The organism is Streptomyces sp. NPDC051217 (genome assembly GCF_044455465.1).
GTDB lineage: Bacteria > Actinomycetota > Actinomycetes > Streptomycetales > Streptomycetaceae > Streptomyces.
Map to the genome: position 1 here is coordinate 187,448 of NZ_JBITEV010000007.1, position 56,687 is coordinate 244,134.

Sequence of the window (56,687 nt, forward strand, 5' to 3'; positions counted from 1 at the left end):
GGATCGACCTCGGCATCCTGGAGCGCACCGACCGCGTCTGGACCAGCGACTGCATCGACGCGCTCGAACGCCAGCAGATCCAGCGCTGGACCGGGCTGTTGCTGCCGCCCGAGCTCCTCGGCGCTCATGTCGGCTCGCCCGTCGCCCACACCACGGGCCGCGCCCACGCGCTCGACTTCCGGGCCGGGACCGCGCTCTTCGGGCACTTCGGCATCGAGTGGGATCTCACCGCCGCCGACCCCGCCGAGCGCGCCGGGCTCGCCGAGTGGGTCGCCGCGTACAAGGAGCTCCGGCCGCTGCTGCACACCGGCACGGCCGTCCACGGGGATCACCCCGATCCGGCGCTGTGGGTGCACGGAGTGGTGGCGCCCGACCGCTCGCGCGCGCTGTACGCCCTGGTCCAGACGGCGACGAGCGTGATGTCTCCGGCCGGCCAGGTCCGGCTGCCCGGACTCGACTCGGACGCCCGCTACCAGGTACGGCCGCACCGGCCCGGCGACCGGCCCGAGGGGCCCCACCGGTCCGACCCGCCCTGGTGGGAGCGCCCGGACGGGGTGGAGCTGACCGGGCGGATGCTGGCCGTCGCCGGGGTGCGGGCACCGACGCTCTTCCCGGAACGTCTCGTGCTCGTGGAGGCGCGCAGACTCTGACCCCCTCCAGCGAACACCGAGATCATGCGAGGTTCAGGCACGTGAGCACCGACTCCCCCTCTTCCGGGCCCTGGTGGAAGTCCGCGGTCGTCTACCAGATATATCCGCGCAGCTTCGCCGATTCCGACGGCGACGGCGTGGGGGACCTGCGCGGCATCATCGACCGGCTGGATCACCTCGCCGAACTGGGCGTGGACGTCCTGTGGCTGTCGCCGGTGTACCCGTCCCCGCAGGACGACAACGGCTACGACATCAGCGACTACCAGGACATCGATCCGTCCTTCGGCACGCTCGCGGACTTCGACGATCTGCTCGCCGCCGTCCACGTGCGCTCCATGAAGCTGGTCATGGACCTCGTCGTCAACCACACCTCCGACGAGCACCCGTGGTTCATCGAGTCCCGGCGGGGACCGGACAGCCCCAAGCGCGACTGGTACTGGTGGCGGCCCGCCCGGGAGGGTGCCGCCCCCGGCACCCCGGGCGCCGAGCCGAACAACTGGCGCTCGTTCTTCTCCGGCTCCGCCTGGGAGTACGACGAGCCGGGTTACGCGTACTACCTGCATCTCTTCTCCCGCAAGCAGCCGGACCTCAACTGGGAGAACCCGGAGGTCCGTTCGGCCGTCCACCGGATGATGAACTGGTGGCTCGACCGGGGCGTCGACGGCTTCCGGATGGATGTCATCAACCTCATCTCGAAGGACCCGTCTCTCCCTGACCGCACCCACCACGGCACGGGGCCCCGGATCCATGAGTTCCTCCAGGAGATGCACCGCGAGGTCTTCGCCGGGCGTCCCGAACGGCTGCTCACCGTCGGCGAGATGCCGGGCGTCACCGTCGACGAGGCGAGACTGTTCACCGATCCGGCACGCGCCGAGGTGGACATGGTCTTCCAGTTCGAGCACGTCGGACTCGACCACGGCGACGGCAAGTTCGACGTACGGCCGCTGAATCTGCTCGACCTCAAGGCGTCGCTCGGCCGATGGCAGGACGGCCTCGGCGGGACCGGCTGGAACAGTCTCTACTGGAACAACCACGATCAGCCGCGTGTGGTCTCCCGCTTCGGCGACGACGGACCCGGCAACCGGGTCAGGTCCGCGACGATGCTGGCCACCGTCCTGCATCTGCACCGGGGCACGCCGTACGTCTACCAGGGGGAGGAACTGGGCATGACCAACGCCCCGTTCACCTCCATCGACGACTTCCGCGACATCGAGTCGCTCAACCACTACGCGGAGGCGGTCGACCGGGGCACCGACCCGGCGCGTGTGCTGGCGGGGCTGCGGGCGATGGGGCGCGACAACGCCCGTACGCCGATGCAGTGGGACGCCTCCCCGCACGCCGGATTCACCACCGGAACCCCCTGGATCCCGGTCAACCCGAACCATACGGAGGTCAACGCGGAAGCGGCGTACGCCGATCCGTCGTCCGTCTTCCACCACTACCGGGGGCTGATCGCACTGCGGCACTCCGAACCGGTGGTGGCGCACGGCGACTTCACCATGCTGCTGCCGGAGGACCCGCGGGTGTACGCGTACACCCGACGGCTGGTGGAGACCGACGGTACGGCGACCGAGCTGCTGGTCCTCGGCAACTTCACCGGCGACACGGCCGCGGTCGATCTGCCGGACGACGGCTGGCGCGACGCCGACCTGCTGATCGGCAACGTCCCGCACCCCGAGCCGCTGGGCACGACGCTCACGCTCGCGCCCTGGGAGGCGAGGGTCCACCGCCGCCACCGTCCGGCCTGAACCATGGCCCCGGACGATGGGTGGGCCCCGAGGAATGATTCCCTCGGGGCCCACTCGGCGCCGCCGTGCGTACGACGCCGCCCACCGGCCGGCTAGCGGCCGATCGTGAAGGTGTCGATGTCGAACAGGGCGCCGCCGCCACCGGTGAAGGTGAGGAACAGCGGGCCGGTCGGTGTGCCCGTCAAGGTGGTGGACACGCCTCGGAAGGTCTCCCAGCCGCCCGTGTTCGGCACCGCGACCGAGCCGACGACCGGGCCGGTCGCCGAGCCCGAGCGAATCTGGACGGTGCCTCCCGCGCCCGCCGACGAGACACTCGCCGCGAAGGTCTTCGCGCCGGTGAGCGACACCTGGGAGTAGCCTGCCCAGTCGCCGTTCTCGATGTGGCCGAGGGTGCGGCCGCCGCTCGCCGGAGCGTGGTCGGCGGGCTGGACGCCCTGGCTGGAGGTGTAGGACTCCCCTTCGTAGGTGGTGGTCTGGGGCGGGTTGGTGCCGCCCAGTTCCTTGATCCTGATGTTGCGGAAGGACACGTCGTCACCGGTGCCGTGGTTCTGGATCCCGATGTGCCCCTGCTGGAGCGAGCGCACCGGGTCGGTGTTGGTGAAGTCGTTGATCCGTACGCCGTTGAGGAAGACCTGGAGCCGCTCCCCCTCCACCCGGATCTCGTACGTGTTCCAACTCCCCGGCGGGTTCAGGGCGTTGTCCCGGGCCGCGATGTCCGCCGCCTTGAAGCCGTAGACGGACCCGGTGGTCCGGTCGGCCGCGTCGGTGGAGTCGATCTGGATCTCGTAGCCCTGGTTCACCGATGTGTTGACATCGTCGGAGGCCGGGAAGCCCACGAACACACCGGAGTTGTCGTCCCCGGCCATGCGCCAGTCCAGCTTGAGGGAGTACGAGGCGTACTCCTTCGTCCGGTACCAGTACAGACCCATGCCGCCCTGCGAGTTGAGCGTGGCGTCGGTGTTGGTGAAGCTGCCCGGTCCGGCCTGGGACCAGCCGGTGGTCGAGCCGCTGTAGAGCGGGGTGTAGCCGGTCTCAGCGCGGCAGTCGGCCTTGGCGAAGCCCGCCGCGTACCGGATGCCGCCGAGCAGCAGCGACCGGAACGCGGGGTCGGCGTACGACTCCTGGGTGTGGCCGAGTCCGGTGTAGAAGGACCGGCCGTTGCCCTGCGGGTGGCACCAGGTGATCGGGTGGTCGCCGCCCATCTCGCCGCCGCTGTAGCTGGACTCGTCCAGGCTCTGGAGGACGCGGACCTGCGGGCGGGGATTGGTGCGGTAGTTGTACCACTCGTCGACGCGGGACCAGGTCTGGCCCAGGTGCGAGGTGGCGGCGTGGGACCGGTCCTCGTTCTTCACCGTGGCCCGCGGGGTCCCCGGCGGGTGGCTCTTGAACCAGGCGCCGACGAGCTGCTGGTACTGCGGCCACTCGTACTCGGTGTCGGCCGCGGCGTGGACGCCGAAGTAGCCGCCGCCACCGTCCACGTATCCCTGGAGCGCCGACTGCTGGCTGGTGTTCAGCACGTCGCCGGTGGTGGAGAGGAAGACGACGGCCTTGAAGTTGGCCAGGTTGGAGGGGGTGAAGGCGTTGCTGTCCTCGGTGGCGGTGACGGTGAAGTTGTTGGCCGCGCCGAGGTCGCGGATGGTCTGGGTACCGACGGGGATGGAGTCGTGCCGGAAGCCCGCCGTCTTGGAGAAGACGAGGACCCTGTAGGCGGGGTCGGCGGCCTGGGCCGCGGTGGCCGGTGCCAGGAGTGACGCGGCGAGGCCGAGGGTGAGTGCGAAGGCCGCCGCGGCGGTCTTCGGCAGAGAGCGGAGCTGACGGAGCATCACTGTCTCCTTGACTCGCGTCACTTGGTGAGGGTGAGGGTGTCGACGTCGAAGAGCGATCCGGCCCCACCGCTGAAGGTGAGGAACAGCGCCCCGGACGATCCGGTGCCGGTCAGCGCGGTGGAGACGTTCTGGAAGGTCTCCCAGCCGCCGGTGTTGGGTACGGCGACGGTGCCGAGGACGGCTCCGGTGGCCGAGCCCGACCGGATGGTGATGGTGCCGCCGGCGCCGGCCGAGGAGATCTTCGCGGAGAAGGTCTTGGTCCCGGCCGTCGGGACGGAGGCGTAACCCGCCCAGTCGCCGTTCTCGATGTGCCCGAGGGTCCTGCCGCCGCTCGCCGGGGCGTGGTCGGCCGCCTGGACGCCCTGCCCCGAGCTGTACGACTCGCCCTCGACGGTCTGGCTCGAACCGCCGGTGCCGGTGGCGAAGGTGAAGGCGTCGACGTCGAAGAGGTTGCCCTGGCCGGTCACGCCCTTGAAGACGAGGAACAACTCCGTTGTCGCGGCGGGTGCGTTGGTGATGTTCCCCGAGACGTCGACGAAGTTCTCCCAGCCGCCGGTGGGTGCCACCGCCACCGAGCCGAGCAGCGTGCCGGTCGCGGACCCGGCCCGTACCTCCAGGGTGCCGCCGACGCCGCCGGAGGCGACCCTGGCGGTGAACCTGTTGGCGTTGGCCAGATTGTACGGCTTGAAGGAGATCCAGTCGTTGTTGTCGGTGAAGCCGACGGTGCTGCCGCCCTCGGCGTTGGCGTGCGCGGCGACCTGGATGCCGCCGGACTGGGCGGAGAAGTGCTCACCCTGGCGGTGCCGGGGCTGGAGGATACGGGCGCTGTGCGTGGTCAGCCCGGCGCCGTCGGTGTACTCGGCGTCGAAGACGCCGTAGATGTTGGCCGCGCTGTCGTGCTCACCGTCGGCGGGCACGTTGAGGTTGCCGGAGCAGCCGGTGGCCTGGGTGATCTGGTGCCGGTGCTCGTCGTGGCCGAGCAGATAGGTGACCTTGACCTTGGAGCAGTCGATGGTCCCGTCCTCCGGGTCGCTGACGGTGACCTGGAAGGGCACGGTGTCGCCGAAGGAGAACAGCTGACCGTCCTTGGGTGTCTGGAGTGTCACGGTCGGCGCGGTGTTGCCCGCCGTGACGACCAGACTCGCGGTGCCGGTCAGACCTTCGGGATCGCGCACCGTGAGCGTCGGCCGGAAGGTGCCGTTGGTGGTGTAGGTGTGGCTCGGGTTGGCGGCCGTGGATGTGGCGCCGTCGCCGAAGTTCCACGAGTACGTGAGGGCCTTGCCCTCGGGGTCGGAGCTGCCGGCCGAGGAGAACGCGACGGTCAGCGGGGTGGGTCCGGACACCTTGTCGGCTGCCGCCTTGGCGACCGGGTTGCGGTTGGCGGCGCCGACGTACTCGACGCGGTACAGGGCCTGGTTGTTGCCGCCGGTGCCGTAGTCGAGGACGTACAGCGCGCCGTCCGGGCCGAAGGCCTGGTCCATCACCTGGGTGCCGGTCCACGGGAAGGCCTCGATGACGCCGGGGGCGCCGTCGGCCTTGACCTCGATGGCCTTGATCCACTTGCGGCCGTACTCACCGGCGAAGAAGCGGCCGTCGAGCGACTGCGGGAACTTCACGTTGGAGTTGAGATTGGCGTTGTAGCGGTAGACGGGGCCACCCATGGGCGACTCGGAGCCGCCGCCGAACTCGGGCGGGGAGCCCGCGTCACCGCCGTACTTGATCCAGCTCGACTTGGCGGCGGGCAGGGTCGGCAGGCCGGTGTTGCGGAACGAGTTGTTCGCGGGCGCGGCGCAGTTGTACTTGGCGGCGGAGGGGCCGCTGGGGAAGGTGAACTCGCTGTACGTCTCGTTGGCGGTGTTCGTGCCGGTGCAGTACGGCCAGCCGTAGTTGCCCGGTGCGGTGATGCGGTTGAACTCGACCTGGCCGCTGGGACCGCGGCTCGCGTTGGTGACGCCCGCGTCGGGGCCGTAGTCGCCGAGGTAGACGATGCCGGTGGCCTTGTCGACGGACATCCGGAACGGGTTGCGGAAGCCCATCGCGTAGATCTCGGAACGGGTCCGCGCGGTACCGGGCGCGAAGAGGTTGCCCGAGGGCACGGTGTAGCCGCCGGCCGCGGTCGGCTTGATCCTCAGGACCTTGCCGCGCAGGTCGTTGGTGTTGCCCGAGGAGCGCTGGGCGTCGAACTGCGGGTTACGGTCGCCGCGTTCGTCGATCGGTGAGTAACCCGACGACTCGAACGGGTTCGTGTCGTCGCCCGTCGTCAGGTAGAGGTTCCCGGCCGCGTCGAAGTCGATGTCACCGCCGACGTGGCAGCACTGGCCACGGTCGTTGGGGACTTCGAGTACGACCTTCTCGCTGGCCAGGTCGAGCGTGTTGTCGGCCTTGAGCGTGAAGCGCGAGAGGTTGAGGTGGCCCTTCCACGGCTCGAAGGCCGCGGCGTTGCCGGTGACCGGGGCGTCGCCACCGGGGGTGTTGAGCTTGGGCGAGTAGTACAGGTACAGATACCGGTTGGTCTGGAAGTTCGGGTCGGCGGCTATCCCCTGGAGACCTTCCTCGTCATGGGTGTAGACGTCCAGCTTGCCTGCCGACTTCGTGTTGCCCGCGGGGTCCGTGTAGCGGACCGTTCCGTCCCTCGCCGTGTGTACGACGGCACGGTCGGGCAGGACCGCGAGTGACATCGCCTCGCCCAACTCGGCGGAACCGAGCGCGAGTTGTACCTGCTGGTAGTCGCCGGCCGGAATGACGGCGGGTGCTGCCTCGTGGCCGGGGTGGCCAGGGTGAGCGGCGGCGGTGGGGACGCTGATCGCGCCGCCACCCACCACCAGACCCAGTACCGCGAGCCACCTCAGCCACTTCTGTCTCGGGCGCGGCCGTCCTGAGAGTCCTGACATCGAGCTTCCTTCCTTACCTGATCATGGGGGGTGAGACAGGCGGAAGCGCGGGCGAGCGCGCCACCGTGTCTCACTCAGGGAGGAACCTGCCGCCCGGGTGATGTCCCGTCACCCGGGGAGCAGCCGTACTGATCCGTGCAAGGGCATGTGATGCGGCACCGAACATTCGCGGGAAACCCGCGAGAGTTTCGCATGCTGGCAACGGGCCCCTAATTTGTCAAGGGTCTATCCAAATTGCCGTGGACTGCCGTCGCGTCGACAGACGGCGAAGAGCGGCCCGGCGGAGGAATCGCGGCTACTGACACTCACCTGGGATTGCGTTCGCACACTGAACAAATGCCGCGGTCGTGGCAGGCGACGAGCCGTCATGACGGCGGCTCCTGAGGACAGCCTCAGTGTCGCGGTGGAGGTGGCTACACCCCACGATGTGCCGTCCAGCCCCCCTGATCTCACGGCCCCGAGGGATCAAGCTCGTTTTATCGGCCGGGACGTGCCGGGGGCCGCGTACAAGGAGGGATTCAACCATGAGCCGCGAGATGACCGCCGCAGCCACGGAGACCGAGACCAGGACCGAGACCGAGAGCGGCACCAGGACCGGGACGGCGGCCCCGACCTGGCCGCGTACCGGCATCGCCGTCACCGGCGGCGGACGGCACGGCCGTCGCGTCGTCGCCGCCGCGCTGCTGGCGCCCGCGCTCTTCGCCACCGCCGCCCCCGTCGCCGCCGCGCGGGAGGCCCGTCCCGGCGGCGTACAGCACCAACTGGACCTGCTGGTCGAGCGGGACGGGGTGCCCGGCGCGCTCGCCCACGCCGACGGCCGGACGTACACGGCGGGGACGGGGGCGCTCGGGACGGACGGGCCGACGGCCGACGCCGACGCACGCTTCCGACTGGCCGGGGACACCAAGGCGTTCACCGCCGCGGCCGTGATGCGACTGGTGGCCGACGGCAAGGTACGGCTCGACTCGCCCGCCCGGCGCTATGTGCCGCAACTGGCGGAGAACCCGGTCACCGTAAGGGAGTTGCTGAAGCAGCGGAGCGGACTGCCCGAGTACACCACTCTGATCGACTGGTCGGGCGGCCCCTACACGGACGAGGACTTCCTGGCGCTCGCGCTGGCCACGGACCAGGACTTCGAACCGGGCACGGACTGGGGGTACTCCCACACCAACTACCTGGTCCTGGGCCTCCTGATCAACAACACGTCCGGCGAGAACCACCGCGGCTACATCGAGCGGACCGTGCTCCGCCCCCTCGGCCTCGACAACACCTACTGGCCCGCGCCCGGCGAACCGACCCCGCGCGGCCCGCACGCCCACGACTACGCCGGCGGCCCGGTGTCCACCCCGAAGGACCTCAACACCTTCTGGGAAGGGCTCTTCGAGGGCCGGCTGCTGCCCGGCTGGGCGGTGCGGCAGATGACGAACGACACGACGGACGTCGGCGGACGGGACGTCTATCCGCAGGGCAGCCGTTACGGGTACGGGGTCGCGAGCATCCCGCTGAGCCATGTGCGGGGAGCGGTGGACGCGGCGCTGCGCGCGGGGCGCAAGGGCGTGTCTCAGTAGGGCCGTTCTCGTCGTTCCGGATCACACGACCGTTCGGCTCCACGATCGCTCGGATCAGACGATCGCTCGGCTCAGACGATCGCTCGGCTCAGACAGTCGTTCGGATCGGGCGGCGCCGCTCCCGTGCAGGAGCGGCGCCCGCCGTCAGCCGGCCCAGGGGTTGTCGACGGACCAGGTCGTGTCTTCCGTGAACGTGACGGGGTTGTCCCAGGCACGCGCACCGCCCCGAGTCGCCATCCACACCTCCGAGTTGATGTGCCGCAGATAGGCGCCGGGCATGTTGTACGCCGCCAGCCGCACTCCCCCGGCGGCGGGCAGCGCGCAGAAGGTGGCGTCGGCCCGGAAGAGCGCCGATCCGTCGCCCGCCTCCTTGTACACGCGGAAGTCGCGGTGCCGCAGATACTGTCCGGAGAAGTTGCGGGACTCGAAGGAGTAGCAGCCGCTGCCCGCGAGCCCGGGGACGATCTTCCAGGTGGCGTCGTTCTTCAGGAGGGCGTCGCTGTTCGCGTCGACGGGCGCGGTGAAGGCGAGTCCGTCCTGATGGCGGAGGTACTTGCCGGTGTGACCGGGCGTCGTCACCCGCAGCGACTTGTTCTGGCCGGTGGGCAGCGTCACCGGTGGCGGCGGGTTGCGCGAGGCTTCGACGAGCGCGAGGTTGGCGGCCCGGAGCCGGACCGCGTCGACCTTGACCACCTGCCGGTCGTACGTCAGCAGGCCGTTGGCCTCGTTCTCGACATCGGTGATCTCGGTGTAGACGGACGCGGACAGTCCGCTGGGCATCTGATTCTCGCGGATGGTGTCGATCAGCCCGACGAGACGATTGTTCAGCGCGGCGACGCTCGCCTGGTCCTCGTAACTGAAACCGCCGCCGGGGTACCACTCGTGTCCGGGCACCTTCCAGCCGAGCCCGCCGAACTCGCCGAGGACGGCCGCGCGGGTGTCCGTCGGTGTCGTGGTGCCGGGCCCGACGTAGACGTGGTTGTCGATGACGTCGCCGTTCCCGCCGTCGACGGAGCCGCAGCAGTTGACGCCGCTCATGTTGTTGACGAGGCGGGAGGGGTCGTACGCCTTGACCTCGTTCGCGATCCGGGCCTGGTCGTACTGGCCCCAGCCCTCGTTCTGATTGACCCACATGACCAGTGACGGCGAGCTGCGGTGCTGGTCGATGATCCGGTCGTACTCCGCCTCCCACTGCACACGCGCGGCGCTGTCCGGGGTCCGGGTGTCCATCGCCGGCATGTCCTGCCACACGAGCAGCCCGAGCCGGTCCGCCCAGTAGAACCACCGCTGCGGCTCCACCTTGATGTGCTTGCGGACCATGTTGAAGCCGAGGTCCTTGTGCTTCTGGAGGTCGTACCGCAACGCCTCGTCACTGGGCGCGGTGTAGATGCCGTCCGGCCAGTAGCCCTGGTCGAGTGTGCCGGTCTGGAAGACGAACGCGCCGTTGAGCAGCGGGCGTTGGACGCCGCCGACCTTGCCGACGGAGATCGAGCGCATCCCGGCGTAGCTGCCGACCGAGTCGACGGTCGTGCCGCCCGTACCCGACAGCAGGTCGGCCTTCACGTCGTACAGGAACGGATCCTCGGGGGTCCACAGGCGCGGGTTCAAGATCGCCACCGAGAACTGGCTGTTCACGGGGCCGGTGGCGGTGGACACGGTCGTGCCGCCGGAGGAGACCGTCACCCTCGCGGTCTGGCCGGCGATGCCGGCGCCGCGGACGGTCACCTTCAGCGTGCTGTCGGAGAGGCTGGGCACCAGGTCGAGCCGGGTGATGTGCGCGGAGGCGGTGGGCTCCAGCCAGACGGTCTGCCAGATGCCGGACGCCGCGGTGTAGAAGATGCCTCCGCCGGGGTGCGGCGTGACGTCGTTGATCCGCTGTTTGCCGACGGCCTGGCCGCCGGTCTGGGAGGGGTCGAATACGGAGACGACGACGGTGTTGGTGCCCGCTGTCAGGAGCGGCGTGATGTCGTAGGTGAACGCGTCGAAGCCGCCGCTGTGGGCCGCTCCGGCCTGCCGGCCGTTGACCCAGACCGTGGTCTGCCAGTCACTGGCCCCGAAGTTCAGCTGGACGCGGCGGCCGTTCCAGTCCGCCGGCACGGTGAAACTCCGCTTGTACCAGAGCTTGTCGCTCTGGGTGATCTTGCGCTGGATGCCGGACAGGGCCGACTCGGCGACGAACGGGACCCTGATCTGCTCGGGGAACGTGGCGGGCTGACCGGCGTTCGCGCCGGTGACCGCGAAGTCCCAGATGCCGTTGAGGTTGACCCAGTCGGGGCGGGTGAGCTGGGGGCGCGGATACTCCGGCAGCGGGTCGTCGACCGGCACCTGATTCGTCCACGGGGTGGTCATCGGGGACGGTTTGGGCTCCCAGGCGGCGGGCTTCGCCTCGGCGGGGCCGGCGGCCATCACCAGGCTCGCGCACAGAAGCAGCAGGGCGCCGAGCCAGGCGGTCCCGCGGTTCCGGGGACTGCCGGCATTCCTGACACTCCTGACGGTGGGGGTGCGGGGAGCTGTGGGGGTGGGGCGTGGCAGCGAGGCGTACGGGTCGTACGAGGCATGCATGGTCGATTGCCCTCCTCGGTCATACGGGCGAGGACGGTGCTGATGCGGCCCGTAGGCATCTTTTACATCGTTGGAAGTGGGCTGTACACCCTCCTCGCGGGCCCGGTTCCGCCGGGCTGCGGGGCGCCGCGGCAGGCGTGATGATGGCACTGCCCGAGGCACCGTCCGTGCGGCGGGCGGTGCCATCGACGTACACGCGACCACCCCAGTCACCAGGAGGACCACTCATGAGCGTCATCCCCGAAGACCCGACGGTCGCCGCGTTCGTCTCGGCGATCAACGCCGGCGATCGCGATGCGCTGTTCGCCCTTCTGACCCCGGACGCCACGATGTCCGACGACGGAAGCGAACGGGACCTCGCGGGCTGGGTGGACAAGGAGATCTTCTCCGCCGACGGCCGCATGGATGTCGAGACCGCCTCGGACGAGGGCCGCGCCCTGAAGGCCGCGTTCACGAACGCGACGTACGGCACCATGCGGACGCGCTGGGCCTTCACCGTCACCGACGGCCGTATCAGCCGCTTCGAGACGGGTCAGGCGTAGAGGGTCCGTCTCGTCGGTCATGCCAACAGCTTTCGGCCTCCGTCGCGGTTGAGGCCGAGCGCAACGATGAGTCCGGGACGGTTTCCGAGTCAGTACCGCCACAGGGGCAGCAGTGCCGACGAACCGCGAAGAGGAGAAACCGATGCGCCATCCGACACCCCACCCCGCGCTGAGCCGCCTGGACGCTCTCGTGGGCGAGTGGGACATGTGGGCGGCCGGGCACCGGGCGGGTCCGGTGCGGACCGAGTTCGCCTGGCTGGAGGGCGGCGCTTTTCTGGTCCAGCGCGCGGACCTGGGGCCCTCGACGGCGCTTCCGCCGGAGTGGGGAGAGAACGCACCGTTCCCCACGAGCACGATCATCGGCTACGACGACACCGCCGACGAGTTCACGACGCTGTACGCCGACGGCCGGGGCGTCGCGCGCGTCTACCGTACGAGCCTGACCGCCGGCGTCTGGAAGCAGTGGCGCGCGGCACCGGGCTTCCACCAGCGGTTCACCGGGACCTTCGACGAGGCCGGCGAAACGATCAGTGGCGGCTGGGAACGGTCGGAGGACGGGGAGTTCTGGGCGTCCGACTTCGACGTGACGTACGTCCGGCCCGGGGTCCGTCCGCCGCCGTCGTCGTCGGACGGCCCGGCATAGGGCGTACGGTCCGGGACGGCGGCGAACGCGCGAGCGCCGTCAGGCGCCGAGTCGGTGGCCCGTCGTCGCGTCGACATGGTCCGGGATCTCGTCGTGCCGGTCGCCGACCGTCGACGTCCCGGAGGGCTCGAACATCATGATCGCCGTGGGGGAGGCGGCGTACGGCTTGTGCTCCGTGCCACGGGGGACGGTGAACACCGCTCCCCGCGGCAGCACGACCGTGCGCTCGCCCGCGGGCTCGCGCAACGCGATGTGGAGTTCCCCTTCGAGTACCAGGAAGAACTCGTCGGTGTCCTCGTGGACGTGCCAGACATGCTCGCCCTCGACCTTGGCGACGCGTACGTCGTAGTCGTTGACGCGCGTCACGATACGAGGGCTCCACAGGGCGTCGAAGGAGGTCAGCGCCTTGTCGAGGGAGATGGGCCGGTCGGTTTCATCGCTCATGCGTCCATGCTCGCCGGTTCCGCGCCGCCGAGGTGAGTGCTAGGAATTGCATATGGCGAAAGATTTCTCGCAAGGCCCGCGCTCGGGCGGCCCTCGGCGAACTCACCGGGTCGTGGTGATCGTGGACGAGAACTCGAACCCCTTCGAGCTCGGTTGCGCGACCGAGATCTTCGGCCTGCGCAGGCCCGAGATCGGGCGTGATCTCTACGACTTCCGCCTCTGCTCCCCCGAGCCGGACACCCTGATGCGGGACGGATTCTTCACGCTCACCGGGGTCGCCGAGCTGGCGGTGGCCGACACGGCGGACACCTTGATCGTCCCCAACCGGCCCGACGTCGAGGTGCCCCGCCGCACGGCCGTGCTCGACGCCGTGCGGCGGGCCCACGCGCGCGGCGCGCGCCTTGTCGGCTTCTGCAGCGGCGCGTTCACCCTGGCCGAGGCCGGAGTCCTGGACGGGCGCCGGGCCACGGCGCACTGGCAGTGGGCGGACTCCTTCCGGGCCCGCTTCCCCTCCGTATCGCTCGAATCGGATGTGCTGTTCGTGGATGACGGCGACATCCTCACAGCGGCGGGGAGCGCCGCCGCGCTCGACCTCGGGCTGCATGTGGTCCGCCGCGACCACGGCGCCGAGGTCGCCAACTCCGTGAGCCGGCGGCTGGTCTTCGCGGCACACCGGGACGGCGGGCAGCGGCAGTTCGTGGAGCGTCCGGTGCCCGACCTGCCGGACGAGTCGCTGGCACCCGTGCTGGCCTGGGCGCAGGAGCGGCTGGACTCCCCGCTCGCGGTGGCGGACCTCGCGGCGCGCGCGTCGGTGAGCGCCGCGACGCTGCACCGCCGCTTCCGGGCGCAACTGGGCACGACGCCGCTGGCGTGGCTCACCGGTGAACGGGTCGCCCTGGCCTGCCGGTTGATCGAACGGGGCGAGTCACGCTTCGAGCTGGTCGCGCGGCGCAGCGGCCTCGGCACGGCCACGAATCTGCGGACACTGATCCGCCGCGAGACCGGCCTGACACCGTCGGCCTACCAGCGCCGCTTCGGCACCGGCCCGACCTGACGCCGGCGGTTCCGCGCACCGCCCCCACCCGCCGGACGCCCACCGCGTCACCGACCCGCAGCGTCGGCCCCGTCGCCGTCGCCGTCGAGAAGCTCCGCGATCAGCTCCGCGAACTCGTCCGGCGAGGCTATGCGCGTACCGAGCTGTTCGGCCTTCTCCCTCTTGGATCCGGCGTTCTCTCCCGCGACCAGCAAGGACGTGCGCTTGGAGACACTGGAGGAGGACTTGCCGCCCGCCCGCTCGATCAGTTCGTTCATCTGGTTGCGCGAAAGCTTCTCCAGGGGTCCCGTCATCGCGCCCGAGACGACCACGGTCATACCGTCCAACGGTCCGCCCCGGGCCGCGACTTCGCCGTCCTCGGAAACCGTCGGATCGTCGGACGGGGGCGTGGCGCCGGGCTCGATCATGTTGACCCCGGCGGCGCGCATCTTCTCGATGAGCTCCGCCAGCTCGGCCAGCTCCGCCACGATCGTCGGGGCCTTCTCCACCCCGATCCCGTCGACACGCCGCATCGCCTCCTCGTCAGCGGAGCACAACAGGTCCATCGAGGCGAAGTGCCGTGCGATCCGGCGGGACATGGAGCGGCCGGTGCCGCGTACGCCGAGGGCGGCCAGTACGCGGGACAGCGGCTGCCCCTTGGCCCGCTCGATCGCGTCCAGGAGATTGTCCGTACTGGTCTCGCCCATCCGGTCGAGGCCGAGGACCTGCTCGCGGGTGAGGGTGAACAGATCGCCGATGTCCGCGATGAGACCGGAGTCGACGAGCTGGACGACGCGGGTCGCGCCCAGCCCCTCGATGTCGAACTGGTCGCGTCCGGCGGCGTACGAGATGGAGGCGACGACATGGCAGTCACGGCCCCGGACACAGCGCCACCGCTGCTCCGAGGTGTCGATCTCCGAGCCGCACTGGGGGCACACCTCGGGGAAGACGATGGCCTTCTCGTCGCCGGTACGCAGGTGCGCCACGGGCGCCTCGACCCGGGGGATGATGTCGCCCGCCTTGTACACCATCACGTGGTCGCCGATCCGCAGGTCACGGCGGGTGATGTCGTTCGGGTTGTGGAGGGTGGCGTAGGCGACGGTCGATCCGTCTATCTCGACCGGTTCAAGGACGGCTCGGGGCGCGATGGTGCCCGTCCTGCCGACGTTCCACTCCACCTCCAGCAACCGTGTCACCTTCTCGACCGCCGGAAGCTTCCAGGCGATGGCCCAGCGGGGCGCGCGGGAGCCCGATCCGGCGGCAAGCTGGTCCGCGGCGGCGTCGGCCTTGATGACGATGCCGTCGATACCGAACGGCAGCTCCGCCCGGAGGGCCGCGATCTCCTCCACGCGGACGCGTACGGCCTCGGCGTCGGTCACCGTCCTGGGCGGAACGGTGGTGCCGGCCGTCGTGTGCACGCCCAGACCCGCCACGTACGTGAGCACCTCGCCGTGCGGCAGCTCGGCGAACGAGGCTGCCAGGTCAGCACCGATTTCGGCGAGGGGCAGGGCCGCGTACGCGAAGAACGTCATCTCCACCTGGTACGGACGGTCCTTGGCCCTGACGCTGCCGGCCGCCGCGCTGCGCGGGTTCGCGAACGGCGTCCCGCCGTGGCTCGTGCGGAGCGTGTTGGCCTGTTCGAACTGGTCGGTGGTCATCAGGACCTCGCCCCGCACTTCGAGCGTGAGGGGCTCCGTGAGCCGGTCGGGCAGGCCCATGATCATCCCGATCGCGTGCGAGACGTCCTCGCCCGCCAGCCCGTCCCCGCGGGTGATGAGCCGGGCCAGCCGGCCCTCCTCGTACCTGGCGGCGACGGCCAGGCCGTCCAGCTTCGGCTCGACGCTCCAGCGCTCGACCGGGCGCCCGATCCGCCGCTCCACCGACGCGGCCCAGACGGTGAACTCGTCACCGCCGAAAACGTTGTCCAGGGACAGCATCGGCACCGTGTGCGGTACGTCCCCGACGACCGCGCCGCCCGCCACCTTCCCGCTGGGCGAGTCGGCGGCGATCTCGTCGGGATGGGCCTCCTCGTAGGCGGCTATTCCCCGCGCCAGACGGTCGTAGGCGTCGTCGTCCAGGGCGCTCTCGCCCGTCGCGTAGTAGGCGGCGGCGGCCTTCGTCGCGGTCTCGACCGCGACAGCGTAGGCGGCTGCGTCGACAAGTACGGCTGCGGGTGTCGTCATGTCCCTCATCTTGCCGCCCACCACTGACAATGCTCCTGCCCGAGCTGCGGCCAGGGGTCCGACCAGGCGCTCTGGCAGTGATGGGCGCCGACGACGACGCGCGAGAGGGAACTCAGTGCGCGATCGAGTCGATCAGCTCGCGCGCCCCCTGCCGGAGCAGGGCCACGGCCACCGACGTGCCGAGGGTCGCCGGATCGAGCGGGCCCGCCCACTCGTGCGCGTTGAGGACCGTCTTGCCGTCCGGGGTGAAGACCCGGGCGCGCAGGGAGAGCCCGCCGCTGCGCTCCGCGTGCGCGAAGCCGGCGATCGGGCTGTTGCAGTGCCCCTGGAGGACATGGAGGAACATCCGCTCGGCGGAGGCTTCCTTGTAGGTGTCCGGGTCGCCGAGCGCGGAGACGGCGTCGATGGTGTCGGTGTCGTCCTCGCGGCACTGGAGGGCGAGGATCCCGGCGCCGATGGGCGGGCACATGAGATCCACCGGAAGGGCTTCGGTGATGGCGTCGGTGCGCCCGATCCGCTCCAGGCCCGCGACGGCCAGCAGCAGGGCGTCGGCCTCGCCGGCCGCGAGCTTCTCCAGCCGGCGGTTGGCGTTCCCGCGCATCGGCACGCAGATGAGGTGCGGGTGGGAGGCGGCGAGCTGGGCGACGCGCCGGACGGACGACGTACCGATCCTGGTGCCCGCGGGCAGTTCGTCGAGGGTGCGTCCGCCGGGGTGGACGAGGGCGTCGCGGATGTCGTCCCTCTTCAGGAAGGCGGCGAAAACCGTCCCTGCGGGCAGCGGCCGGTCGGCGGGCACGTCCTTGACGCAGTGCACCGCGAGGTCGGCCTGCCCGGCGAGGAGGGCGGCGTCGACCTCCTTGGTGAAGGCGCCCTTCCCTTCCACCAGCGAGAGGTCGCCCATCCACTTGTCGCCGGTCGTCTTGACCGGGACGACCTCGGTCGCGATGCCGGGGTGGAGCGCGGCCAGTTCGGCACGCACTCGCTCCACCTGTGCGAGCGCCATCGGCGAGTCGCGGGAGACGATGCGGATCAGTTCAGGGGTGGACATGGCGTTCACCCTAAAGCGTCGGGAGGGCGCTCCCGGCACCCGCCCCGGCCGCCCATCGCACCCGTGCGGAGCCCGCGTTGAACGCCTCGGTCAGGTGTACGAGCGAAGCGGCCCGCGCTCCGGCGCGTTCGCGGCCCCTACCACCCCGCCGGGCGCGCGCCGTGAGACTCCGCGGAGCGCTGTAAAGGCGCCATAAGCAGATGGCCGAACGTATGACGACGTCTCTTCGAAGCCCGCACACGGTGTCGGACCGAGTGTGCCCGAGTCCGCCGGTTACCCGTACAGGTGAGCTTGGCATCGCCGCGCATGGCGTCACTCCCCGCACGGAATGAACTCAAAGTTGCCAACGTCACCGTGAGTGACCATCCTTGCCGTGGGAGTGCTGTGATGACCGGCGTTGACTCAGTACAGACCTGTCCCTTCCGCCATGACGAGGCCCTGGAACCCGACCCCTTCATGACCCGGATGCGCATCGAGGCACCCGTCGCCCGTGTGCGTATGCCGTACGGCGAGGGCGAATGCTGGCTGGTGACCCGGTACGAGGACGTGAAGACCGTCACCTCGGACCGCCGCTTCAGCAGAGCCGCCCTGGTCGGGCGGGACTTCCCCCGGATCACTCCGGCGCCCATCGCGCAGTCCGAGTCGATCAACCTGATGGACCCGCCCGCGCTCAACAGGGTGCGCAAGCTGATCACCAAGGCCTTCACCACCCCACAGGTGGAGGCGCTGCGCCCGTGGACCCAGCGGACCGTGGACGCTCTGCTGGACACCATGGAAAAGAGCGGCGCTCCGGCCGACATCGCCGACCACCTCGCCGACCGGCTGCCGCTGATGACGATCTGCGAACTGCTGGACGTCCCGGAGGCGGACCGCCCCCAACTGCGGCAGCGCGCGATGGACATGATGTCCATGAACGCCGCCGACCGGAATTCGGCGGTCGAGGCGAAGGCATGGCTGCGGGCCTACTTCTCCGAGCTGACGGCGGAGAGGCGGCGGGCGCCCGGCGGGGACCTGATCAGCGGCCTCGCCACCGCGCGCATCGGCGACGAGATGCTCGACGCGGACGAACTCGCCGTGCTGGCCATGCTCCTGGTGATCACCGGCCACGACACCACCACGTACAACATCAGCAACATCGTCTACACGCTGCTGACCCAGCCCGAGCGCGCGGCCGAGCTGCGCGCCCGTCCCGAACTGCTCCCTCAGGCCCTTGAGGAGCTGCTGCGTCACATCCCCTTCCGCCAGGGCGTCGGCATCCCCCGCGTGGCGACGGAGGACGTCGAGTTCGACGGCGTCGTCATCAGGGCCGGCGACACGGTGCACGTGTCCTATCTGACGGCCAACCGTGACGAACTCGCCTACGACCGGCCGGACGAGCTCGACTTCCACCGTGAGAACCCCGCCGTGCACATGACCTTCGGCTACGGCAGCCACCACTGCCTGGGCGCCCACCTGGCGCGCATGGTGCTCCAAGTCGCCATCGGCACACTGCTCACCCGTTTCCCCGACCTTCGTCTGGCCGTCCCGGCGGAGGAGGTGCGGTGGAACACCGTCTCGATCTGGCGATACCCGCTCGCCCTGCCGGTCACCTGGTAAGGAGCTGATCATGGCAACTCTGTGCAGGCCCGCCATCGCCGTCCCCGAGCACGTCATCACGCTGGAACAGACCGTGGAACTCGCACGGGAACTCCACCCCGACCACCCTCAGCTCGAACTCGCCGTACGGCTCATCACCAACACCGGTGTCCGGACAAGACGTCTGGTGCAGCCCATCGAGACGACGCTCAAGCATCCGGGCTTCACCACCCGTAACGCCGTCTACGAGGCCGAGGCGAAGACCCGGGTGCCGGAGGCGGTACTCCGGGCCCTGGACCACGCCGAACTGACACCGCGGGACATCGACATGATCGTCTACGTGTCGTGCACCGGCTTCATGATGCCCTCGATGACCGCGTGGCTCATCAACACCATGGGCTTCAGATCGGAGACCCGGCAGCTGCCGATCGCTCAACTGGGCTGCGCCGCGGGCGGTGCGGCCATCAACCGGGCGCACGACTTCTGCTCCGCGTACCCGCGGTCGAACGTACTGATCGTGGCCTGCGAGTTCTGCTCGCTCTGCTACCAGCCGACGGACCTCGCGGTGGGCAACCTGCTCTCCAACGGTCTCTTCGGGGACGCCGTCGCCGCCGCCGTGGTACGCGGCGAGGGAGGCACCGGCGTACGGCTGGAGCGCAACGGCTCCCATCTGGTGCCCGACACGGAGGACTGGATCTCCTACGCGGTGCGTGACACCGGATTCCACTTCATGCTCGACAAGCGGGTGCCCGGCACCATGTCCGTACTCGCGCCCGCCATGCGGGAGATGGCGGAGCCGCACAACTGGGACGTCTCCGGACTGGACTTCTACATCGTGCACGCCGGAGGGCCCAGAATCCTTGACGACCTCTGCCAGTACCTCGACGTGGGGGCGGAGATGTTCCGCTACAGCAGAGCGACCCTCACCGAGCGCGGCAACATCGCGAGCGCCGTCGTCTTCGACGCGCTGGACCGCCTCTTCGAGGACGGTGGTGCCGAGCACGGGGCGCGCGGGGTGATCGCCGGCTTCGGTCCCGGCATCACGGCCGAACTGACCCTCGGCACCTGGTCGGTGGGTGGTCGGGAGAGCGGTCGGATCGAGCGGGAAGTGATCCTTCCGACGCCGGTCCTGATGGCGGGCTCGGACGCGGCCGGCTGATCCGGGGCGGCATCCGGGCCGCTGACTTCCTCAGGTGCCGGACGGGACCAGCGTCCCGTCCGGCACCTCGGGGTGCGAGCCCAGGCGCGGCTATCTCTGGCCGCCCACCCTGAAGCCCCCTCCTGCCGACGGGTCGTCCCGGTCGTGCGGCATCAACTCGATCTCGATGCGGTGCATACTCTCGCGCGCCGCCGTCCCGCCCGCCTCCGCCGTGACGATGCCGATGTTCAGCCCGCCCTTGCCGGTGCCCTCGCGCCGTACCTGCACGGAGAATTCGACGTGCACCCGCTCCACCCGGAACTGGAGCCTGCTGTCACGGCCGCCCCGCTGTGCCTCTTCCAGCTCCTCGCGGATCCGGCCGATCACCTCGGCGAGACCGACGGTCTCCGCGCCGTCGTGCCCGCCACGCCCACCACGCCCGCCCATTCCGACCCCCTCGTTACACAGCGGGGGTCAGTTGTCACACCCCGTGGTTATTGTTGAGCAGTATGAGGCAGCTGGAGACCACGGCCAACTCCCCGTCGCTGGAGGACCCTTGGCGGGTCCGGCTGGTCGAGGGGGAGAACAGCGCGACCCCGCCGCTCGGCGCGGGCGTGCTGCTGCCCGGCGGGCTGGTACTCACCTGCGCCCATGTGGTGCTGTCCAAACCCCGCGGCAGGACGGACGGTTCAGCGCAAGCGAGCCGGCGCGACGATCCGCCCCGGCCGGTCGAGCCGCTGTACGCGGAGTTCCCCGGCACTCACGCGGACCCACCCCTGCGGCTGCGCGCCGAGGTGCTGGCCGACCAGCTCAGACCACCGACCTCGAACTTCAGCGCCGACATCGCACTGCTGCGACTGGCCTCCGTGCCTCCGGTGGAGACGGCCGTCCTGCACCGCCAGATCCCGGCGCTCAACGAACTGGTGCACTCCGTCGGCTATACGGACGAGCTGCCCGGCGGCGAGACCATCAACGCCCGGCTCATGGGGCGCGGCGGCCCCGCCCGGTATTCCGAGTGGGTCCAGCTCAATCCGGTCGACGAGTCGTTCGCGGTGCGCCCCGGGTACAGCGGCGGCGGTGTGGTCCACACCCGCACGGGCGGGGTCATCGGCATCATGACGTACAGATACAAGGACCACCGGTTCTCGGTCGACTACGCGTACATGATCCCGACCGAGACGATTCTGCGGTATCTGTCGGTCCTGCGGCCCCGGTCGGCCCATCACCGGGACGAGTTGAAGGTGACGGGGCGCGCAGCCCTGTCGCACACCATCCCGTTCGATCCGCCCAGGAGTGGTTCGAACCGCGCTGTCGCCCTGCGCCGCAAGGTGACCCACTGGCTCACCGACGCGGCTCCGGCGACGGGCGCGACATCGGCCCCCGCCCCGGTCTCGGACCCGGTGTCCGGGGCCGACCCGGCGGCCGGCAGGCGGACGGCCACGGAACCGGTGGAGCTGATCTTCGCCCGTGACGGTCGTCCCGACGACATCTCGGCGATCTACGCCACGCTCAACCTCGCCGACCGTGAACGCAATCCGCGGCCGGCCGACCGGGGCGACGCCACCGGACCGCCGGTCGGCTCGATCGACATGGCCGTGGACGCGCAGGGCCGGACGGCCGGAGAGCTCATCGCCCGCACCGCCGAGCGCATCGGCCTGGTGGGTCCGTCAGGACTCACCGGACCGGACGAACAGCACGGACCGTACGAGCATGAGGAGCGAAAGGAGCACCAGGGGCGAGAGGAGCGAGAGGGACCGGACGAGCACGATCGCCTGCTGGCGCGGATCGCCGGGGACAGCCCGCCGATCTCCGCCGCCTTCCTCTCGGTCGACAGGGCGGCCCCGACCGGCGAGGCGGCGTTGCCGCTGCTCAAAGCGTTGCGGAAGGGCCGGCTGACCCGGTTGCTGCTTGTCTTCCGCGACCCGGCGTCCCCGCTGCTCGAAGGCGTCGTGGACACGCTGCTCGACGACGCGTGGGCCGAGCGCCGCACGACTGCCGTCGCGGCGCGACTGGCCGTGCTCGCCGAGCTGGAGAAGAGGTTCCGCAGGCTGTACGCGCACTCCGGCGACCGAGGCATCACCGACGCGCCCCGACCGGTGTACCGCCAACTGTCCTCCCGGCTGGCCGAGTTGCTTACGGACGGCGAGGTACCGCACAAGAGCGCCGCCCTCGCGTACGACCTCTTCCTGCTCGACATCGCCGTCGAGGAAGCCGTCCAGGGGACCGGGGCCGCCGTACAGCTCCTCGACCGCCCCAATTCACCGGGGGAGTACGTCGTGAATCCGTCCGGTGGCGGCCTCACCGATCTGCCGCACATCACCGTCGACGATCCCGACGCCTTCGTCGAGCCCGAGCCCGAGGCCGACCCAAAGGCTCCGGCGGAGCCGGAGGCCGGTCTCGTACGCGGCCAGGAACTGCACCAGCAGTACAAGGTCGTCGGACTCCTCGGCGAGGGCAGTTACGGCCAGGTGTATCTGGCCCGCGACCAGATGCTGGACAACCGTCCGGTGGCTCTGAAGGGCGTACGGGATCCCGACGACCCGACCGACCGGTGGATCTCCCGTCTCGAACTGCTCCGGCTGGTCAGCCTCAACCACCCTTCGATCATCAAGGTGTTCAACTACGCCCGGCATCCCGGCCGCCCCGAAGAGCCCGAACACCCGGCGAACAAGGCCCGGTTCATCGTGATGGAGTTCGCGGACGGGGCGCCGCTCCAGTGGGTCGCCGAGCAGATCGCGCGCGACGCGGCGCCGTTCGACGGCTATCGCGTCCATGAGTTCATCGCCGGCTACGGACTGCTGATCCTGGACGCGCTCCGCTATCTGCACGAAGACGAGGGCTTCGTCTACGGCGACCTGTCCCTCACCAACGTCATCCACTGCGGCAACGGCATCAAGCTCATCGACGTCGCGGGCGTACGGAAGATCGGCCACGCCGGCCCGGTCACCTATCCGGCCCCCGAACTCGGCAGTTCCACCAAGGTGACGGTGGCGGCGGACCTGTACGCGGTCGGGGCCGTCCTCCAGGAACTGCTCGACCGGGTCCCCGCGCGCCCCGCCGACCTCGGCACGACCTCACTCCAGCGCGTCCTGCACCGGGCACGGGCTCCGCGCCCCGAGGACCGGTTCGCCGACGCGCAGGAGATGTCCGTCCAGCTCCGCGGCGTACTGCGCGAGTTGCGCTCGCTGCGCCTCGACGAGGAGACGTTCGAGCCGTCACCGCTGTTCTCGGTCGCGCCCGCCGCGCTCGACGGCGCACTCGGCAAGGCGCCACCCCTCGAACAGTGGCGGCACGGCGGAAACGACAAACGGCCCCTGGCCATACGGCCGCCGGAACCGGCCGAGGTGGCCGTCGGCCTTCCCGTGCCCAAGGTGAGCCCCCAGGACCCCAACTGGAAGGAGCTTCAGCGCACGTCGTACGACGATCCGGCCGGACTGCTCCAACTCAGCGCCGACTGGCAGCTCTCTCCCGAGCTGGCACTGCTGCGCTGCCGTCTCCACCTGGAGGTGGGCCGCTACCAGTCGGCCGACGCGGGCAGACATCTGGCGTCGGCCACGGCCGAGTTGAGGCGGGCCGAGGCCGCCGTCGGCAGCTTGGCCGAGTCCGACTGGCGGCTGCGCTGGCACCAGGGTCTGCTCCATCTCGCCGGAAACGACACAGCGTCGGCGCTGCGAGACTTCGACCAGGTCTACGCGGCGATTCCCGGCGAGTACGCACCCAAGCTCGCGCTCGGCTACTGCCACGAGGTCCTCGACCGCCCGCGGGAGGCGATGGTCTTCTACAGCGCGGTGTGGAAGCGCAACCACGCGCTGGGCAGCGCCGCCTTCGGCCTCGCCCGTATCCATCTGGCCGACGGCGACACCCGGCTCGCCCTCGGCCGGCTCGAAGCCGTTCCCGCCGACTCGCGGCATCGCACCGCCGCCCGCACGGGCATGGCGCGTATCCACGCGGACCTGCCGGCCGACGGCGCTCCGCCGACGGTGGCCGCCGCCAAGAAGGCGTGCGAGGCCCTGCACCGGCTGGCCAGATACGAGGGACTGACGGACCGTCAGGCACAGGAGCGCCTGCGCACCGACCTGTTGGAGCTGTTGCTCCGACTGGTCGCCACTGCCCCGGAGGACCCGGGACCGGATCCGCTGCGCACGCTCCGCGAAGCGCTGGACGAGGAGATCCCGATGCCTCGCACCGAGCACGAGCTGCGCAAACAACTGGGTGCCGCCTATGAGCGGCTCTCCGAGCAGGTGCCCCGCACCGCCCTGCGCGAGCACACGACGCTGGAGAGAGCCCTGCTCGACAACGCGTACCGCACCCGGCCGTTCGCGTTCGCCCACAGCAGGGGCGAGCAACGCCAGGGCCGGCTGCGGGGCTGGCGGCCGGGCCGGCTGGGCGGCCGGGCACCGGACTCGTCGGCGGGGGCGGACGCCGCCACCGGGGAGCGGTGATGGGCCGCCGGTTCACCGTGCCCGCGTCGCTCCGGTCCGCCCGGAGAGCCGGGCGGTCGGCCGCGCGCGCCGTGTGGCATTCGACAGGGCGGCCGATGTGGCGCTGGTCCTCCGGCCGCAGGCCCACCACGGGCAAGCGACGGCACACCGCCCCGTTCCTGTTCAGCCGCATGCTGCTGCTGCCGGCGCTCGCGCTGACCGTCCTGGCGCTGGCCGGAACGGCGTACCTCGACCTGCACAGCCGTACGCAGCAGCTGCGCGAGCGCTACGCCCCCGCGATGGTCGAACTGGCCCATGCCAGAACGTCGTTGAATCTCGCGGACGACGAAGCCACCCGCCGTCTCGGCGCCAACGGCACGGCTCCGCTGCGCCAGACCGATCTCGTCGGGCTCGGCGAGAGGTATCCGTCGCTGCTGACCGAGGCGGCACAGAGCCTCAACAACGCGGCCCAGACCAAGGCGCTGCGCACCGCTCAGGAGCAGGAGGTGCGTGTGGTCTCCGGGCTGGTCGTGGCCTACGACGACTGGATACGCTGGTCCGACAGCCATCACGAGAGCACGGCCCTGCGCACGGCGGGGCTGAACTACGCGGAGAGTCTGCTGAACGACAGAGGCAGCCCCGCCGAGCCCATAGGCGTGATCGACCGCATCAAGGCCCTCGAAGGAGAGCTGGACGCGGACGCGTCGGAGCTCTCGGGCTGGAGCGCGCTGTCCGCCGTGACGGCCTCGGGCGCTCTGCTGGCGTTGCTCGTTCTCGTATTCGCCGTCGTCGGCACCCTGGACTTCATCCGGGACCAGTTGCATGTGCGCAGCCTGCTGCTGGCGCTGTACGCGCTGCCGGTCCCGCTGGTTCTCGGCGTCCTGGTACTGGGCGCGGTCGGTCAGCACCGCGCGCAGCGGGAGGTACGGCAGGCGGGTGTCGAGCTGGCCGCGGTGCCCGCGACGACGGAGGCCGACCCGACGATCGAGGCTCTGGACGAGGAACTGGCCGTCGACCTTCGCGGCACTCACCCGGGCGAATGGGCGCTGGCGGCCGAAGTCGCCCTGACGATCGGCTCGGTGGGCGCGGTGGCGTCGGGCTTCACGCTGTTCCACTACGGCCGAAGACACTTGAAGATCTTCTGGAGGACGCCGTGAGGGCTCCGTACCGACTCTTCCGCACGGTGCTCGCGGGCGCCCTCTTCGCCGGGGCGGCCCTCCTCTCGGCGGGTTGCGCGGCAGAGGAGGAGCCGACGCTGGTGGTCCTCGGCCCGTGGACGGACGGTGAGGAGAAGCCGTTCAAGACGACGCTCGCGAAGATAGGGGAACGGACGGGCCGCCACTACGTGTACAAGGGCACGCGTTCGCTGCGCGAGACCCTGGTGGCGCAGCTGCGGACGGACGCCCCGCCCGACGTGGCGATCCTCAACGGCCCCGGCGAGCTGGCCGAATACGCGCGCAACGGGGACGCGCAGCCGCTTGAGGGGGACGTGGAGGACAAGGCGATCGCGCCGTGGGCACCACGTCTCTCCTTCACCACCGCCAAGGGCACGGAGGCACACGCGTACTGGGTTCCGATTCGGGTGGACCTCAAATCCATCGTCTGGAGCAGAGCGGGCGAGACGGACGCGGGGCCGGAGGAAGCCGTGTGGTGTCTGGGCATGGCCTCGGGCGCGACGTCCGGGTGGCCGGGCACGGACTGGATCGAGGACCTGCTGCTGCAACGGCAGGGCCACGGGGTGTACGAGGACTTCGCCACCGGCCAACTGCCATGGGACGGAAAGGCGGTGAGACAGGCCTGGCTGGACTGGGCCACCGTGCTCGCCACCGACGACCTGACGAACCGCTCGAACTCGCTCACCAAGGACTTCGAGAAGCTGGGCACGGGCAGGTACGGCCTGCTGAAAGGGAAGGACTGCACCCGCGAGCACCAGGGTTCCTTCATCGGCCGCCATTACGGCGACGACGTGCGGCCCGCTCCGACCTCCGAGTTCGTCGAGTGGCTGCCGAAGGACCGGAACGTGTTCGAGGTCTCTGGCGACATGGCCGCGGTGTTCAAGCCGAGCCCCGCGGCGTGGGAACTGATGCTGGAACTCACCTCGCCGCGGACGCAGGCCGACTGGGTCGAGGCGGCGGGCCCGGGGGAACGGCCGTACTTCCCGTCCGGTAAGACGGTCACGGCGGTCACGACGGGCAAGAACGCCCCGACCGGGGCCTCGGCAGATGTGCTGCGGATGTTCAACAACGCGGATCAGATCTGCGTCGACGCGTCCGACGCCATGCCGTCGACACTGCGGGGTGCCTTCCAGCGGGCCGTACTGGAATTCCTGGAGAAGCCGGATGACACCGCGGCGCTCGACGATCTGCTCGCGCAGCTGGAGGCCGAGCGGCTGTTGCAGCGCACTCCCAAGGCGTTCGCCCTGGACGATGTGTGCGGCGCACCGCCGGGCTGACAGCCCGGCGGCACGTGCCGGCGACGGGTGCCCGCGGTCAGGGGGTGATGGCGATGTTCGTCAGGCCGCGGCCGCCGGTGACCGTGTTGTTCGAGTGCACGGTCGTCCGGCAACCGGCGGTGTCGGCGGTGACGTTGATCGCGAGCTGCTTGTCGCCGGTGGCGCCGGTCAGATCCGACTTGTTGCCGCGGAAGACGGTGCCGCAGCCCCAGCCCGACTGCTGGGTGTGGGTCTCGAAGCCGTTGTTGGTGGTGTTCTTCCCGGTGTTGTTCTCCACGAGGGTGCTGTTGCCCTTCACATCGACCCAGGAGTCGTCGAAGTTGGCACCGGTCAGCCCCCGGCCGTCGAAGGTGTTGCCGATGATCTTCGCGCCGGTGGTGCCTTCCTTGATGTCGATGGCCTCGCCGCCGACGTCGGGGCCGATGGTGTTGCCGATGATCTGCGCGTTGTCGCTCTTGTCGGAGGTGCCGCCGGCGGAGCCGACGTAGACACCCTCGCCCATCCCCCGGCCGTCGTTGCCGGTGTCGTAGATACGCGAGTTCTTGATGACACCGTCGCGGCTCGTGTTACGGAAGTGGACCCCTTCCATGTCCAGGTCGTGGACGACGACGGAGTCGATGACGACACCGTTGGCACTGTCCGCCATGATGCCCTTCTGGGCGCCGGTGAGGGTGATGCCCCGGACGGTCCAGTACGAGGCGCCGTTCAGGTGCAGCACATAGCCGCCACCCGCGCTGAGCACGGCCTTCTCCGAACCGGTGAGCGTGATACGGGAGTTGGCGGTTCCGGCGACCAGCGCCTTGAAGTTTCCGGTGTAGAGGCCGTCGGCGAGCTGGATCGTGTCGCCCGGACGGGCGGCGGTGAGCGCCGACTTCAACTCGGCGGCGGTTTTCACGTTGATGACCGCCGCATGGGCGGGGGTGACCGTCACGGACAGCACGCCCGCCGTCGTGGCAACGGCGAGGAGGGTGGGGAGCAGCCTTCGAGCACGCATCGCAAGCGCCTTCCTGTGGAGTGTGGGGTCGCATATGCGAACAGGGGACGAGCTTGTGAACACTGGAGCTGACTGGCCACCGTAGGGACACCGACCAACCCCGTCAAGGTCCATACCAATAGCGGGACTTCGGTCTTCCTGTCCACGCGCCCCCTCGAACACCGCGGCTCATCCCGGCGCTTCGGGTGCCCCGGTGCCCGACACTCGCCCGACACTCCGGCGCGGCGATCGCTTGCAGTATGCGCACGATCGATCGTACTTTTATGCCATGACGACTGCGGCAAAGGCCCTCACCGAAGAGACCGATCCCTTCTGCCTCTCACCGGCGCGTGCCGCACGGCTCCTCGCCGGTGCGCCGTGGCGACGGTTCGCGGTGGCCGGCGACAGCCTGGCCGCCGGGACAGGGGACCCGAGCCCCGGCTACGCGAACGTGCCGTGGGCGGAGCGGGTCGCCGGCGTACTGCGCGGTGTCCGCCCCGAGTCGGCCTATCTGAACACCGGCACGATCGGGGCGACGGCCGCCGACACGCTGGCCCGGCAGATGGACGAGATCGTCGCCTTCGGCCCGGATCTGCTCCATGTCTCCTGCGGCGCCAACGACTTGTTCCGGCGGCGGCCCGACTTCGACCTCGTCGAGCGCACGGCGCGGCAGGTGTTCGAGCTGGCGGCGGGGACCGGGGCGCGGCTGACGACGTTCACGCTCGGCAGGGCGTTCGACGTACCCGCCATCCCCGACTTCCCGCAGCGGGTGCGGACGCTCAACGACATCACGCTCCGCCTGGTGGGCGAGTACGACATGGTGCTCGTCGACATGTGGGACCACCCGCTCAACGCGCGGCCGGATCTGCTGAGCGCGGACCGTATCCACTTCTCGACCTCCGGCCAGGCGGTACTGGCGTCGGAGATGGTCAAGGCACTCGCGGGCGTGGTCGACCCCGCATAGGCGGCGGAGGGGCGGCCCCTCAGGGCGTGCCGAAACCCTCGCGGGCGCGCCGTTCCTGGATGAGGCGGACCGCCATCTGGCCCTCGCCGACCGCCGATGCCACGCGCTTGACCGAGCCGCTGCGTACGTCGCCGGCGGCGAACACCCCGGTGAGCGCTGTCTCCAGCATCAGCGGGGCGGGGGTCAGCGACCGCCGGGGCACCGGGCTGGTCGACGCGACGGCGTCGGGCCCGCACAGGACGAAGCCGCGCTCGTCGAGGGGAAGCGTGTCCTTGAGCCAGCCGGTGTGGGGCCTGACTCCGATGAAGACGAACAGCGCCCGCGCCTGCGTACGGCTCCGCTCTCCGCTGCGGTTGTCCTCGACCGTGAGCCCTTCGAGCGAGTTCCGCCCGTGCGCTTCCCGGACCTCGGTGTGCAAACGCACCTCGACGCGTGGGTGGCGTTCGATCTGGTCCACCAGGTAGCGCGACATGGAGGCGCCCAACTCACCGCCGCGCACCAGAAGTTGGACACGGGGTGTGAACCCGGCGAGGAACAGCGCCGCCCGGCCGGCCGAGTCGCCGCCGCCGACCACCGCGACCGGATCGTTGCCGCACTGCCTGACCTCCTCCAGTGTGGCGGCGTAGTGGACGCTCGCGCCTTCCAGACGCTCGACGCCCGGGACGGTGAGCCTGCGGTAGTGCGCGCCGGTGGCCACGACGATGTGGTGCCCGGCCGCTTCCGTACCGTCCGCGAAGGTGACGACGTAGTGGCCGTCGCTCTCGCGCAGGGCGATCGCCTTGGCGGGCAGGGTGATGGCCGCGCCGAACTTCCGGGCCTGGACGACGGCGCGTTCCATCAGTCCTCCGCCCGAGATTCCGGTGGGGAAGCCGAGATAGTTCTCGATACGCGCGGACGTGGCGGCCTGACCGCCGGTGGCGACGCTGTCGACCGCCGCCGTGGTCAGTCCGTCCGACGCGGCGTAGACCGCGGCGGCCAGACCGGCCGGTCCGGCGCCGACCACCAGCAGGTCGCGCACGGTGTCGGGCGATACGCCGGTCGCGGGCAGGCCGATGAGCGCGGCCAGTTCCGCGTTCCCGGGGTTGCGCAGGATGTGCCGGCCGCCCCACAGGACGACGGGTGTCTCGTCGGGTGTGATGCCGAAACGGCTCAGGAGCGCGTCGGCGCCGGGGTCGCGCTCCAGATCGGTCCAGCGGTACGGCACCCGGTTGCGGGCGGCCAACTCGCGCAGCCTGCGGCTGTCGGCGGAGTACCCGGAGCCGATGATCCGGAAGCCGACGCCCTCACCGGCGTGCTGTTCGCGGCGGACGAGGCAGGCCTGGAGTACGAGGTCCCCGAAGCCCGGTTCGCGGACGACGAGTTCGCGCAGTCTCTCCACGGGGAGGGTCAGCACTTCCCCGGGTTCACGGGCGATCACGGAGTAGAAGGCCGCCCGGCCTTCGAGGAGACCGAGCTCGCCGAGGAACCGGCCGGGTCCATGCACCCGGATCTCCTGTTCGTCCGGACTCCCGGGCCCCTTCACCACGACGACCGAACCGCGCAGGATCACCAGGAACCGCTCGCAGGTCTCCCCCTCCACGAAGAGGCGCTCGCCCTCCTCGAAGGTGTGCCGGGTGCCGGACCGGTCGAGGATGTCGATCTGTTCGGGGCTCAGCCGGGGGTAGGCGCCGTTGAGATCTGGCGTCTCGTCGGGCGGCGGCCCGCTGCCGCGCACATCGTCGGCGCACATCAGACGAGTGCCTCGTGGAGATAGCACCAGCGCCAGCTCTCGCGCGGCGCGTAAGGCTCCACGATCGGGTGACCGTCCGCGTGCGCGTGGAGACGGGCATGCTTGAGCGGCGAGGAGTCGCAGCACCCGACGTGCCCGCAGGTCAGACAGAGCCGCAGCTGGACCCAGGGCGTGCCCAGCCGCAGGCACTCCTCACAGCCCTCCGGGGTCAGCGGCTCGACAGGTCGCACCATGGAGAGATGCGGGTCGACTCCGATACTCATGGTGCTCACTCCTTCTCCTGCCGGGCGGACTTCCTGTCGGCGATGGCCTGTCGCACCCAGGACCGCAGCGCCGGCGCGGACGCCGCGCCCGCCTGCCGGGCGATGACCTCCCGGCCGTCCATGACGAGCAGCGTGGGCACCGCCTGGACCTCGAACCGGGCGGCGATCCCGGGCGACCGGTCGATGTCGACCTTGACGAGTTTGATCTCCCCGGCCAGTTCCTGGGCGACCTGTTCGAGGGCGGGGGTGACGGTGCGGCAGGGCCCGCACCAGACGGCCCAGAGGTCCACGAGGACGTAGGGGCCCGGCCGCTCGGCGATCCGGGCGAAATCGTCGTCGTCCGCGTCCGCGATCCAGGGCAGCGCGTAGTGGCAGTTGCCGCAGCGCGGGGTGCCGTCGGCTTCGGCCGGCACCCTGTTCCTGCGTCCGCAGTGCGGGCAGACGGTGACCCGCGACTGACTGGTCCCGGCTTCCGTGACGGGCGATTCCATGGCGTTCACGCCCCCTGTCCCACGGTCTCCCGCTCCCGCGGCCTGCTGTCGGCGAACGTGACGACGAGTTCGCCGTTCTGGGCGTCGACCAGGATCGTCGAGCCGTCCTCGACGTCACCGCGCAGCAGCGCCCGGCCGATGAGGGTCTCGACCTCGTGGGAGATGTAGCGGCGCAGCGGCCTGGCACCGTAGACCGGGTCGAAGCCCTGGTGGGCGATGAGTTCGAGGGCCTGTTCGGTGAGGTCGACGCTGATCCGGCGCTCGGCGAGACGCCCGCGCAGTTCGTTGAACTGAAGCTCCACGATGCGCTCGATCTGTTCCAGGCCCAGGGGCTGGAACAGCACGATGTCGTCGACCCGGTTGAGGAATTCGGGGCGGAAGTGGGCCCGTAGCTCGCCCATCACGAGGTCGCGGGCGTCGGGCTTGATCTCGCCGTCGGCGGCGGCGCCGTCGAGGAGATGGGACGACCCGATGTTGGACGTCATGATGATGACCGTGTTGCGGAAGTCGACCGCCCGCCCCTGGGCGTCGGTGATGCGGCCGTCGTCCAGGATCTGCAGGAGGGTGTTGAAGACGTCGGCGTGGGCCTTCTCGATCTCGTCGAACAGGACGACCGAGTACGGCTTGCGGCGTACGGCCTCGGTGAGCTGGCCGCCCTCCTCGTATCCGACGTAACCGGGGGGCGCGCCGACGAGCCGGCTGACCGTGTGCCGCTCCTGGTACTCGCTCATGTCGAGACGGACCATGTTCTCCTCGGAGTCGAAGAGCGCGGCCGCGAGGGTTTTGGCGAGTTCGGTCTTTCCCACTCCGGTCGGTCCCAGGAAGATGAACGACCCGATGGGCCTGCGGGGGTCGCGGATGCCGGACCGGGCCCGGATGATCGCGTCGGCGACCAGCCGGACGGCCTCGTCCTGGCCGATGACACGCTCCTGGAGTATCTCGTCCAGACGCAGGAGTTTCTCACGTTCGCCCTCCTGGAGCCGGGCCACCGGGATGCCGGTCCAGGCGGCCACGATGTCGGCGATCTCGTCCTCGGTGACCACTTCGCGCAGCAGCCTGGTCTCCCCCTGTTTGGCCGCGAGTTGTTCCTCCTCGGCGTCGAGCCGGCGTTCGAGTTCGGTGAGCCGGCCGTAGCGCAGCTCCGCGGCGCGGTTGAGGTCGTAGTTCCGTTCGGCCTCCTCCGCCTCGCGCCGGACCTGTTCGAGTTCCTGGCGCAGGTCCTGGACACGGCGGATGGCCTGGCGTTCGGCTTCCCACTGCGCCTGCTTGGCGTCGGCCTCGCCGCGCAGATCGGCGAGTTCACGGCGGAGTTCGGCGAGCCGGGCCTCGCTGGCGGCGTCCGACTCCTTGGAGAGTGCGGCCTCCTCGATCTCCAGACGGGTGACCCGGCGGGTGATCTCGTCCAGTTCGGCGGGCATGGAGTCGATCTCGGTACGCAGCCGGGCGCAGGCCTCGTCGACGAGGTCGATGGCCTTGTCGGGGAGGAAGCGGTCGGAGATGTAGCGGTGGCTGAGCGTCGCTGCCGCCACCAGGGCGGTGTCCTGGATCCGTACGCCGTGGAAGACCTCCAGACGCTCGCGCAGTCCGCGGAGGATGGAGACGGTGTCCTCGACGCTCGGCTCGTCCACCAGCACCTGCTGAAAACGCCGTTCGAGCGCGGCGTCGGACTCGATGCGTTGGCGGTACTCGTCCAGCGTGGTGGCGCCGATCATATGGAGTTCGCCGCGGGCGAGCATGGGCTTGAGCATGTTGCCCGCGTCCATGGCCCCCTCAGGGCCGCCTCCCGCGCCGACCACGGTGTGCAGTTCGTCGACGAAGAGCAGGATCCGCCCGGCGGCGGCCTTGACCTCGCCGAGGACGGCCTTGAGGCGTTCCTCGAACTCGCCGCGGTATTTGGCGCCCGCGACCAGCGATCCCATGTCGAGGGAGAAGACGGTCTTGTCGCGCAGCCCTTCGGGGACGTCGCCCCGCACGATGCGCTGGGCGAGTCCTTCGACGATGGCCGTCTTGCCGACGCCGGGGTCGCCGATGAGGACCGGGTTGTTCTTGCGTTTACGGCTGAGGATCTGGGTGACGCGGCGGATCTCGGCGTCGCGGCCGATCACCGGGTCGAGGGTGCCCTCGCGTGCCTCGGCGACCAGGTCGCGGCCGTACTTCTCCAGGGCCTCGTAGGCCCCTTCGGGGGTCGCGGAGGTCACACGCTGGTTGCCGCGGACCCGGGTGAGCGCGGCCAGGAACGCCTCCTTCGTGAGGCCGTACTCCTTCAGGAGCCGTCCCGCGGAAGTGGCGGAGCCCTCATCGACGAGGGCGAGCACGAGGTGTTCGACGGAGACGTACTCGTCCTTGAGCCGGTGCGCCTCCTGTTCGGCGGCGTCCAGCAGTCTGCCGAGGCGCTGGGTGACGAAGACCTGGCCGGGCGCCGCTCCCGGGCCGGTGCTCCGCGGCCTGCGGGAGAGGTCGCTCTCCACGGCCGTGCGCAGGGCCCCGGTGTCGGTGCCCGCCTGGTCCAGCAGCCGTGGCACAAGGCCGTCCCGCTGGTCGAGGAGCGCGAGGAGCAGATGCTCGCCGTCGGTCTCGTTCTGCCCGAGGCGTACGGCCACGGTCTGGGCGTCCTGCAGCGATTCCTGGGACTTCTGGGTGAGGCGGTTCATGTCCATGGCTGCTGATCACTCCTGGTGTCTCGGCGGCGCAGGGCGGTTTCGAGGCGGCTGATGCGATCGAGAAGGTCGACCACCACGCCGAGCGCGGCGTAGTTGAGGCACAGGCCGACCCGCAGCCGTTCCATCCGGGCGAGTTCCAGCGGGGCGCTCTCGGCGAACCGGAGCCGGCCCGATGCCTCGCGCCGGGCGTCCAGCAGCCCGAGGGCGACGAACTTGCGGACGGCGTCGGGGTGCATGCCCGACCGGCGGGCGACGGTCTCCAGGGAGAGTCCGGGGAGCGGCGCCAGCGTGTAGACGGTGCGCGTCCGGGGGCGCGCCGGACGGCGCGGTGGAGGGGTCATCGCATCCTCCTCGGGTCGAAGTCGGAGACGTTCGCCAGCTCTTCGAAGAGGTCGCGCTCACGGTCGGTGGGGTGCGGCGGCACCATGATCCGCAACTCGGCGTAGAGGTCGCCGTCCTTGCCGCGTGGGTTGGGCAGTCCTTCGCCGCGGAGCCGCAGCCTGCGCCCGCTGGAGGAGCCTGGCGGGACGGACACCTTGGCGGTCCCGTGCGGTGTGGTGACGGGAAGGGTCGCGCCGAGCGCCGCCTCCCAGGGGGAGAGGGCCAGTTGGACGGTGAGGTCCCGGCCGTCGACGCGGTAGGTGTCGTGCGGTGCGAGACGCACCCGGAGATACAGGTCGCCCGCCGGTGCGTTGTTGCTGCCCCGGCCGCCCTGTCCGGCGAGGCGGATCCGCTGCCCCTCGGTGACGCCGCGGGGGATGTTCACCTCGTAGCTGCGACGGCCGTCGGGACCGGAGAGGGTGATGCTGCGCCGGCCCCCCTGGTACGCCTCCTCGACGGTGAGCACCAGTTCGGTCTCCTGGTCGGCGCCGGGCACGCGGCCCCGCGCGCCTCCGGCGCCGAAGATGCTGCCGAAGAGGTCTTCGAAGTCGACACCCGGACCGGCGGATCCGGCGGAGCCACCGAACGGGTCGCCGCCGTAGACCGGTCCGGAACGCCCCGGTCTGCCCCTGCCCGCTCCCCCTCCGGCTCCGGCCCCCACGCGTTCGTCGTAGTCCTCGGGTATCTTGCGGAAGTCCGGGCCGAACCGGTCGTAACGGGCCCGGGTCTTGGGATCGGACAGCACGCTGTAGGCCTCGTTCAGCTCCTTGAAGCGCTCCTCGGCGCCGGGTTCCTTGTTGATGTCTGGGTGGTACTTGCGGGCTCGGGCGCGGTACGCCTGCTGGATCTCCTCGGTGCTCGCGGTGCGCGGCACGCCGAGGGCTTCGTAGAAGTCGACTGCCATAGGCGCGTCACTCCTGCCGCTTGCTGACGACGGCGGCCATCGGCCGCAGCTGGCGGCCGGGAGTGCCGTAGCCGGGGCGCAGGCACTGGACGACGGTTCCCGGCTCGGCCTCGGGGTCCTCCACCACGGTGACGGCTTCGTGCCGGAGCGGGTCGAAGGGGACGCCGGTCTCGTCGTCCCTGGGGAAGCCGAGCCGGTCGAGGATGTCGACAGCCTGGTCCCGTACGGCCTTGACGCCCTGGATCAGGGAGTCGGTGCCGGACTCGGTGTGGGACAGGGCGAGTTCGAGGTTGTCCACCACGGGGAGCCAGGCGCCGGCGACGCGCGCGCGTTCGGAGTCCCGTTCGCGCGCGAGTTCTTTCGTCTGGCGTTTGCGGAGGTTGTCGAGGTCGGCGAGTGCGCGTCGCCAGCGGTCCCGCAGCTCGTCCAGCTCGGCCGCGGGGACCAGGTCCGCCTCGCCGGGCTCACCCGGCCCGCCGGGCGTGGGGGGACTGTTCGGCGGGCCGGGGGCATCGGGCTTCGGCGCGACCGGAGGGTTCGGTGCGGCGGGGTCGTTCGGCCAGCCGCCGCCGGAGCTGTTCTCGGCGGGCTCGGGCTCAGGTTCCGGAGAGTTGGTCATCGCGGCGGCTCAGCTCTTGTTGAATTCGGCGTCGATGACGTCGTCGTCGGCTGTGCTCCCGGGCCCGGGTCCGGACCCGTCCTCGGAGCCCTGTCCGGCCGCCGGTCCGGCGCCGTCTCCGCCGCCCGGACCGGGCCCGGCCCGGCGGGCGGCGAGCGCGGCGTGCATCTGCTGGAGTTCGGAGGTCAGCGATCTGGCCCTCGCCGGGTCCGCCTCGTCCTTGACCGCCTGATGGGCGTCGGTGACCAGCATCTGCGCGCGGGCCTTCTCGTGTTCGGGCGCGTCGTCGCCGAGTTCGGTGAGGATTCGCTCCACCTGGTAGGCGGCGGCGTCGAGTTCGTTGCGGGCGTCGACGGCTTCGCGCAGGGCCTGGTCCTCGCCACGGTTGCGTTCGGCCTCGCTGACCATCCGTTCGACCTCGGACCGGTCGAGGTTGGAGCCCTCGCTGATGGTGATGGACTGTTCCTTGCCGGTCGACTGGTCCTTGGCGGTGACATTGAGGATGCCGTTGGCGTCGATGTCGAAGGTGACCTCGATCTGCGGCTCGCCCCGGGGGGCGGGGCGGATGTCGGTGAGCTGGAACCGGCCCAGGACCCGGTTGTCGGCGGCCAGTTCACGTTCGCCCTGTACGACCACGACATCGACGGCCGGCTGGTTGTCGGCGGCGGTGGAGAACGTCTCGGAGCGCCGGACGGGGATGGTGGTGTTGCGCTCGATGATCTTCGTCATGACGCCGCCGCGCGTCTCGACGCCGAGGGAGAGCGGCGTGACGTCCAGCAGCAGGACGTCCTTGACCTCGCCCTTGAGAACACCCGCCTGGATCGCGGCACCCAGGGCCACGACCTCGTCGGGGTTGACGCTCATGTTGGGCTCTTTGCCGCCGGTGAGCCGGCGGACCAGGCTCTGTACGGCGGGGATACGGGTGGAGCCGCCGACCAGGATGACCTCGTCGATGTCCTGGTCGCTGACCTTGGCGTCGGCGAGTGCCTGCTGTACGGGGTCGAGGCAGCGCTCTACGAGGTCGGCGGTGATCTGCTCGAACGTGGACCGCATGACCGTCTCGGTCAGATGCTTGGGGCCGGACGCGTCGGCGGTGACGAAAGGCAGACTGACCTGCGTCTGGGTGACCGAACTCAGCTCGGTCTTGGCCTTCTCGGCCGCCTCGAAGAGCCGTTGCAGGGCCTGCGGGTCCTGCCGCAGATCGATGCCGTTGTCCCGCTGGAAGGCGTCGGCGAGATGGTCGACCAGCCGACGGTCGAAGTCGTCGCCGCCGAGGTGGCTGTCCCCGGCGGTGGAACGGACCTCCACGACACCGTCCCCGACGTCGAGGATGCTCACGTCGAAGGTGCCTCCGCCGAGGTCGAAGACGAGCACCGTCTCGTGCTCCTTCTTGTCCATCCCGTACGCGAGCGCCGCGGCCGTCGGCTCGTTGATGATGCGCAGCACTTCGAGGCCGGCGATCTTGCCGGCGTCCTTGGTGGCGGTGCGCTGCGCGTCGTTGAAGTAGGCGGGCACGGTGATGACGGCTTCGGTGACCCGCTCGCCCATGGACCGTCCGGCGTCCTCGGCGAGTTTGCGCAGTACGAGCGCGCTGATCTCCTCGGGCGCGTGCAGCTTGCCCCGTACGTCGATACGGGCGACACCGCCCTCACCCTCGACGACGTCGTACGCGACCGCCTTGGCCTCGTCGGATATCTCGTCGTAGTGCCGGCCGATGAAGCGCTTGGCCGAGTAGATGGTGCCCTTGGGGTTGAGAATCGCCTGACGGCGGGCCAGTTGCCCGATCAGGCGCTCTCCCGAGTCGGTGAAGCCGACCACGGAAGGTGTGGTGCGGGTGCCCTCCGCGTTCGGGAGCACGGTCGCCTCGCCCCCTTCCCACGAGGCGATTACGGAGTTGGTGGTACCGAGATCGATTCCTACTGCCTTGGCCATGGAAGCACTCCTCAGTACTGCCGCGCCCAGGCACTCGCCCCGCCACGGCGGGTGTGTCCGCGTCGCAAGCCAGGCCCGGATTCGGCGTAGCCGGGGGGCCGGAACCATCGATCAGACCTGTGCGACCGCGTCTGATCCCCTCTGGGAGTGGATGGTGATTCCACTCACCTTCGTCCAGTTTCACACCATTTGCACAGCTATGCGAAAGGGGCGCGCCTCGTGTGGTCAGCGGCGGTGCCCGGACGCGTTGGGCCGGCGTCCCGGCGGGTACTCGGGCGTCGGCGGTGCGACGAAGGACGCGATGGTGCGGGCCTCGGCGACTCCGCCGTGCAGGGTGACCGGCTCGCCGTAGTGGTGGATCCTCAGCGGGTCACCGGTGGAGATGGTGTACGTCGCGGTCGTGGCGTTGATCTCGACGCGCAGGTGCCGGTCGCGGAACTTCAGCGTGAAGGCGAGCCGTCTGATCTCCTCCGGCAGCCGCGGCGAGAAGTCCAGCCTGTCCTGGCTGTGCCGCATACCGCCGAAGCCGGCCACCAGAGCCGTCCAGGCGCCCGCGAGCGAGGCGATGTGCAGACCGTCCCGGGTGTTGTGCTCCAGGTCCTCCAGGTCCATCAGAGCCGCCTCGGTCAGATAGTCGTAGGCGAGCCGCAGATGTCCCGTCTCCACGGCCAGGACCGCCTGGCAGCAGGCCGACAGCGAGGAGTCACGGACGGTGATGGCTTCGTAGTAGGCGAAGTTCCGCGCCTTGTGGTCGGCGTCGAAGTACGAGCTGCACTTGTACATCGCCAGCACCAGGTCCGCCTGTTTCACGACCTGCTTGCGGTAGATGTCGAAGTAGGGGAAGTGGAGCAGCAGCGGATACTGGTCGGGCCTGGTGCGTTCGAAGTCCCAGTGCTGGTGCCCGGTGAAGCCGGCGTCCTGCTCGTGGACGCGCAGCTCCCGGTTGTAGGGGATGTTCATGGCGTCGGCCGCGTCCCGCCAGGTCGCGGACTCCTCCTCGTCGACGCCGAGTTGGGCCGCCACATCCGCGTGACGCTCCACGATGTCGGCCGCCGCCCGCAGATTCCTGCGGGCCATCAGGTTCGTGTACGTGTTGTCGTCCATGACGGCGCTGTACTCGTCGGGCCCGGTGACACCGTCGATGTGAAAGGCGCCGTGCGGGTCGTGGTGGCCGAGGGAGCGCCACAACCGCGCGGTCTCCACCAGCAGTTCGACGGCGCAGTCGCGCTCGAACTCCTCGTCGCGGGTGGCCGACAGATAACCCACCACGGCATCGGCGATACCGGCGTTCACATGGAAGGCCGCCGCGCCGGCCGGCCAGTAGGCCGAGCATTCCGAGCCGTCGATGGTCCGCCAGGGGAACGCCGCCCCGTGCAGTCCGAGTTGCCCGGCACGCTCCCGCGCGGCCGGCAGCGTGCTCTGGCGCCAGAGCAGGGCATGTGACACCGCGTCGGGTGAGGTGAAGGTGAGCAGTGGCAGGACGAACGCCTCGGTGTCCCAGAAGGCGTGCCCGTCGTAGCCGGAACCGGTCAACCCCTTGGCGGGGATGCCTCGTTGCTCGGCGCGGGCACCGGCCTGCAAGACATGGAAGAGGGCGAACCGTACGGCCTGCTGGATCTTCTCGTCGCCGTCAACCTCCACGTCGGCGCACTTCCAGAAGTCGTCGAGGTACGACCGCTGTTCCTCGGCGAGCCCTTTCCAGCCGACGCTCGCCGCACCGGCCAGAGCCGCGTCCACCTGGTCGCTCACCGCGGGCAGCGACCGGGTGCTCGACCAGCCGAACGCCACCAGCTTGTCGAGCCGCAAGGTCTTCCCCGGAGCCAGCACAGAGGCGACGGTCACCCGTGCGATGTCGTCGTGGGACTCGCTCTGTGTCGTGGTCGTGTCGGGCCCGTACACGAAGTGGTCCGCCGCCGCCCCGACGCGCAGACCGCTGCGGCGGGTGCAGTGGACCAGCCGCAGCCGGTGCCCGGAGGCGAAGTTCTCCTCCGCCTCCAGCGGCGATTCCAGTGCGACGGCGGCGCGGGGGTCGGTGTCGGCCCCGGGCAGTTGCTCGTTGGCGACCAGCTCCGACTGGATCACGATCCGTACCTCGGTGTCGACCGCCTCGACCTCGTAGGAGACGGCGGCGACGGCGCGCTGGGTGAAGGACACGAGCCGGGTGGAGCGCACCCGTACGGTACTGCCGGCCGGTGAGGTCCACTCGCATGTACGGTGCAGCAGACCGGAACGCAGGTCGAGCACCCGCTCGTGGGAGCGCAACTGCCCGTAGCGCACGTCGAACGGCTCGTCGTCGACCAGCAGCCGGACGATCTTCCCATTGGTGATGTTGATGACGGTCTGGCCGGACTCCGGGTAGCCGTACCCGGCCTCGGCGTACGGCAGCGGGTGCAGTTCGTGGACACCGTTGAGGTACGAGCCCGGCAGGCCGTGCGGCTCGCCCTCGTCGAGATTGCCCCGCCAGCCGACATGGCCGTTGGAGAGCGCGAAGACCGATTCGCTCTGCGGCAGCAGGTCGAGGTCGAGGTCCGTCTCACGCAGCGACCAGGGCTCCACCGCGAAGATAGAATCAGTGATCATTCCTTCGGCTCCTGATCGGCGAGGTCGGCCAGGTCGGTGACGACGGTGTCCGCTCCGTGCTCCCGCAGCGCGTCGGCCTGGCCCACCCGGTCGACGCCCACGACGTATCCGAAGTGTCCGGACCGGCCCGCCTCCATGCCCGCCAGCGCGTCCTCGAACACGGCGGCGGCCGACGCCTCGACTCCGAGATCCTCCGCCGCCGCGAGGAAGGGCGCGGGGTCGGGCTTGCCGGGCAGGCCGCGCTCCGCCGCGACGACCCCGTCGATCCGGACGTCGAGAAGCGCTTCCGCGTCGATCGCCCGCAGGATGTCGCGGCAGTTGGTGCTGGAGGAGACCACGGCGGTACGCAGACCGCTCGCCCGGACGGCCCGGATGTAGCGCAGCGAACCGTCGTACGCCTCGACGCCGCCGGCCCTGATCCTCTTCAGCAGGCGTTCGTTCTTACGGTTGCCAAGTCCCTGAACCGTGTTCCGGTCGGGCGGGTCGTCGGGCTCACCGCCCGGCAGCTGGATTCCGCGCGAGCCGAGAAAGGCCCGTACTCCGTCGGCCCGGGGAAGACCGTCGACGAATTTGTTGTAGTCCGCGACGGGGTCGAAGGGACGGAATTCCCCATCACCGCGCTCCCGCAGGAACTCGTCGAACGTCTCCTTCCAGGCGGCCGCGTGAACGACGGCGGTCTTGGTGATGACACCGTCGAGGTCGAACAGACAGGCCTGGATTCTGTCCGGAAGGCCGAGTTTCGTCATGCGGCGCACCTTCTCCGTGGAAGAGGGCTGCTTTCCGGGCAATCGTAGGGCGGCGGGCCTGCCGGGTCCTCGCGAACATCCGGCGGCGGCGGACGGCCGGAAAGCGGAAACGGGCGGCGGGGAAGCGGAAACACGTTGCCTCGCTCGGCGCCGGCTCGCACCCGCCCGCGCCGGAGCCGTACGGCCGTACGGGCGATCGAAGCCCTGCCGGGTCAGGGAGCGAGCTGGTCGAGGAAGCCGAAGAGGTTCGCGCGGGTGCGCTCTGTCTGCTCCTCCACGGTCAGGCTCTCCTCCATGCGTCCACCGGGGGCCGCCGCCTTCTTTCCGCGCGTATAGAGGGAGCAGGCGAGGTCGGTGCACATGTAGAGACCGACCGAATTCCCCTCCCGTCCCGCCCTGCCGCGCTTCCGTGCGGTCATCAGCGATACGCCGCCGCCCGGGTGCGTGGTCAGACAGAGGGAACACATGCTGCGGTGCAGATAGCCGCGGCGGCGCGACGGATAACGGAGCGTTACGCCGACGAGAGCGCCGTCCCTTTCGGCGACGAGATAGCCGCGGTCGGGCGCCGAGAGGTCGAGCCATCCCAGGAAGTCCAGGTCGTCCCAGGGGCGCTCGGCGAGGTCCCGCGGCAGCGGAAGGCGCGCCGCCTCGCCCTTGGAGCAATTGATGAACGACGTGCGGATGTCCTGTTCGGTCACGGCTTTCATGTATCGCACGCTAACAATGCCTAAAGCTATTAGGCAAATCATTACTGCCTCTAGATACACCGGACCGGGGCCTGCCGCGGGGACGGCGGCGCCCACTGGCGCCGCCCGACCTCATAGGGTTACGTGGCACGCGCCGGGACGACGGGCTCGACGTCCCGCGCGGCGGCCGACCGACCGACACGATTGGAGTTCGCCGATGGTGCACGACAGGGCCGGGCAGCCGGCGCAGCCCGGGGATCTGGTGGACGTGGCGCGGCTGGTGACGGCCTATTACGCGCTGCACCCGGATCCGGCCGAGCCCGCGCAGCGGGTCACCTTCGGTACCTCGGGGCATCGCGGCTCCGCCCTGTCGGCGGCGTTCAACGAGGACCACATCACCGCCACCACCCAGGCCATCTGCGACTACCGGACCCGCCGGGGCACCGACGGACCGGTGTTCCTCGGTGCCGACACTCACGCCCTGTCCGAGCCCGCCCGGGTCACCGCGCTGGAAGTGCTGGCCGCCAACGGGGCCACCGTCCTGATCGACTCGGACGACGGCTACACGCCCACCCCGGCCGTCTCGCACGCGATCCTCGACCACAACCAGGGCCGTACGGCGGGCCTCGCCGACGGCATCGTGGTCACGCCGTCGCACAACCCGCCGGCCGACGGCGGCTTCAAGTACAACCCGCCCAACGGCGGCCCCGCCGGATCCGACGCCACCTCGTGGATCCAGGACCGCGCCAACGCGCTGATCGAGGCGGGTCTGGGGGAGGTCCGACGGATCCCGTACGCGCGTGCGCTGGCCGCCGACACCACCGGACGGCACGACTTCCTGGGCCGGTACGTGGACGACCTGCCGTCCGTCCTGGATCTGGACGCGGTCCGGGACGCCGGGATCCGGATCGGCGCGGACCCGCTCGGGGGCGCCTCGGTCGGGTACTGGGGACGGATCGCCGAACGGCACCGGATCGACCTCACGGTGGTGAACCCGCTCGCCGACCCGACCTGGCGGTTCATGACACTGGACTGGGACGGCAAGATCCGGATGGACTGCTCGTCACCGCACGCGATGGCCTCGCTGATCGCGCGGCGCGACAAGTACACCATCGCCACCGGCAACGACGCCGACGCCGACCGGCACGGCATCGTCACGCCGGACGGCGGTCTGATGAACCCCAACCACTATCTGGCCGTGGCCATCCAGTACCTCTACGCGCACCGCGACGGCTGGCCGGCCGGCACCGGGATCGGCAAGACGCTGGTCTCCTCCTCGATGATCGACCGGGTCGCCGCCGACCTCGGGCGCACGCTCGTGGAGGTGCCGGTGGGCTTCAAGTGGTTCGTGGACGGTCTCTTCGACGGCAGCCTGGGCTTCGGCGGCGAGGAGTCCGCCGGCGCCTCCTTCCTGCGCCGCGACGGGCGGGTGTGGACCACCGACAAGGACGGCATCCTGCTCGCCCTGCTGGCCTCCGAGATCACCGCCGTCACGGGCTCCACCCCGTCCCAGCACTACGCGGCCCTCACCGAGCGCTTCGGCGACCCCGCCTACGCCCGCGTGGACGCCCCCGCGACCAGGGAGGAGAAGGCGGTCCTCGCGAAGCTCTCCGCGGACCAGGTCACCGCCGACGCCCTGGCGGGCGAGCCGATCACCGCGGTCCTCACCGAGGCGCCCGGCAACGGCGCGGCGATCGGCGGCCTGAAGGTCTGTACCGACAGCGCCTGGTTCGCGGCGCGGCCGTCGGGGACCGAGGACGTGTACAAGGTGTACGCGGAGAGCTTCCGGGGCCCGGAGCACCTGAGCGAGGTGCAGGCGGAGGCGAGGACCCTGGTCTCGACCGCCCTGCGGGCCGCGGGCTGACAAAATCTGACCTGCCGTCAACTCGGCCGCAGGGCAGCGCCGTTCAGTCGGCGACCGGTGCCGGTGCGACCGCCACGGAGAGATCGTTGTCCACCGTGTAGTACGGACGCACCGTCACCCCGCCGAGTGTGGCGGCCGGGTAGACGAAGACCGCCTTGCGGTCCGCGACGTCGTCCAGCAGCCGGGCGACCCTGATCCGGGACGCGCCGGCCGCGGGGCGGACATACACGTCCCAGATCTCCTGCTCCGCCCCGGCTGCGGGCTGTCCGCGTTCCGCCAGCAGGTCCTGGTAGTCGACGGTGAAGGAGAGGTCCCGCTCCCCCTCGGCCCGCAGAGCGATCTGCCGTACGGGGGCGTCCTTGCCCCGCGGGTGCAGCAGCGCCGCCGCGCCCTCCCCCAGCCGGGCGCCGAACAGTCGCGCCCGCGCGGTCATCGTGTGGCCGGAGAAGTCGATCCGGCCGGCCTCCGCGTGCGTGGCCCGCAGCCAGGCGCGTACCGCGAGACGGCCGTCCTTGGTCGCGTAGGGGATCCGGACCGCCAGGGGAGTCTCCCGGCCCTCTCCGCCACCGCCGGACACCAGCGCGCGCAGATCGCGCAGGCCGGGCAGCAGCGGTGTGCGCTCCTCACCGGGCATCCCCAGCACGTACGCGTCCCAGCGCCCCTCCCGCAATGCGGGCGCCGTCTCCAGGACCGCCCGCCACTCGTCATGCCCGACGTGCTCCAGCGCGGCCACACGGCCGGTCTCCTCCGACTGCCCCTTCTTCGGGCGCAGTTGGAGCAGCAGCCGGGGGCGTGCCGAGTCGGGCAGCGGCAGTCGTACGCGTACGACGAAACGCCCCTCCCCGTCCACGGTCGCGTCCGCCCGGGGCTTGGCCACCGGTCCGCCGTTCGTGCTGCCGTCGTCGCTCATCGCCGCGCCTTCCGCACTGTCCGCAGGACGTTGCCGGCCGCGACGAGCGCGGTGTCCCTGGCCGCGTAACCGCCGCTCACCAGGGCGTGGTCCGTCCCGCGTGCCCGCGGGCGGCCGTCTCTCCGGGCCGCCAGCAGATCCTCGAAGAGCTGCTCGGCCTGGGCGACCACGGGGCCGGGAGCGTAGCGGCGGGAGTTCTCCAGTGCCGTACGGCCCATCCGGCGGCGCAGCCCGTCGTCGCGTACGAGCTCCAGCAGGGCGCCGGCCAGCGCGTCCCGGTCGCCGACGGGGACCAGCCGGCCGTCCTCGCCGGGGGCGATGATCTCGCCGGGGCCGTACTCGCAGTCGGTGCTCACGACGGGCAGTCCGCAGCGCATCGCCTCGACGATGGTCATGCCGAACGGCTCGAAGTTGGATGTCGCGGCGCCGATCGAGGCCTTGACCCACTCGGCTTCCATCGGAGTCACGGCGCCCATCAGGAAAACGCAGTTGTGGAGGCCGAGCCGGTTTATCAGCGCGCGCAGCCGCTCGTGCTCCTCGCCCTTGCCGTAGATGCGCAGTTGCCAGTCGGGCCGCTCTGCGGCGACGGCGGCGAAGGCCTCGATCAGCAGGTCGAACCGTTTCACCGGCACCAGGCGTCCGGCGGCCATCACGACACGCTCGCCGCCGTCCGCCGGTGGGAGGGACGGGGCCGGGACGCTGTTGGGCAGGGCCTGCACCCGGACACCGGGCAGCCGCATCTTGCGCCGGTAGGCCGCGGCGTCGGCCTCCGTGACGGGGGTGAGCGCGTCCAGGCGCGGATACACCCGGCGCAGCGCGTTGCGCAGGCGCGGCGGGTGGTTGTTGAGCGTGAGGTGCTCCTGGCCGACGCGTACCGTCCGCGCGGGCGCCTGGAGGGCCAGGTGCACATTGAGGCCGGGCCGGGTGCCCACGACGACATCGGCGTCGAGCGAAGCGAGGGCTTCGCCGATGCGGTCGTCGGTGAGCGCGCTGTACTGGTGATAGCGGTATTCGGACGAGGGGAAGATCTTCGCCGGCGTCAGATGCCGCGGGTCGTTCTTCTCGTGCCGCAGATCCACCAGGGGCCGCAGCCGTACGCGCGGGTCGAGGTTGAGATTCGGCCGCTCCCGGTGCCGGAGAGCCGAGATGATCTCCACATCGTGCCGATCGGCCAGCGCGCGGGCCAAGTTGAACGTGGTGGTGATCGTCCCTCCTATCCCGTACGCGTTGTGAATGAGAAAAGAGATCTTCATGCCGTGGCAGACGGGTCAGGCATACAGAAGGTTGCCCGCAACCTGGAGATAAGGGGGACGCCACCTTGTCGTAACCGAGCCGTGTCTGACGCGCCGTCGGACCCGGCTCGGCGAAGGCTCCACTGGAGCATTTGCCGCATTAGGCTGTTTTACCGGCAATACGATCGGGAAGGCGGTGCTGTGCACCGCCCTGACCGCCCTCTCACCGCTGTCGAAGCACCATCCGAGGAGCCACCATGCACGCGGTACCCGACGTCATGCTCAACAACGGGGTGACGATCCCCCAGCTCGGCTTCGGCACCTTCAAGATTCCGCCGGCCGACACCCGGCAGGCGACGCTGACCGCGCTGGAGCTCGGCTACCGGCACATCGACACGGCACAGATGTACGGCAACGAGAAGGAGGTGGGCGAGGCGCTCCGCGACTCCGGGATCGACCGGGACGAACTCTTCGTGACGAGCAAGCTGAACAACGGTTTCCACGAGGCCGCCGCCGCGCGCGCCGCGTTCGACCAGAGCCTCGAAGACCTCGGGCTGGCCCAGCTCGACCTCTTCCTGATCCACTGGCCGCGGCCCAAGACCGGGAATTTCGTGGAAGCCTGGCAGACGCTGGAGGAGATCTACCGGTCCGGGCGCGTCAGGGCCATCGGCGTCTCCAACTTCCAGCCGCACCACCTGCGCCGCCTCATGGCGAACTCGGTGATCGTGCCCGCCGTCAACCAGATCGAGGTTCACCCGTATCTGACCCAGGACGAGGTCAGGTCGTTCAACGCCGAGCACGACATCGCCACCGAGGCCTGGTCCCCCCTCGCCAAGGGCAGGGTGCTGAACGACCCGGTCATCGTCCGTATCGCGAACGACACCGGCCGGACCCCCGCGCAGGTCACGCTCCGCTGGGCCATCCAGCGAGGGGACATCATCTTCCCCAAGTCGGTGACACGCGAACGCGTCCAGGAGAACTCCGCCCTGTTCGACTTCGAGCTGGGCGAAGCGGACATCGCCGAGATCTCGGCCCTCAACCGGAACGAGCGCACCGGGCCCGACCCCGACAACAACGGCTGACATCCGACCCGCCGCCCGGTCCGTAATGGATGTTCCAACTCCGCAACTCTCGGCTGAGATCCGCCGGTTCGTACGGCAAGATCGGTCGTATGACCGAACAGCGGGGCAGCGCACCACAACAGAGCGCCACGGACGAGACGGTAGCGGCCCTGGCGGTCCGCCTCCGCGCGGCGGACACCGGCGGCTGGACGTCGGACGCGACACGGGCGCTGATCGTCCGGCTCGGCTGGGGCTGGAGCGACAGCCCGACAGTGGTCACCGGCCGTTCCACCGGCGACGCGCGGCTGCGGCCCGTCGGGAAGTACGAGGAGCGGTACGTGGCCGGGGAGGCGTACGTCGAACTGGCCATCCCCGTACGGCACGCCGATCCGGACGCCGCCTCCCAGGCGGAGGCCTTCCGCATAGTCAAGGACGAGCTGACCGCCACATTCGGCGAGGCGTCGATCATGGGTGTGCACGGCAGGCTGGCGCCGTTCCTGCGCCCCGTGCAGAGCTGGGGCTCCCCGTATCTGCGGTGGCGGGGCGAGTCGGACACCCTCGAACTGCGCGCGGGTCCGGCGGGCCCTGAACTGGTGCTCCAGCCCACCGACCCGGCCGAGAGCTGGTTCGTACGTCAGGGCCACGACGACGACCACGCGATCAGCGGCTTCTTCGGCTTCCGGCCCGACGGGTCGAACGGCGGCCTCACCTTCCCCGGCGGCTGGCGGGTCCGCAGCTGGGAGACGATGACCAGGGCGCTCGCCGACTTCCTGACGACGCTGCCGGCCGAGACGACCGCGCTCCGGACCCCGATGTGGATGCCGATCTACGGCCGGATCGAGGGGAAGGGCGCGCCGATTCTGTTCGACATCGACTGCGGCGACCGGCTGATGCTCGCCTCCTTCGCCGACGAGTCCGTGAACCCGGCCTCGCTGGGCTGGGGCACGGCGGCCGAGCACCCGACGACCGGCAGGCCCTGGCCCGACCCGGACAGCCCGCGGCTGCGCATCGACGCGGGCGGTCCGGGCCGGCCCGACGGGCAGGCGCTGGCCGAGACGATCGTGGCGACGGCGCGCGCGATGGGCGTGGTCTCCCCCGAGGACCTGCTCATAGGCAACGAGGCCGGGGATCTGGGCGCGTACCGCGTGACCTTCTACGGCCTGGGTCTGCCGATGGCCTGAGCCGGCCGGAGGCGGCCCTCGCCCACCGCGGACGGATCAAGTCCCGGGCGCTGTGGCAGAATTCCCCGGACGGCCGGTGACGTCCGGGGAAGCCCGGCGACGGCGCGCGAACACGCCGTACCGCCTCCCGTCGTACCGCCACGCACCCATCGGAGCTTCGTATGACGGCAGGGACGCCCAAACCTCAGGTCGACACCAGCAGGCCGCACCCCGCGCGGGTCTACGACTGGCTGCTCGGCGGCAAGGACAACTACGAGGTCGACCGCCAGGTCGGCGAGCGGCTGCCGGCCGAATCGGCGGACGGCGCCCGCCAGAACCGGGCGTTCATGCACCGCGCCGCCGCCTGGCTTGCCGACAACGATGTCAGCCAGTTCCTGGACATCGGTACCGGCATCCCGACCGAGCCCAACCTGCACCAGATCGTCCAGGCGGTCATGCCGGCGGCCCGCATCGTGTACGCGGACAACGACCCCATCGTCCTGCGGCACGCCGAGGCCCTGCTCGTCAGCACGCCCGAGGGCACCACCGACTACATCCAGGCCGATGTGCGCGACCCGCAGGAAATACTGCAGTACGCCCGCGCCACCCTGGACTTCGAGCGGCCGATCGCGCTCTCCCTCATCGCGCTGATGCACTTCGTCCCCGACGACCAGGGCCCGTACGAGATCGTCTCCAGCCTGGTGGACGTGCTGCCGTCGGGCAGCTATCTGGTGCTGTCGCACGCCGCGTCCGACCTGGTGCCGGAGCTGTCGGACAAGGTCGTCGCGGAGTACGCGAAGGGCGGCATCAGGCTGGGATTCCGTACCCACGCCGGGGTCGGCAAGTTCTTCGACGGACTTGAGCTGATCGAGCCCGGACTGGTCACGGCGCCCGCGTGGTTCAAGGGCACGGACGCGCCCGAGCAGGAGATGAGCGGTATCTACGCGGGCGTGGCACGCATCCCGTAACGGGCGGCGCCAAATCCCCGACGTCGGCGGGAGCGTATCGACGCGGCCGGGTCGTTGCCTCGCGCACGGCCCGGCCCGGCTTACGCTGCGGTGGCCTGACCCGCCGCCGACGTGAGAACGAGGTGCTGTGCGATGCCGACGACCATGCGCAAGTGGGCATGGCTGCCAGTTCTCGCCGTCGGGCTTGGGCTGTATTTCCTGGTGCAGAGCACACTGGTCGACACCGGCAACGTCAACTACGTACCGTCCCTTATCCTGTTGGGCGCTCTCGTCGTCCCTCTCTCCTTCCTCACGTTCGTGGCCGGGCGTACGGGCGAGTGGCAGGTCGGGCCGTTCGTGCTCGGGATCGCGGCGCTGTTCGGCGGTGTGGTCGGGATCGTGACCGCCGGACGGCTGGAGTTCGAGACCCTGCGCGGCCTCGGCACGTCGTCCCTGATCGGCATCGGCCTGATCGAGGAGTCGTGCAAGCTGATCGTCCCGGTGCTGATCCTGCTGTGGCAGTGGCGGCAGGGCACCGTACATGTCGCGGACGGACTGCTGATCGGGGTCGCGTCGGGCATGGGGTTCGCCACGCTGGAGACCATGGGGTACGCCTTCACGGCGCTGCTGGAGTCCCAGGGGAACATCGGGGACGTCGAGGAGACCCTGCTGCTGCGCGGACTGACCTCCCCCGCCGCGCACATGGCGTGGACGGGACTGATCTGCGGGGCGCTGTGGGGGGCGGTGGGGGCGCGTTGGACCTTCGCCGCGACCACGCAACTCGTGGTCACCTTCCTGCTCGCGGTCGCCCTGCACGCGCTCTGGGACGGTGTCACCAGCCGGTTCACCTACTTCCTGCTGGCCGCGGTCTCGCTCGGCTGGCTCTTCTACGAACTCCACCGGAGCAACACGCTGACCTGGCACAACACACACCCGAACGCCCGGCGGGCGCCACGGCCGTGACGGAACGCTAGGTTGAGTTCATGTACTCGATCCTGATCTCCCGGCGTGTACGGGCACCGCGTGCCGCCGTCTACCGCGCCCTGCTGGACGCCGACGCCGTCGCGAGATGGCGGGCGCCGGACGGGATGAGCACCCGCGTGCACGAGTTCGACGACCGCGAGGGCGGGCGGTTCCGTGTCTCGCTCATCTACGACGCGCCGACGGACACCGGCAAGTCGGCGGCGCAGACCGACACGTACCACGGGCACTTCGAACGGCTGGTGCCGGACGAGCGGGTGGTCGAGGTCATCGAGTTCGAGAGCGACGACCCGGCGCTCCTCGGCAGCATGACCATGACGACCACGCTCAGGGACGTCGAGGGCGGTACGGAGGTCGTCATGGTGCACGAGGGGATCCCGGACGTGGTGCCGGTGGCCGACAGCGAGACGGGCTCGCGGATGTCGCTGGACAACCTCGCGAAGCTCGTCGAAGGAAACGCGGACGCCGGGTCCAACTGAGGCGGCGGCTACGTTCGCCTCACACCGAACCGATCCGGCGACGCCCGGCCGACCGAGGGAAAGGCACACACCAGCCATGTCACTTGCCCGCGTCCAGCACGTCTCCGTCTCGCTCGACGGTTTCGCCACCGGCGAAGGCCAGAGCCTCGACGCACCGTTCGGCCATGCCGGCGAACGGCTGCACGAATGGATGTTCGCCACCCGGTGGGGGCGAGGGATGCTTCGCCAGGCCGGCGGCTCGGAAGGTGTCGACGACGCCTTCCTGCGGCTGTTCACTCCCGGGGTCGGCGCCGAGATCATGGGGGCCGGGAAGTTCGGGTACCCCGGATGGCACGAGGACCCGGACTGGAAGGGCGCGTGGGGTGCCAACCCCCCTTTCCACACACCGGTCTTCGTCCTCACCCACCACCCCCGCCCGTCGATCGAGATGGAGGGCGGCACGACGTTCCACTTCATCGACGCTTCGCCCGCCGACGCGCTCGCGAGGGCCCGCGAGGCCGCGGGCGGCCTGGACGTACGCATCGGCGGGGGTCCCGGCATGATCCGCGACTTCCTCACAGCCGGGCTGATCGACCACATGCACATCGTGGTGGTCCCGATCCTGCTCGGCCGGGGCGTACGCCTCTGGGACGGGCAGGAGGGTCTGGAGAAGGACTACGAGATCGAGGCTGTCTCCACACCGAGCGGAGTCACGCATCTGACGTTCAGCCGTGCGGGTCGGTGAAGGGCCTCCCGGAGCGTCGCGGGGCACGCGGGACGTTGCGGACAGCCCTCAGGAGCGGCGGCCCGGTCTGCCGCGTCCGCCGCTCTTCGCGCCGCCCGCACCACCACCGGAGCCGGCGCTCCGGGGATTCCTGCCCGTCGACTTGTCGGCGGCGGGCTTCCGGCGGGCGGCGCCGGCCGCGTCCGAGCGCTTGGGCTTCGGTTTCGGCTTGGCCTTCGAAGAGCCCGGCTGCTCCTGCGCCGGGGTGGCGCGGCGGCCCCGTGAGCTGTTGACGGTGCGCCCACGGACGATCCCGATGAACTCCTCGACCAGATCGGTGGTCCGCTCCTCCGGCCACGACAGCGCGACGCGCGACTCGGGGGTGTCGGAGACCGGCCGGTAGGTGAGGTCCTTGCGGTGGTGCAGGCGCGCGAGTGACTGCGGCAGGACAAGGAGTCCCACGCCTGCCGCGACCAGTTCCACGGCGTCCGCCGTCGTGGCGGGTCGCTCCTTCGCGGGCAGTCCGGGCAGGGGCCCTTCCCAGTCGAGGGTGTCGTCGAGGGGGTGCAGCACGATGTCGTCGGCCAGATCCGCGGCGGACACCTCGTCCACCGCCGCGACGAGGTGGTCCTTCGGTACGAGGACGACCGTCGTCTCGGTGTAGAGCGGGATCGCGCTGAGGTCCGTCCGGTCGACCGGCAGTCGTACGAAACCCGCGTCGGCCTCCCCCGCGCGCAGCATGTCCTCCGCGTCGGCAGCGGTGATCGCGGTCAGGGTCAGCGGTACGTCGGGGAGCCGCTCGTTCCAGATCCGCACCCACTTGCCGGGGATCACCCCCGGTACGTACGCGAGCCGGAACGTGGGGGACGCGAGGGGTACCTCCGAGCCTGTCACTCAGCCAGGCTACCGGTCGTGGTCGGAGGGCCCTTACCCGCTCGATAGTCTGGGCACCATGAAGTCGCACCAGACCACCCAGACGATGAAGCCCGCCACGGCGGCTAAGAAACTGGGTGTGTACCTTGAGGCCACCCCAGCCGATTTCCAGGAGGGTGTCGTCTCACGCAGCGAGCTGAACGCGCTCCAGACGGACCCGCCCGAGTGGCTGCTGGAACTGCGGCGCGACGGCCCGCATCCCCGGCCGGTGGTCGCCGCCAGGCTGGGCGTCTCCATCGCGGGTCTGGCCCGTGGCGGCGTCACCGACGCGCTGACGACGGAGCAGATCGACGCGCTCAAGGAGGAGCTTCCCTCGTGGCTGCGGCGGGAGCGCGCCACGCAGGCCGAGGTCCGGAAGGAAGCAGCGCGCATCAAGGAGAAGAACGCGGAGCGGGGCGACCAGGCCCGCCGCCCGCGTTCCTGACCGAGGCCGGGGCGGTGTGACGACGGGGCGCGTCACGTGAGCGGCCGGGCAGAACCCGGCCGCTCGCGGTACGGACGGCTACCGCACCGCCGCCCTGGGGCGGTCGGTCAGCAGCGACCAGATGACGAAGACGCCGATCGCGATGGTGACCACCGCCCAGACGGGCTGATAGGGCAGCCACATGAAGTTCGCCACGACACTGATCGCGGCCATGCCCACCCCGATCACCCGTGCCCAGGGCGCGCGGCGGAGGATGCCCAGCCCGGTGAGGATCAGGAGCACGCCCACCACCAGATGGATCCAGCCCCACGAGGTCAGGGTGAACTGGTAGGTGTAGCTGCCCCGAAGCGTGAACACGTTGTCCCGCGCGATGGCGACGACACCGTTCAGGACGGCCAGCACGCCGTCCACGAGCAGAAGGACCCCGGCGAACATCGCCCCGCCCGACGAGCGAGGCCCTGCCCGGCATCGGAGTGGTCTCCCCAGCCACGCGGTTATCGAGGGGCGTCGGACGTCTATGGGTGCAGAGTCCGACAGTCCCCGTACAACCCGTAGAAAGAGAACACCCATGCGTATCCGTACAGCAGTCGCCGCCACCGCTCTCGCCGCGCTCGCCGTTCTCGGCAGCGCGGGCGCCGCCGCCGCCGGCGAGCGGGGCGAGGGGCACGACCGTGGCAACTCCATCGTGAACAGCGAGTTCGTCGCCACGTGGATCCACGACAGCTTCAACACCGCCGTGATCTTCGGCGACAACCTGTAAAGCCCGCTCGTACGCGGTCGCCGGCCTCCCGTGGTGATCCACGGGAGGCCGGCGGCCGTTCTCGCGCGCGCTCCGCAAGGACTCTCGCCCGGCCGTCGACGGAGGAAGCGCCGGGCGGTGTCAGGCCGCGTACTCGTGGGCCGCGTAGGTCAGATAGCCCGCGTCACCGCCCTGGTAGTACGTGGCCTCGTCGACTGGCGCGATCGGCAGTCCGGCGCGCAGCCGCTCGACGAGGTCGGGGTTGGCGATGAAGGCGCGGCCGAAGCTGACGAGGTCGGCGCCCAGTCCGAGCCAGCGGTCGGCGTCGTCCCTGCCGGTCTGCTTGGGTCCCATCGGGAGGGTCGGGTTCATGATGAGGGTGCCCGGCCAGGCCCGGCGCAGGGCGACCAGCACCTCTTCGTCGGCGGTGGCCTCGATGTGCACGTACGCCAGGTCGAGGCGGGCCAGCTCGGTCAGCAGCGCGGCGTACAGCTCGCCGACCTCCGTCTCCTCGACTCCCCAGAACGTCCCGCCCGGGGAGAGCCGGATGCCGGTCCGGTGCCCGCCGATGGCGTCGGCGGTGGCGGCCGCGGCCTCGACGGCGAACCTGATCCGATGGGCGACCGGGCCGCCGTAGCCGTCCGTGCGCAGGTTGGCGTTGGAGGAGAGGAACTGCGAGATCAAGTAGCCGTTGGCGCCGTGCAGTTCGACACCGTCGAAGCCGGCGTCGGTGGCGCGGCGGGCGGCCCCGGCGTAGGACTCCACATGCTCGGGCACCTCGGCGGTGTCCAGCGCGCGGGGCGTCGGGGCGGGCTGGGGCCCGGTCGGCGTGAATACGTCGCCGACCGCGGGGACGGCGGAAGGGCCGACCGGCCGCGTGCCGATGGTGTCGGGGTGCGAGACCCGTCCGCCGTGCATGAGCTGGGCGAAGATCCGCCCGCCGTTGGCGTGGACGGCGGCGGTCACGGGGCGCCACGCGGCGACCTGCCCGTCGGTGTGGAGTCCGGGGGTACCCGGGTTGGACTGCCCGATCGCGCTCGGCTGCACCCCTTCGCTCACGATCAGCCCGGCCGTGGCCCGCTGGGCGTAGTAGGCCGCCATCGACGGCGTCGCCAGCCCGTCGGCCGCCGCGCGGACCCGGGTCATCGGGGCCATGACCACCCTGTTGGGCAGGGTGAGGCCGCCGAGCCGATAAGAGGTGAAGAGGGTCGTCACGTCAGGACTCCTTCGCGATGCGAGGTGCGCGGTGCCCGGGTTTCGAGCACTGCGGTTACGCTAAAACCTCACATCGACGTCAGAGGCAAGCCTTGTGACGCACGACACAGGACACCATCGGGAGGACCTTGTGCGGATCGGTGAACTCGCCTCACGCGCCGGAGTCAGCGTCAGGTCGGTGCGGTACTACGAGGAGCAGGGGCTGCTCGCCAGTACCCGCAGCGCCAGCGGGCAGCGGCACTACACGCAGAGCGAGGTCGAGCGGGTCGCCTTCATCCAGCGGCTGTACGCGGCGGGGCTGTCCAGCCGGACGATCTCCGAGCTGCTGCCCTGCGTCGACGCGCCCAGCGAGGTGAACTCCGACGCGGCCCTGGAACGGATGGCGCAGGAACGCGAACGGCTCTCCGAGCACATCGACGACCTCGTGCGTACGAGGAAGGCCCTCGACGGGCTGATGGCGACGGCTCGGGAGTACCGCGAGCGGTTGCGAACGCCCACCCCCTCGCACTCGGCCACGGCTCTCCTCGACCGCTGTACGGCCTGAATCAGCGAAGGGGCGGTGGGCGGGTCAGAGCCCCGGCGCGCCCCAGACGGGGAACCAGCGGGCGAGGTCGGGCTCGATCCGCAGATCGTCCCCGAGGACCGCGCTGACCTGGAGCTCTCGCTGGTTGTCCCGTTTCTCGGCGGCGCCGGGCCCCGGCGCGAAGGGGTAGAAGCTGCCGCGCTTGTAGAGGTAGACGAGGGCGAGCGACCGCTGTTCCGCGTCGCGGAAACTGATCAGCGAGCAGAGGAGCTGCGGGCCGAAACCGCCGTCTTGGAGCAGTGTGTTGACCGCGTGCAGATCGTTGACCAGCGCGGCCGTGTCGTCGGGCGCCTGCCGCGAGAGCAGCCAGGTGTAACCGTACGAGTCCTGGCTGAACTCCACCGGGTGGCCGCCCTCACCGGTGTCCGCGTCGAGCAGTTCCTGTACGTCCTGGCGGATCCGGGCGAAACCACCGCCCTCGACGCCGGCGAAACAGACCGAGCCGAGGCCGGTGGGCGTGTAGCCGGCCCCGGCCTGGAGGGTCAGCGCGGCGGACGGGAGCGCGAAGAGCTGGTCGAGATCGGGCCGGACCGGTTTGCTCCGGCCCAGGATGGTGTCGAGAAGGCCCACGGGACCAGCTCCTCACGGTGACGACAGAGTCGGGGTTACGGGCGGGCGAGCTCGGCGGACATCCGGGCGAGCTGGTCCAGCCGCTGCTGGAGGGTCGGGTGCGAGGAGAGCAGCCGCCCCAGGCTCTCGCGGGAGGAGAAGGCCGGCACGAAGAAGAAGGTGTTGTACGGCTCCGCCTTCCGCAGGTCCCTCGTCGGGATCCGTGCCATCTGGCTGTCCACCTTGGTCAGCGCCGACGCGAGCGCCGAGGGCCGGCCGGTGAGCAGTGCGGCGGTGCGGTCCGCGGAGAGCTCGCGGTAGCGGGAGAGCAGCCGCGTGAGCAGAAAGCCGATGGCGTACACCACCGCGCTGACCAGCGGGATCACCAGGATGGCGATACCAGCGGGCCCGTCGTTGCCGGCGCTCCTCGACAGTCCGCTGTAGAGCGCGATCCGGGTCATCAGGCCCGCCAGCACGCCCAGGAACGACGCGATGGTCATGACGGCGACGTCGCGGTGCGCGACGTGCGACATCTCGTGGGCGAGGACGCCCTCCAGTTCCTCCGGTTCCAGTCTGCGGAGGAGGCCGGTGGTGGCGCAGACGAGTGCGCTGCGTTCGCTCCGGCCGGTCGCGAAGGCGTTCGGTATGTCACTGTCCGCTATCGCCACCTTGGGCTTCGGCATGTCGGCCAGCGCACAGATTCGGTCCACGACGCCGTGCAGCTCGGGTGCCTGCTCCGGAGTGACCTCGCGCGCGCCCATGCCGAAGGCCGCGATCTTGTCACTGAACCAGAACTGCGCGATAAACAGGCCACCGGCCACGATCAGGATCACCGGCCAGAACTTCCCCAGCACGGCGAGCAGCACACCGACCAGGACCACGTACAGCAGACCGATCAGGAACATGGTGGTCACCATGCGTGTGGTCAGCCCTCGGTCCTTGGTGTAGCGGGTTCGGGTCATCTCTCGCCTCCATCACTTCTCTACATCTGCCATTTTCCTCCTCCTCGCGTCGAAACGTCGTAAATAGAACGTATGGGCGGTACGGAACCGGTCGTATCGGCTCCGCGCAAGGCGCGAGGCGTCCGGCGCGCCGGGTCTAGGCTTCGACGCGGCACCGGCCCCGACCCCCAGGAGCGCGAACCGTGTTCGACCTCGCACCAGAGCACCCGTACCCCGACGGCCACCGAGCGGACGAGGCACCCGCACCGCACCCACTACTCACGCCCGTGCTCGGCCTCCTGGGCATCTGGCGC

At 70.3% G+C, this 56,687-nt stretch carries 49 protein-coding genes (2 of these 49 running past the window's edge); 23 read left to right on the plus strand and 26 right to left on the minus strand.

What is annotated here, in order from left to right:
- A protein-coding gene (locus ACIBBB_RS18365) for an alpha-galactosidase (protein ID WP_398983114.1) crosses the window boundary here: on the plus strand, positions 1-650 show its 3' end. Its footprint begins 1,528 nt before the window's first position; only the last 650 of its 2,178 coding nucleotides appear in the window; the start codon falls outside the window, past its left edge; its stop codon occupies positions 648-650.
- Positions 651-691: 41 nt separating this feature from the next.
- Positions 692-2,398: an alpha-glucosidase gene (locus tag ACIBBB_RS18370; protein WP_398983116.1), complete on the plus strand. Its 1,707-nt coding sequence runs from the start codon at positions 692-694 to the stop codon at positions 2,396-2,398.
- A 92-nt stretch (positions 2,399-2,490) separates the two neighbouring features.
- Here the strand turns inward: ACIBBB_RS18370 and ACIBBB_RS18375 are convergent, their stop codons facing one another.
- A complete protein-coding gene (locus tag ACIBBB_RS18375) occupies positions 2,491-4,221 on the minus strand; it encodes a ThuA domain-containing protein (RefSeq protein ID WP_398983118.1) in 1,731 nt (576 codons plus the stop codon).
- A 20-nt stretch (positions 4,222-4,241) separates the two neighbouring features.
- Complete coding sequence (locus tag ACIBBB_RS18380) at positions 4,242-7,115, minus strand: carbohydrate-binding protein (protein WP_398983120.1); 2,874 nt, start codon at positions 7,113-7,115, stop codon at positions 4,242-4,244.
- A gap of 524 nt (positions 7,116-7,639) precedes the next feature.
- On the opposite strand from ACIBBB_RS18380, the gene ACIBBB_RS18385 reads away from it, so the two are divergent.
- A complete protein-coding gene (locus ACIBBB_RS18385; protein ID WP_398983122.1) occupies positions 7,640-8,683 on the plus strand; it encodes a serine hydrolase domain-containing protein in 1,044 nt (347 codons plus the stop codon).
- 144 nt (positions 8,684-8,827) lie between these two features.
- On the opposite strand, the gene ACIBBB_RS18390 is transcribed toward ACIBBB_RS18385, so the two are convergent.
- Entirely contained in the window at positions 8,828-11,245 is a 2,418-nt protein-coding gene (locus ACIBBB_RS18390; RefSeq protein ID WP_398983124.1) for an AbfB domain-containing protein, read from the minus strand.
- 227 nt (positions 11,246-11,472) lie between these two features.
- Between ACIBBB_RS18390 and ACIBBB_RS18395 the strand changes: the two genes are divergently transcribed.
- Positions 11,473-11,787 carry a nuclear transport factor 2 family protein gene (locus ACIBBB_RS18395; RefSeq protein ID WP_398983126.1) on the plus strand — a complete coding sequence of 105 codons (315 nt, stop codon included), beginning with the start codon at positions 11,473-11,475 and terminating at the stop codon, positions 11,785-11,787.
- A gap of 142 nt (positions 11,788-11,929) precedes the next feature.
- On the plus strand, positions 11,930-12,430 hold the full coding sequence (locus tag ACIBBB_RS18400; RefSeq protein WP_398983128.1) for a hypothetical protein: 501 nt from the start codon (positions 11,930-11,932) through the stop codon (positions 12,428-12,430).
- A 39-nt stretch (positions 12,431-12,469) separates the two neighbouring features.
- Here the strand turns inward: ACIBBB_RS18400 and ACIBBB_RS18405 are convergent, their stop codons facing one another.
- Positions 12,470-12,874 (minus strand): cupin domain-containing protein, encoded by a 405-nt coding sequence (locus ACIBBB_RS18405; protein WP_398983130.1) that lies wholly within the window; start codon positions 12,872-12,874, stop codon positions 12,470-12,472.
- A 52-nt stretch (positions 12,875-12,926) separates the two neighbouring features.
- On the opposite strand from ACIBBB_RS18405, the gene ACIBBB_RS18410 reads away from it, so the two are divergent.
- Positions 12,927-13,928: a GlxA family transcriptional regulator gene (locus tag ACIBBB_RS18410; RefSeq protein WP_398983132.1), complete on the plus strand. Its 1,002-nt coding sequence runs from the start codon at positions 12,927-12,929 to the stop codon at positions 13,926-13,928.
- Between the two features lie 47 nt (positions 13,929-13,975).
- On the opposite strand, the gene ligA is transcribed toward ACIBBB_RS18410, so the two are convergent.
- Together ligA and hemC are read right to left on the minus strand one after the other, a co-directional pair.
- The gene (gene ligA / locus ACIBBB_RS18415; RefSeq protein WP_398983393.1) at positions 13,976-16,099 is read right to left on the minus strand and encodes an NAD-dependent DNA ligase LigA; all 2,124 of its coding nucleotides are present in this window, start codon (positions 16,097-16,099) and stop codon (positions 13,976-13,978) included.
- Positions 16,100-16,202: 103 nt separating this feature from the next.
- Positions 16,203-17,138 carry a hydroxymethylbilane synthase gene (hemC, locus tag ACIBBB_RS18420; protein WP_398983134.1) on the minus strand — a complete coding sequence of 312 codons (936 nt, stop codon included), beginning with the start codon at positions 17,136-17,138 and terminating at the stop codon, positions 16,203-16,205.
- A 387-nt stretch (positions 17,139-17,525) separates the two neighbouring features.
- Here hemC and ACIBBB_RS18425 point away from each other — a divergent pair, with 387 nt between their 5' ends.
- Both ACIBBB_RS18425 and ACIBBB_RS18430 read left to right on the plus strand, forming a co-directional pair.
- Complete coding sequence (locus tag ACIBBB_RS18425) at positions 17,526-18,734, plus strand: cytochrome P450 (protein WP_398983136.1); 1,209 nt, start codon at positions 17,526-17,528, stop codon at positions 18,732-18,734.
- 10 nt (positions 18,735-18,744) lie between these two features.
- Positions 18,745-19,872, plus strand: coding sequence for a type III polyketide synthase (locus tag ACIBBB_RS18430; protein ID WP_398983138.1), 1,128 nt, complete (start codon positions 18,745-18,747; stop codon positions 19,870-19,872).
- A gap of 90 nt (positions 19,873-19,962) precedes the next feature.
- Here ACIBBB_RS18430 and ACIBBB_RS18435 read toward each other — a convergent pair whose 3' ends face one another.
- Positions 19,963-20,298: a trypco2 family protein gene (locus ACIBBB_RS18435; RefSeq protein WP_398983140.1), complete on the minus strand. Its 336-nt coding sequence runs from the start codon at positions 20,296-20,298 to the stop codon at positions 19,963-19,965.
- 62 nt (positions 20,299-20,360) lie between these two features.
- On the opposite strand from ACIBBB_RS18435, the gene ACIBBB_RS18440 reads away from it, so the two are divergent.
- The 3 genes from ACIBBB_RS18440 to ACIBBB_RS18450 all read left to right on the plus strand — a co-directional run bounded on the left by ACIBBB_RS18440 (position 20,361) and on the right by ACIBBB_RS18450 (position 26,724).
- The gene (locus ACIBBB_RS18440) at positions 20,361-24,293 is read left to right on the plus strand and encodes a tetratricopeptide repeat protein (protein WP_398983142.1); all 3,933 of its coding nucleotides are present in this window, start codon (positions 20,361-20,363) and stop codon (positions 24,291-24,293) included.
- 95 nt (positions 24,294-24,388) lie between these two features.
- A complete protein-coding gene (locus ACIBBB_RS18445) occupies positions 24,389-25,429 on the plus strand; it encodes a hypothetical protein (RefSeq protein ID WP_398983144.1) in 1,041 nt (346 codons plus the stop codon).
- Entirely contained in the window at positions 25,426-26,724 is a 1,299-nt protein-coding gene (locus ACIBBB_RS18450) for an extracellular solute-binding protein (protein WP_398983146.1), read from the plus strand. Before ACIBBB_RS18445 ends, ACIBBB_RS18450 begins: the two co-directional genes overlap by 4 nt.
- Before the next feature lie 37 nt (positions 26,725-26,761).
- Here ACIBBB_RS18450 and ACIBBB_RS18455 read toward each other — a convergent pair whose 3' ends face one another.
- Positions 26,762-27,718 carry a nitrous oxide reductase family maturation protein NosD gene (locus ACIBBB_RS18455; RefSeq protein WP_398983148.1) on the minus strand — a complete coding sequence of 319 codons (957 nt, stop codon included), beginning with the start codon at positions 27,716-27,718 and terminating at the stop codon, positions 26,762-26,764.
- A gap of 268 nt (positions 27,719-27,986) precedes the next feature.
- Between ACIBBB_RS18455 and ACIBBB_RS18460 the strand changes: the two genes are divergently transcribed.
- Positions 27,987-28,661 carry an SGNH/GDSL hydrolase family protein gene (locus ACIBBB_RS18460; protein ID WP_398983150.1) on the plus strand — a complete coding sequence of 225 codons (675 nt, stop codon included), beginning with the start codon at positions 27,987-27,989 and terminating at the stop codon, positions 28,659-28,661.
- Positions 28,662-28,680: 19 nt separating this feature from the next.
- Here ACIBBB_RS18460 and ACIBBB_RS18465 read toward each other — a convergent pair whose 3' ends face one another.
- From ACIBBB_RS18465 to ACIBBB_RS18515, 11 genes are all read right to left on the minus strand, one after another.
- Complete coding sequence (locus tag ACIBBB_RS18465) at positions 28,681-30,390, minus strand: FAD-dependent oxidoreductase (RefSeq protein ID WP_398983152.1); 1,710 nt, start codon at positions 30,388-30,390, stop codon at positions 28,681-28,683.
- Positions 30,390-30,653 (minus strand): UBP-type zinc finger domain-containing protein, encoded by a 264-nt coding sequence (locus ACIBBB_RS18470; protein WP_398983154.1) that lies wholly within the window; start codon positions 30,651-30,653, stop codon positions 30,390-30,392. The genes ACIBBB_RS18465 and ACIBBB_RS18470 overlap by 1 nt, the downstream gene beginning before the upstream one ends.
- A gap of 5 nt (positions 30,654-30,658) precedes the next feature.
- The gene (locus ACIBBB_RS18475; protein WP_398983395.1) at positions 30,659-31,144 is read right to left on the minus strand and encodes a thioredoxin family protein; all 486 of its coding nucleotides are present in this window, start codon (positions 31,142-31,144) and stop codon (positions 30,659-30,661) included.
- 5 nt (positions 31,145-31,149) lie between these two features.
- Positions 31,150-33,801, minus strand: a complete 2,652-nt coding sequence (gene clpB / locus ACIBBB_RS18480; protein WP_398983156.1) for an ATP-dependent chaperone ClpB — start codon at positions 33,799-33,801, stop codon at positions 31,150-31,152.
- Positions 33,792-34,145, minus strand: coding sequence for a chaperone modulator CbpM (locus ACIBBB_RS18485; RefSeq protein WP_398983158.1), 354 nt, complete (start codon positions 34,143-34,145; stop codon positions 33,792-33,794). Before ACIBBB_RS18485 ends, clpB begins: the two co-directional genes overlap by 10 nt.
- Positions 34,142-35,089, minus strand: coding sequence for a DnaJ C-terminal domain-containing protein (locus ACIBBB_RS18490; RefSeq protein ID WP_398983160.1), 948 nt, complete (start codon positions 35,087-35,089; stop codon positions 34,142-34,144). Before ACIBBB_RS18490 ends, ACIBBB_RS18485 begins: the two co-directional genes overlap by 4 nt.
- A gap of 7 nt (positions 35,090-35,096) precedes the next feature.
- Positions 35,097-35,708 carry a nucleotide exchange factor GrpE gene (locus ACIBBB_RS18495; protein ID WP_398983162.1) on the minus strand — a complete coding sequence of 204 codons (612 nt, stop codon included), beginning with the start codon at positions 35,706-35,708 and terminating at the stop codon, positions 35,097-35,099.
- Positions 35,709-35,717: 9 nt separating this feature from the next.
- Positions 35,718-37,640 carry a molecular chaperone DnaK gene (gene dnaK, locus ACIBBB_RS18500; RefSeq protein WP_398983164.1) on the minus strand — a complete coding sequence of 641 codons (1,923 nt, stop codon included), beginning with the start codon at positions 37,638-37,640 and terminating at the stop codon, positions 35,718-35,720.
- A gap of 225 nt (positions 37,641-37,865) precedes the next feature.
- On the minus strand, positions 37,866-40,220 hold the full coding sequence (locus tag ACIBBB_RS18505) for a glycoside hydrolase family 65 protein (RefSeq protein WP_398983166.1): 2,355 nt from the start codon (positions 40,218-40,220) through the stop codon (positions 37,866-37,868).
- Positions 40,217-40,966: an HAD family hydrolase gene (locus ACIBBB_RS18510; RefSeq protein ID WP_398983168.1), complete on the minus strand. Its 750-nt coding sequence runs from the start codon at positions 40,964-40,966 to the stop codon at positions 40,217-40,219. Before ACIBBB_RS18510 ends, ACIBBB_RS18505 begins: the two co-directional genes overlap by 4 nt.
- 212 nt (positions 40,967-41,178) lie before the next feature.
- Positions 41,179-41,673 carry an FBP domain-containing protein gene (locus ACIBBB_RS18515; RefSeq protein WP_398983170.1) on the minus strand — a complete coding sequence of 165 codons (495 nt, stop codon included), beginning with the start codon at positions 41,671-41,673 and terminating at the stop codon, positions 41,179-41,181.
- A 196-nt stretch (positions 41,674-41,869) separates the two neighbouring features.
- On the opposite strand from ACIBBB_RS18515, the gene pgm reads away from it, so the two are divergent.
- Positions 41,870-43,516, plus strand: coding sequence for a phosphoglucomutase (alpha-D-glucose-1,6-bisphosphate-dependent) (gene pgm, locus ACIBBB_RS18520; protein WP_398983172.1), 1,647 nt, complete (start codon positions 41,870-41,872; stop codon positions 43,514-43,516).
- Positions 43,517-43,559: 43 nt separating this feature from the next.
- Here the strand turns inward: pgm and ACIBBB_RS18525 are convergent, their stop codons facing one another.
- On the minus strand, positions 43,560-44,426 hold the full coding sequence (locus ACIBBB_RS18525; protein ID WP_398983174.1) for a hypothetical protein: 867 nt from the start codon (positions 44,424-44,426) through the stop codon (positions 43,560-43,562).
- Entirely contained in the window at positions 44,423-45,679 is a 1,257-nt protein-coding gene (locus ACIBBB_RS18530) for a glycosyltransferase family 4 protein (RefSeq protein ID WP_398983176.1), read from the minus strand. Before ACIBBB_RS18530 ends, ACIBBB_RS18525 begins: the two co-directional genes overlap by 4 nt.
- A gap of 236 nt (positions 45,680-45,915) precedes the next feature.
- Between ACIBBB_RS18530 and ACIBBB_RS18535 the strand changes: the two genes are divergently transcribed.
- The 6 genes from ACIBBB_RS18535 (at position 45,916) to ACIBBB_RS18560 (ending at position 51,010) form a co-directional block, all read left to right on the plus strand.
- Positions 45,916-46,740 (plus strand): aldo/keto reductase, encoded by an 825-nt coding sequence (locus ACIBBB_RS18535; RefSeq protein WP_398983178.1) that lies wholly within the window; start codon positions 45,916-45,918, stop codon positions 46,738-46,740.
- Positions 46,741-46,829: 89 nt separating this feature from the next.
- On the plus strand, positions 46,830-47,900 hold the full coding sequence (locus ACIBBB_RS18540; RefSeq protein ID WP_398983180.1) for a hypothetical protein: 1,071 nt from the start codon (positions 46,830-46,832) through the stop codon (positions 47,898-47,900).
- 161 nt (positions 47,901-48,061) lie between these two features.
- Positions 48,062-48,847 carry an SAM-dependent methyltransferase gene (locus ACIBBB_RS18545; protein ID WP_398983182.1) on the plus strand — a complete coding sequence of 262 codons (786 nt, stop codon included), beginning with the start codon at positions 48,062-48,064 and terminating at the stop codon, positions 48,845-48,847.
- Between the two features lie 132 nt (positions 48,848-48,979).
- Positions 48,980-49,789: a PrsW family intramembrane metalloprotease gene (locus ACIBBB_RS18550; RefSeq protein WP_398983184.1), complete on the plus strand. Its 810-nt coding sequence runs from the start codon at positions 48,980-48,982 to the stop codon at positions 49,787-49,789.
- 20 nt (positions 49,790-49,809) lie between these two features.
- Entirely contained in the window at positions 49,810-50,286 is a 477-nt protein-coding gene (locus tag ACIBBB_RS18555) for an SRPBCC family protein (RefSeq protein ID WP_398983186.1), read from the plus strand.
- A gap of 76 nt (positions 50,287-50,362) precedes the next feature.
- The gene (locus ACIBBB_RS18560) at positions 50,363-51,010 is read left to right on the plus strand and encodes a dihydrofolate reductase family protein (RefSeq protein ID WP_398983188.1); all 648 of its coding nucleotides are present in this window, start codon (positions 50,363-50,365) and stop codon (positions 51,008-51,010) included.
- A gap of 48 nt (positions 51,011-51,058) precedes the next feature.
- Here ACIBBB_RS18560 and ACIBBB_RS18565 read toward each other — a convergent pair whose 3' ends face one another.
- Entirely contained in the window at positions 51,059-51,883 is an 825-nt protein-coding gene (locus tag ACIBBB_RS18565) for a LysR family transcriptional regulator substrate-binding protein (RefSeq protein WP_398983190.1), read from the minus strand.
- A gap of 58 nt (positions 51,884-51,941) precedes the next feature.
- Here ACIBBB_RS18565 and ACIBBB_RS18570 point away from each other — a divergent pair, with 58 nt between their 5' ends.
- A complete protein-coding gene (locus tag ACIBBB_RS18570) occupies positions 51,942-52,346 on the plus strand; it encodes a DUF5997 family protein (RefSeq protein WP_398983192.1) in 405 nt (134 codons plus the stop codon).
- Between the two features lie 78 nt (positions 52,347-52,424).
- Here the strand turns inward: ACIBBB_RS18570 and ACIBBB_RS18575 are convergent, their stop codons facing one another.
- A complete protein-coding gene (locus tag ACIBBB_RS18575; RefSeq protein WP_398983194.1) occupies positions 52,425-52,781 on the minus strand; it encodes a hypothetical protein in 357 nt (118 codons plus the stop codon).
- A gap of 133 nt (positions 52,782-52,914) precedes the next feature.
- Between ACIBBB_RS18575 and ACIBBB_RS18580 the strand changes: the two genes are divergently transcribed.
- Positions 52,915-53,106 carry a hypothetical protein gene (locus ACIBBB_RS18580; RefSeq protein ID WP_398983196.1) on the plus strand — a complete coding sequence of 64 codons (192 nt, stop codon included), beginning with the start codon at positions 52,915-52,917 and terminating at the stop codon, positions 53,104-53,106.
- Positions 53,107-53,226: 120 nt separating this feature from the next.
- Here ACIBBB_RS18580 and ACIBBB_RS18585 read toward each other — a convergent pair whose 3' ends face one another.
- Complete coding sequence (locus ACIBBB_RS18585) at positions 53,227-54,300, minus strand: alkene reductase (protein WP_398983197.1); 1,074 nt, start codon at positions 54,298-54,300, stop codon at positions 53,227-53,229.
- A 130-nt stretch (positions 54,301-54,430) separates the two neighbouring features.
- Here ACIBBB_RS18585 and ACIBBB_RS18590 point away from each other — a divergent pair, with 130 nt between their 5' ends.
- Complete coding sequence (locus ACIBBB_RS18590; protein ID WP_398983199.1) at positions 54,431-54,844, plus strand: MerR family transcriptional regulator; 414 nt, start codon at positions 54,431-54,433, stop codon at positions 54,842-54,844.
- 24 nt (positions 54,845-54,868) lie between these two features.
- Here ACIBBB_RS18590 and ACIBBB_RS18595 read toward each other — a convergent pair whose 3' ends face one another.
- Both ACIBBB_RS18595 and htpX read right to left on the minus strand, forming a co-directional pair.
- Positions 54,869-55,453: a hypothetical protein gene (locus tag ACIBBB_RS18595; protein WP_398983201.1), complete on the minus strand. Its 585-nt coding sequence runs from the start codon at positions 55,451-55,453 to the stop codon at positions 54,869-54,871.
- Between the two features lie 35 nt (positions 55,454-55,488).
- On the minus strand, positions 55,489-56,394 hold the full coding sequence (gene htpX / locus ACIBBB_RS18600; protein WP_398983203.1) for a zinc metalloprotease HtpX: 906 nt from the start codon (positions 56,392-56,394) through the stop codon (positions 55,489-55,491).
- 182 nt (positions 56,395-56,576) lie between these two features.
- Between htpX and ACIBBB_RS18605 the strand changes: the two genes are divergently transcribed.
- Positions 56,577-56,687: the beginning of an FABP family protein gene (locus ACIBBB_RS18605; RefSeq protein WP_398983205.1), read on the plus strand. Its footprint extends 465 nt past the window's final position; the window shows 111 of its 576 coding nt (coding positions 1-111); it begins with the start codon at positions 56,577-56,579; the stop codon falls past the right edge of the window.

Coding starts and splice junctions, on each gene's coding strand:
- ACIBBB_RS18375 (WP_398983118.1), bottom strand. CDS start 4,221: ATGCTCCGTCAGCTCCGCTCTCTGCCGAAGACCGCCGCGGCGGCCTTC.
- ACIBBB_RS18380 (WP_398983120.1), bottom strand. CDS start 7,115: ATGTCAGGACTCTCAGGACGGCCGCGCCCGAGACAGAAGTGGCTGAGG.
- ACIBBB_RS18385 (WP_398983122.1), top strand. CDS start 7,640: ATGAGCCGCGAGATGACCGCCGCAGCCACGGAGACCGAGACCAGGACC.
- ACIBBB_RS18390 (WP_398983124.1), bottom strand. CDS start 11,245: ATGCATGCCTCGTACGACCCGTACGCCTCGCTGCCACGCCCCACCCCC.
- ACIBBB_RS18395 (WP_398983126.1), top strand. CDS start 11,473: ATGAGCGTCATCCCCGAAGACCCGACGGTCGCCGCGTTCGTCTCGGCG.
- ACIBBB_RS18400 (WP_398983128.1), top strand. CDS start 11,930: ATGCGCCATCCGACACCCCACCCCGCGCTGAGCCGCCTGGACGCTCTC.
- ACIBBB_RS18405 (WP_398983130.1), bottom strand. CDS start 12,874: ATGAGCGATGAAACCGACCGGCCCATCTCCCTCGACAAGGCGCTGACC.
- ACIBBB_RS18410 (WP_398983132.1), top strand. CDS start 12,927: ATGGCGAAAGATTTCTCGCAAGGCCCGCGCTCGGGCGGCCCTCGGCGA.
- ligA (WP_398983393.1), bottom strand. CDS start 16,099: ATGAGGGACATGACGACACCCGCAGCCGTACTTGTCGACGCAGCCGCC.
- hemC (WP_398983134.1), bottom strand. CDS start 17,138: ATGTCCACCCCTGAACTGATCCGCATCGTCTCCCGCGACTCGCCGATG.
- ACIBBB_RS18425 (WP_398983136.1), top strand. CDS start 17,526: ATGACCGGCGTTGACTCAGTACAGACCTGTCCCTTCCGCCATGACGAG.
- ACIBBB_RS18430 (WP_398983138.1), top strand. CDS start 18,745: ATGGCAACTCTGTGCAGGCCCGCCATCGCCGTCCCCGAGCACGTCATC.
- ACIBBB_RS18435 (WP_398983140.1), bottom strand. CDS start 20,298: ATGGGCGGGCGTGGTGGGCGTGGCGGGCACGACGGCGCGGAGACCGTC.
- ACIBBB_RS18440 (WP_398983142.1), top strand. CDS start 20,361: ATGAGGCAGCTGGAGACCACGGCCAACTCCCCGTCGCTGGAGGACCCT.
- ACIBBB_RS18445 (WP_398983144.1), top strand. CDS start 24,389: ATGTGGCGCTGGTCCTCCGGCCGCAGGCCCACCACGGGCAAGCGACGG.
- ACIBBB_RS18455 (WP_398983148.1), bottom strand. CDS start 27,718: ATGCGTGCTCGAAGGCTGCTCCCCACCCTCCTCGCCGTTGCCACGACG.
- ACIBBB_RS18460 (WP_398983150.1), top strand. CDS start 27,987: ATGACGACTGCGGCAAAGGCCCTCACCGAAGAGACCGATCCCTTCTGC.
- ACIBBB_RS18465 (WP_398983152.1), bottom strand. CDS start 30,390: ATGTGCGCCGACGATGTGCGCGGCAGCGGGCCGCCGCCCGACGAGACG.
- ACIBBB_RS18470 (WP_398983154.1), bottom strand. CDS start 30,653: ATGAGTATCGGAGTCGACCCGCATCTCTCCATGGTGCGACCTGTCGAG.
- ACIBBB_RS18475 (WP_398983395.1), bottom strand. CDS start 31,144: ATGGAATCGCCCGTCACGGAAGCCGGGACCAGTCAGTCGCGGGTCACC.
- clpB (WP_398983156.1), bottom strand. CDS start 33,801: ATGGACATGAACCGCCTCACCCAGAAGTCCCAGGAATCGCTGCAGGAC.
- ACIBBB_RS18485 (WP_398983158.1), bottom strand. CDS start 34,145: ATGACCCCTCCACCGCGCCGTCCGGCGCGCCCCCGGACGCGCACCGTC.
- ACIBBB_RS18490 (WP_398983160.1), bottom strand. CDS start 35,089: ATGGCAGTCGACTTCTACGAAGCCCTCGGCGTGCCGCGCACCGCGAGC.
- ACIBBB_RS18495 (WP_398983162.1), bottom strand. CDS start 35,708: ATGACCAACTCTCCGGAACCTGAGCCCGAGCCCGCCGAGAACAGCTCC.
- dnaK (WP_398983164.1), bottom strand. CDS start 37,640: ATGGCCAAGGCAGTAGGAATCGATCTCGGTACCACCAACTCCGTAATC.
- ACIBBB_RS18505 (WP_398983166.1), bottom strand. CDS start 40,220: ATGATCACTGATTCTATCTTCGCGGTGGAGCCCTGGTCGCTGCGTGAG.
- ACIBBB_RS18510 (WP_398983168.1), bottom strand. CDS start 40,966: ATGACGAAACTCGGCCTTCCGGACAGAATCCAGGCCTGTCTGTTCGAC.
- ACIBBB_RS18515 (WP_398983170.1), bottom strand. CDS start 41,673: ATGAAAGCCGTGACCGAACAGGACATCCGCACGTCGTTCATCAATTGC.
- pgm (WP_398983172.1), top strand. CDS start 41,870: ATGGTGCACGACAGGGCCGGGCAGCCGGCGCAGCCCGGGGATCTGGTG.
- ACIBBB_RS18525 (WP_398983174.1), bottom strand. CDS start 44,426: ATGAGCGACGACGGCAGCACGAACGGCGGACCGGTGGCCAAGCCCCGG.
- ACIBBB_RS18530 (WP_398983176.1), bottom strand. CDS start 45,679: ATGAAGATCTCTTTTCTCATTCACAACGCGTACGGGATAGGAGGGACG.
- ACIBBB_RS18535 (WP_398983178.1), top strand. CDS start 45,916: ATGCACGCGGTACCCGACGTCATGCTCAACAACGGGGTGACGATCCCC.
- ACIBBB_RS18540 (WP_398983180.1), top strand. CDS start 46,830: ATGACCGAACAGCGGGGCAGCGCACCACAACAGAGCGCCACGGACGAG.
- ACIBBB_RS18545 (WP_398983182.1), top strand. CDS start 48,062: ATGACGGCAGGGACGCCCAAACCTCAGGTCGACACCAGCAGGCCGCAC.
- ACIBBB_RS18550 (WP_398983184.1), top strand. CDS start 48,980: ATGCCGACGACCATGCGCAAGTGGGCATGGCTGCCAGTTCTCGCCGTC.
- ACIBBB_RS18555 (WP_398983186.1), top strand. CDS start 49,810: ATGTACTCGATCCTGATCTCCCGGCGTGTACGGGCACCGCGTGCCGCC.
- ACIBBB_RS18560 (WP_398983188.1), top strand. CDS start 50,363: ATGTCACTTGCCCGCGTCCAGCACGTCTCCGTCTCGCTCGACGGTTTC.
- ACIBBB_RS18570 (WP_398983192.1), top strand. CDS start 51,942: ATGAAGTCGCACCAGACCACCCAGACGATGAAGCCCGCCACGGCGGCT.
- ACIBBB_RS18575 (WP_398983194.1), bottom strand. CDS start 52,781: ATGTTCGCCGGGGTCCTTCTGCTCGTGGACGGCGTGCTGGCCGTCCTG.
- ACIBBB_RS18580 (WP_398983196.1), top strand. CDS start 52,915: ATGCGTATCCGTACAGCAGTCGCCGCCACCGCTCTCGCCGCGCTCGCC.
- htpX (WP_398983203.1), bottom strand. CDS start 56,394: ATGACCCGAACCCGCTACACCAAGGACCGAGGGCTGACCACACGCATG.